The sequence below is a fragment of the Bradyrhizobium sp. JR4.3 genome (assembly GCF_040547695.1).
GTDB classification, from domain to species: Bacteria; Pseudomonadota; Alphaproteobacteria; order Rhizobiales; family Xanthobacteraceae; genus Bradyrhizobium; species Bradyrhizobium canariense.
Genome location: NZ_JBEPQF010000018.1, coordinates 115,344 through 167,191 on the forward strand (window position 1 = coordinate 115,344; position 51,848 = coordinate 167,191).

A 51,848-nucleotide genomic window follows, 5' to 3' on the forward strand; every position below is an offset into this window, starting at 1 on the left:
GCCGAGATAGCCGTCCGCCCGGTCGAACACGGTCAGGGCGGCGCCGCTCGCAGCCAGTGCAGCGTTCAGCCCGGCCACGATGCCCTGGCCGGCGGCTTCCTCGTATCCGGTCGTGCCGTTGATCTGCCCGGCCAGGAACAAGCCGCGCAGACGCTTGGTCTGGAGGGTCGGATCGAGCTCCCGGGGATCGATGTGGTCGTATTCGATGGCATAGCCCGGCCGGACCATCTTGACCCGCTCCAGGCCCGGAATGGTTGCGAGGATGGCGAGCTGGACCTCCTCCGGCAACGAAGTGGAGATGCCGTTGGGATAGACCGTGCTGTCGTCGAGCCCCTCCGGCTCCAGGAAGATCTGGTGACCGTCGCGATCGCCGAAGCGAACGATCTTGTCCTCGATCGAAGGGCAATAGCGCGGTCCGGAGCTCTTGATCTGGCCGGAGTACATCGGAGAGCGATGGACATTGGCCCTGATCACGTCGTGGGTCGCAGGCGTGGTGCGGGTGATCCCGCACTGGATCTGTGGCGTCGTGATTCGCTCGGTCATCACCGAAAACGGCTCTGGAGGCTCGTCCCCCGGCTGCATCTCGACCGCCGACCAGTCGATCGTGGTGCCATCCAGACGCGGCGGGGTCCCTGTCTTGAGCCGTCCAAGGGTAAACCCGGCGCGCTCGAACGAGGTCGACAGGCCCATTGCCGGCGCCTCGCCAACCCTGCCGGCCGGCCAGTTCTTCTCTCCGAGATGGATCAGACCGCGGAGGAAGGTGCCGGTGGTGACGACGACAGCCCCCGCCCGAAGTTCGCGGCCATCTGCCAGGCGCAGGCCGATCACCCGTCCCTCGACCACGATCAGCTCGTCCGCCTCGCCTTCGATGACGGAAAGACCCGCGGTCTCCCGGATCGCCGCCTGCATCGCGGCGGCATAGAGCTTCCGGTCGGCCTGGGCGCGCGGACCACGCACCGCCGGGCCCTTACGTCGATTGAGGACGCGAAATTGGATGCCGCCGGCGTCTCCGACCCGGCCCATCAGACCATCGAGCGCGTCGACCTCGCGAACCAGATGGCCCTTGCCGAGACCGCCAATCGCGGGATTGCAGGACATCGCGCCGACGGTGGAGAAACGATGCGTCACCAGAGCGGTCGCCGCGCCCATCCGCGCTGAGGCCGCCGCCGCCTCACAGCCGGCGTGGCCGCCGCCAATCACGATGACGTCGAAGCTCTCTCGCTCTGTTCGCATGGCGGACTTCTAACTCACAGGCAGGGAAGCCGGAAGCGGAAACTGGAGAGGCGGTTGTTTCACGTGAAACGGGAAAAGCGGAGCCCAAGTGTTTTCCGCGAAAACAACCCCATGCACAGTAGAATGGCCCTTGGAAAGATTACCATTTTTAGTCAGGGGAAATGGAGATTACTAAGGGAAAAGCGTGGTCCGTAGGTCGCAACGCCTGAAGACGGACGGAAAGGCCACGGCAGAGCCTACAACCGGCATTGCGGGGTGCCCCTTCCGCACTCCCGCTCCTTAAGGCGCCATCGCTCGCAGCGCAGTCACTCCCGAGGGCGACCGAGTGAACCTCAAGGGCCAATGTTTCACGTGAAACAGCTTGAACAGCGGCTGCCGCGTTTCACGTGAAACGGAAGAGGTGGAACAAAGGCTAGTTCTACAATGAAGAACTAGCGCTACTTCCCAACACAGAACTTCTGGAAAATGGCACCCAAGACGTCTTCGACATCCACCCGACCCAACAGCCGGCCCAAGGCATAGGCCGCAGCGCGCAGCTCTTCGGCGGCGAGCTCCTCGCCGTGTTCTACGAGCTCCAGACTCCGGCGCAAGCTGTCCGCTGCCCGGCGCAGCAGATCCAGCTGGCGGGCCCGGGTCACCAATGCCCCCTCGGTCGTTCCGAAGAAGTCGGCGACGAATTTCACGAGGGCATCGACCAGCTCGGGGATGCCGTCCCCCCGGCTCGCTGCGATTCCGAACTCACCGCGCGGGCCGACGTCCTCGACCCCGCCAAGATCGATCTTGTTGCGTACGATCCAGACCGAGCCGCCGGAGCGACTGCCTGCGTTGCCGGACTTCCCCAGCAGCGGCATCGCGGCCGGATCAACAGCGCGCCCACCCTCCACCAGCCACAACACGAGGTCGGCGTCTTCGGCTCGCGCCCGCGCCCGGCGCACACCCTCCTGCTCGACTGGATCGTCGGTCTCGCGAATCCCGGCCGTGTCGATCACCGTGACGGGATAGCCGTCGAGATCGAGCTGCACCTCGATCACATCGCGCGTCGTACCGGCATGCGGCGAGACGATCGCGACGTCGCGGCGCGCGAGCTGGTTGATCAGCGTCGACTTGCCGACATTCGGCTCGCCCGCGATCGCAACCACCAGGCCGTCTCGCAAACGTTCAGCTTGTCCCTGTGCCGCAAGGACTTCTGTGATTTCGTCGTGCAGCGCACTGATCGCCTTGACCGCAGGCGCCATCAACTCGGCGGGCACATCGCCCTCGTCGGAGAAATCGATGCCGGCCTCGATCAAGGCCGAGGCGTCGATGATGCGCTCCCGCCAGTCGCGCGCGCGATTGCCGAGGAGACCCTGCAGCTGCCGTAACGCCTGGCGGCGCTGGCGGTCGGTGTCGGCGTGAATGAGATCGTCGAGGCCCTCCGCTTCGGTCAGGTCGAGCTTGCCGTTCTCGAAGGCGCGCTGGGTGAATTCGCCGGGCTCGGCGGCGCGCATATTCGGAATTACGGAAATAGCGGCGAAGAGTGCCGCCAGCACCGCGCGGCCGCCATGGACGTGAAATTCGGCGACGTCCTCGCCGGTCGCGCTGGCGGGGCCTGGAAACCACAACACCACCGAATCGTCGATCGGCTGGCCCACGCCGTCATGAAGCAGCCGGCGGCTGGCCTGTCTCGGCGCCGGCAGCTTGCCCGCCAGCGTCGTCAACGCCAGGCTGGCGCCTGGCCCGGAGACGCGCACCACCGCGAGCGCGCTCGGCGGACGGCCGGACGACAGCGCAAAGATGGTGTGGTCTCGCGGATGCATGGCCTATTTGTCCGGCTGAAAGAGAAAAGGCAAACATCCGTTTCGGCGGGTTTTGCTGCGCCAAATCCCGCAGCAAAACCTATGTTGCGGTGCAATATATCCGCTGGCAATTGCTGCGAAAATTACCCGCCGCGGAACGATGAACGACTAAAATATCAGGGATTAAGAAGTAAGCTCAAGGCTTTAGAAGGAATCCAATCAAGGCGATAAACACCTCCACTATGCTGCAGCTCCGCTGCGACAAAGCCGCACAAAGAAAAAGGGCGCCCGAAGGCGCCCTTTGATCATGTTGCACTGCAATCAGGTGTTCATGGAGTCGAAGAACTCGGAATTGCTCTTGGTCGAGCGCAGCTTGTCGAGCAGGAAGTCGATTCCGTCCATCGTCCCCATCGGATTCAGGATGCGGCGGAGTACGTACATCTTCTTCAGGACCACCGGATCGGTGATCAGCTCTTCCTTGCGGGTGCCGGAGCGCGAAATGTCGATCGCCGGGAAGGTCCGCTTGTCCGAAACCTTGCGGTCGAGGATCAGCTCGGAGTTGCCGGTGCCCTTGAACTCTTCGAAGATGACTTCGTCCATGCGGCTGCCGGTATCGACCAGCGCGGTCGCGATGATCGTCAGCGAGCCGCCCTCTTCGATGTTGCGAGCGGCGCCGAAGAACCGCTTCGGCCGCTGCAGCGCGTTGGCATCGACACCGCCGGTCAGCACCTTGCCCGATGACGGCACCACTGTGTTGTAGGCGCGGCCGAGGCGCGTGATGGAGTCGAGCAGGATCACGACGTCGCGGCCATGCTCGACCAGACGCTTGGCCTTCTCGATCACCATCTCGGCGACCTGAACGTGGCGCACCGCCGGCTCGTCGAAGGTCGAGGAGACGACCTCGCCCTTCACCGAGCGCTGCATGTCCGTGACTTCTTCCGGACGTTCGTCGATCAGGAGTACGATCAGATAGCACTCGGGATGATTATGCGCGATCGAGTGCGCGATATTCTGCATCAGCACGGTCTTGCCTGTGCGCGGCGGCGCGACGATCAGCGCCCGCTGGCCCTTGCCGATCGGCGCGACGATGTCGATCACCCTTGCAGAAAGGTCTTTCCGCGTCGGATCGTCGATTTCCATGCGGAAGCGCTGATTCGGAAACAGTGGCGTGAGGTTGTCGAAATTGACCTTGTGCTTGGCCTTTTCCGGGTCCTCGAAATTGAGCGTGTTGACCTTCAGCAACGCGAAATAGCGCTCGCCCTCTTTCGGGCTGCGGATGTGGCCTTCGATGGTGTCGCCGGTGCGCAGGCCAAAACGGCGGATCTGCGAGGGCGAAACGTAGATGTCGTCCGGGCCCGGCAGATAATTCGCATCGGGCGAACGGAGGAAGCCGAAGCCGTCGGAGAGAACCTCGACGACGCCTTCGCCGACGATATCAGTCTCGGCGAGCGCAAGCTGCTTGAGGATGGCGAACAGCAGCTCCTGCTTGCGCATGGTGCTGGCATTCTCGACCCCGTTCTCTTCCGCGAACGAGACGAGCTCGGCCGGCGTCTTCGACTTGAGGTCCTGGAGTTTGATTTCCCGCATTGGGGTGGTCCTGTGGGGTAACCTGGGGAGGGGTGCGAGGAGGCTCTGAAATGCGGACGCGAAAAGGTAAGGTCCGCAGGTCTGGCAAGGAGAGCGCCGGTGAGGCTTCAAACCTGATGGGGTGTCCGGCCTCTGGAAAGCTCAGACACGACCACATCCGCCTGCGTTGGGTGGGATATTGCTAATATAGAAAATCGCCTCTCACTCCGCAAGCAGAAGCACTGAGCGATTGTTCGCGACCCCTGCCTAGAACGGCTTCACGATCACCATGATGACGATCAGAATCATCAGGGCAGTGGGTACCTCGTTGATAATCCGATAAAATTTCTGGCTCCGGGGGCGCCGATCCGCGGCGAAATCCTTCAGCCAGCGCGAAAAAAAGCCGTGGACCGCGGACATCGCGAGGACCAGTGCCAGTTTTACGTGCAGCCAGCCGAAGCTGAACCAATGGCCAGCCCAGGCGAGATAGAGCCCGGCGAGCCAGGTCACGATCATGGCGGGGTTGATGATGGCCTTGAACAGCCGCCGTTCCATGATCTTGAACGTTTCCGACTGCTTCGAGCCGATGTCGGCCTCGCAATGATAAACGAACAGCCGTGGCAGATAGAGCATGCCCGCCATCCAGGAGATGACGGCGATCACATGCACCGCTTTGATCCAGAGATAGACGTCTTCAAACATGTCTGGGATCCGGATTCCTGCCCAGCCGCGGGGAACGCTGGGGATAGTAAGAACTCGTTAAGGTCTTGCCTGCACACATATCCGTCCGTAGCGCCCTTCTCCAATAAGAATCTTAGATTCTTAAGGTTTGAGTCTATGTGACGGTGAATTGGACTCACACATTTCCGTCCGCCCGTTCACACGCGCTTGTTCACATCCATCAACATATCCCTGATCACTCTGGCCGCCCTCGATAAGGCGGTCAGCTTCAAAGGCTTGCGCGTTTCTGTCGGCAGCTTATCAAGAGGGTTATCGGCACAATCCCGTTTCCCTTTCGACGGGGCGCCGAACTTGTTCTCACGGGCAGTGGTGTGAAGAAAATTGGCACTTGTCCCGCCCCCGGTGTCGCGCATCCCTTTCCGAGGGGTTAAGGTCCACAGAAATCCACAAACCAAACCGGTTTCATACAAAGGGCTTTTGTGCCGACCTCGAACAATTATTTCCATCTGCACCTCGTGTCCGACTCCACCGGTGAGACGCTGATCACGGTCGCGCGCGCCGTTGCCGCCCAGTACGCTAACGTGACCCCGGTCGAGCACGTCTATCCGCTGGTGCGCAGCCAGAAACAGCTCGATCGCGTGCTCGACGAGATCGAGGAAGCGCCGGGAATCGTGCTGTTCACGCTGCTCGAGAAGGATCTGGTCGCCAGGCTCGAGGACAAGTGCAAGGGGATCAATGTTCCGAGCCTGTCGATTATCGGCCCGGTGATGCAATTGTTCGAGGCGTATCTCGGAGCCGCCACGACGGGCCGGGTCGGTGCCCAGCACGTGCTCAACGCCGAATACTTCAAGCGCATCGACGCGCTGAACTACACGATGATCCATGATGACGGTCAGCATGTCGAAGGGCTCGACGACGCGGACGTGGTGCTCGTCGGTGTCTCCCGCACCTCCAAGACCCCGACGTCGATCTACCTTGCCAACCGTGGGATCCGCACCGCCAACGTGCCGCTGGTTCCAGGCATTCCGGTGCCGTCTCAACTGGAAACGTTGACGCGACCGCTGGTGGTGAGCTTGCATGCGACGCCGGAACGCTTGATCCAGGTGCGCACGAACCGCCTGCTCTCGATGGGCGCCGATTCCAGCGGCGACACCTACACGGACAAGCAGTCGGTCGCCGAAGAGGTCGCATTTGCCCGCAAGCTGAGCGCCAAGCACGATTGGCCGCTGCTCGACGTCACGCGGCGCTCGATCGAGGAAACCGCCGCGGCGATCATGAAACTCTACAGCGATCGCCAGCGTAACCGGCCTTCTGAATAGCTTTGGGAATAGTTTCGCGATGGGTCTGTGGCTCGGCAAATCTGCGTTGATTTTGGCCTCGCAGAGCAGCGCGCGAAAGATGCTGCTGGCCAATGCCGGGCTCGAGTTCAAGGTGATCACGGCTGATATCGACGAGCGCGCGATCCAGGCCGCCTGCGGGCTGTCTGGTCCGCGCGAGATTGCCTTGCTGCTGGCGCGCGAAAAGGCCAAGGCGGTCTCGGCTCATCACGCTGGAAGCACCGTCATCGGTGCGGATCAAACGCTGGCGCTTGGCGATCGCCTCTTCAACAAGCCCGCGGGCCGCGCCCAGGCGCTGGCGCAACTGCACGATCTCTCCGGACACAGCCATGAGCTGAATTCTGCCGTGGCGATAGCACGTAATGGTGAGATCATCTTCGAGGACGTCTCGGTCGCCCGCCTCACCATGCGGCAGATGACCGAGGCCGAACTTTCGACCTATCTCGACATCGCCGGCGATGCCGTCACCACCAGCGTCGGCGGCTATCAACTCGAAAGCCTGGGGATCCATTTGTTCGAGCGTATCGAGGGCGACCACTTCACCATTCTCGGCTTGCCGCTGCTGCCGCTGCTTGCGTTCCTGCGGCACGAGCGGCTAGTTGCGGTGTGATTGGCAGAGATGGCTGGGCGCTGATGCGAATCCTGGGACTGACCGGCTCGATCGGGATGGGCAAATCCACCACCGCGAAATTATTCGCGGAGGCTGGCGTCCCTGTCTACGATGCCGATGCCGCCGTCCATCAGCTCTATGAGGGCGAGGCTGCGCCCGCGATCGAGGCCGCCTTCCCCGGCACCACCGCGAACGGCAAGGTCGATCGGTCGAAACTGTCGGCGCGTGTGGTGCACGATGCTGCGGCCATCAAGCAGCTGGAGCAGATCGTCCATCCGATGCTGGGCGCTTCCCGGAAAAAATTCTTCGCCGACGCCGAAGCCGCCAAGGCGCCGGTCGTGGTGCTCGACATTCCACTGCTGTTCGAGACTGGGGGCGAGACGCGGGTCGATGCCGTAGTCGTGGTGACGACGTCTCCGGAACTGCAGCGCGAGCGGGTGCTGGCGCGCGGCACGATGGACGAGGCCAAGCTCGACGCCATCATCGCCAAGCAGACACCCGACGCGGAAAAGCGCAGGCGTGCCGATTTCGTGGTGGATACGTCCCACGGACTCGATCCGGTGCGCGCCCAAATCGCGCATATCCTGGCGGAGGTCGTTAAGATGCCGCAGCGGCGCGCCTGATTCGCCGCCTGACACGGCTTCTCAGATCATGCGCGAAATCGTTCTCGACACAGAAACCACCGGCCTCGACCCGCTGCGGGGAGACCGCCTGGTCGAAATCGGCTGCGTCGAGATGCTCAATCGCATGCCGACGGGGCAGAGTTTCCACGTCTACATCAATCCCGAAAGGGACATGCCGGCAGAAGCCTTCGCGGTGCACGGGCTGTCGGCCGAGTTCCTGGCGACAAAGCAGCTGTTTCACGAGGTCGTCGACGATTTTCTGGAGTTCGTCGGCGACGCGCCGCTGGTGATCCACAATGCCTCGTTCGACATCAGCTTCATCAATGCCGAGCTCGACCGGATCAAGCGCCCGGCGATCCCGCGTGAGCGGCTGGTCGATACGCTGCTGCTGGCACGTCGCAAGCATCCCGGCGTGTCGAACCGGCTCGACGATCTCTGCTCGCGCTATGCGATCGACAATTCACGCCGCACCAAGCACGGCGCGTTGCTCGACGCCGAGTTGCTCGCGGAAGTCTATGTGGATCTGGTCGGGGCGCGGCAATCGCAGCTGCTGCTGGCCTCGGAATCCGAGGAGACTCGCGCCAACGGGGCTGCCGATGCGCCACGGCGGCAGCGGCCAGCGCCGCTCGCGCCGCGGATTTCAGACGCCGAGCGCGAGGCCCACCGGGCCTTCATCGCAACGCTCGGCGACAAGGCGATCTGGAACGAGTTCTTGCCCGCTCCAGCTGTCGCTTCGGCTGGTTAGGCCTGACCGCTCGGCTGAGCGGCCATTTGCCGCTCCATGTTCTGACGATAGAGCCCGACGAAATCGACCGGATCCAGCATCAAAGGCGGGAACCCGCCGTCGCGCACGGCCGTGGCGATGATCTCACGGGCGAACGGGAACAGCAGGCGCGGGCATTCGATCATCACCAGCGGATGCAAATTGTCCTTCGGCACGTTGGAGATGCGGAACACGCCGGCATAAGCGAGCTCGAACGAGAACATGATCTTGCCGGCGGTCTCGGCCTTGCCCTCGACCGACAGCGTCACCTCGAACTCCTGTTCGCTGAGGTTGTTGGCGCTCACATTGATCTGGATGTTGATCTGGGGCGGTTGGCTCTGCTGCTGGAGCGAGCTGGGCGCATTCGGATTTTCGAACGAGAGGTCCTTGGTATATTGCGCCAGGACGTTGAGCTGGGGAGCCTGGGCCGCCTCGGGAGGGGTGCCGTTACCGTTGGTCATAAGAGTGTCTCCTTACCCGATTGGGCTGAATTTCGCGGCGGTTGGCTAACATAGGGCTACCTCGTTCCACAAGGACGAACGGTCCCGGATGGGGAATTCCGGTTACGGCCACAACTGCGGCGTTGATCCCGCCGATCCAGCGCAACTGCGCCTTAAACGATTGAAGATGCGCGATTTCCGGCCAGGATCGGGTTTCCCCTTAAGCATAAAACGCGCTACACTCGGTGCTGTGCCAAAAGGCGCCATTGGCCGGGCAAGATTTCGTGCCTACATCCCACGGACCTGACGCGCGGACCCAAAATGGTGATGTGGACTTGCCGTTCCGGTATGGAACGGTCTACTGGCCGGATCGATTTTCCCGGCACGATCCTTTCGAGACGGCCCCTTCTACAGACGACCAGAAAGCGAATACGACGTGGACATCTACACCATCATCTTCCTGGCGCTGGCGGTCTTCATCTTTCTGAGGCTGCGCAGCGTGCTGGGGCAGCGCACCGGCAACGAGCGGCCGCCGTTCGACCGTAACGCGCTCCAGGGTGCCCAGGACAAGAACGTCGTCACCATGCCGGGCAAGGTCATCGACCAGGCTCCGTTGGCGCCGACGGCCGAGCCGGCCCCGCCCTCCGACCGCTGGAAGGGCCTGACCGAGCCGGGCACCGTGCTCGCCCAGGGTCTCGATTCCATCGTCGAAAAGGACTCCACCTTCGATCCGCGCCATTTCATCTCCGGCGCCCGCGGCGCCTATGAGATGATCGTGCTGGCCTTTGCCAATGGCGACCGCCGCGCGCTGCGCGACCTGCTGTCGTCGGAGGTCTATGAGAGCTTCGATGCCGCAATCAAGGAGCGTGAGAAGAACGAGCAGAAGACCGAGACGCGCTTTGTCTCGATCGACAAGGCCGAACTCGTCGGCGCCGAGCTGCGCGACCGCACCGCCCAGCTCACGATCCGCTTCGTCTCGCAGATGATCTCGGCCACCCGAGACAAGGCCGGCAACATCGTCGATGGCAGCGCCGACACGGTCGCCGACATCACCGACATCTGGACTTTCGCCCGCGACATCACCTCTCGCGATCCGAACTGGAAGCTGGTTGGCACCGGAAGCGCGAATTAAGGCTTTCCTGAAGACCAGCGCGACGGCGCTTTGCGCAGGTGCCGTCGCGCTGTCGTCGTTTTCACTCGGCGCCGAGGCGGCGCGGCGCCACTATCGCAGCCATCACCATCATCTCCCGGAATTGCCTGCCGCGCCGCCGCGCGCCTTGCCGTATCCGCAGCTTCCCCTGCCGTTCGAAATTCCCGGCGCGCAATATCTGCCGCTGGCCTGGGCCGACGTGAAGGGCTGGAGCGACGACAATCATCTCGCCGCCTACCGGACCTTTCGCGCGAGCTGCCGTCCGATCAGCGCCCAGACCGGCGCGCCCGAACCGAAGGCTTTGGGCGCCTCTCTGGCCGAACCCTGCCGGGTCGCCAAATCGCTCGAGCTTACCGACGACGCCAGGGCCAAAACCTTTTTCGAGGAAAATTTTGCGCCGCTGCGGATCTCGCGCCTCGGCGAGCCGGATGGTTTCGTCACCGGCTATTACGAGCCGGTGCTGGAGGGATCGCGCACGCAGACCGACGTCTACAACGTCCCGGTCTATCGCCGCCCGTCGAACCTGTTCGTGCGCGGCTACAAGCAGGATTCGGTCAGCCTGCCCAACAAGGGCCCGGTCTATCGCAAGATCGGCCGCCGCAAGCTCGTACCCTATTACGACCGCGCCGAGATCGAGGACGGCAAGATCGCCGGCCGCGGGCTTGAGATTGCCTGGCTGAAGGACCCGACCGATCTGCTGTTCGCCCAGATCCAAGGCTCGGCGCGGATCAAGTTCGACGATGGCGGCACGGTCCGGCTCAACTACGATGCCTATAACGGCTATCCCTATACGGCGGTCGGTCGCATCCTGATCGAGCGCGGCATCATTTCGAAGGAAGAGATGTCGATGCAGAAGATCAGGGAGTGGATGGCGCAGACACCAGACGGTGCCAAGGAGCTGCGGCGCCAGAACCGCTCCTACATCTTCTTCCGCGAGGTTAATCTGTCCGACAAGGAGGAGGCCGTCGGCGCGCAGGGCATTCCGCTGACGGCCGGCCGCTCGATCGCAGTCGACAAATCGCTCCACGTCTACGGCACGCCGTTTTTCATCGAAGGCGAGTTGCCGATCGATTCCGAACGCGCGAAGACGCCGTTCCATCGGTTGATGATCGCGCAGGACACCGGCTCGGCCATCATCGGTCCGGCGCGCGCCGATCTCTATTTCGGCGCGGGCCAGGAGGCCGGCCGCGTCTCCGGGCGTCTGCGCCATGCCATGCATTTCGTGATGCTGGTGCCGAAGGGTCTCGATCCGACGGCGCGTGCCGCGCGGCTGCCGGTGCCGGACCCGCGGCCGTCGGAGAAGATCGCGAAGCTGTTTCCGCAAACAGAGCCCGCGAAGGACAAGCCGGCGGCAGCCGAGGCGCAAAGCAGGAGCGAGACGGTCGCTGTCGCCGGTCCAGTCCCGCTGCCGGTGCCGCGTCCCGTGATCGAGCCGGTTCAGGAGCCGCGGCGGCCGGTGAAAAATCGTTCCCATCGGCAGCAATGAAGCGATCGTCCCGTCCGCCCGTGCTGGAGCCTCGTCCCTCGCCGCGCCGTCGCGCGCTGAGCGAAGAAGAGCGGGCGCTGTGGGATACAATCGCAAAGCAGGTCAAGCCGCTGAGGAAGCCTCGTGCGGTGAAGGCGCAAGCTGCGCCGCGCACCGAGCCTTCCCCCGCAGCGCCCCCCACGCGGCCTGCGCCATCACCACGTCCGATTGCCGCTGCCCCGGCACTGCGTGCAGCGAAGCCGGCGGTGCCGCCCCTGGCGCCGCTCGGCAAGCGCGAGCGCACAAAGTTGTCGCGCGGGCGCAGCGAGATCGAGGCGCGGCTCGATCTGCACGGCATGACCCAGATGCGCGCCCATCGCGCACTGACCGGATTTCTGCACCGCGCTCATCATGACGGCCTGACCTTCGTGCTCGTCATCACCGGCAAGGGCCGAAGCGGCGGCGAAAGCGGCGTGCTGCGCCGCCAGGTGCCGGAATGGCTGAGCCTGCCGGAATTCCGGGCTTTTGTGGTCGGCTTTGAGGAAGCCGGTATCGGCCATGGCGGCGAGGGCGCGCTTTACGTGCGGATCAGGCGGGCGAGATTCTAACCGCGGGCTCGCTGCAACCTCTCCCGCGTGCCTTGCGGGTGAGGTTTCGGAGCCCGCGGGACGATCGTCTGCTTCACTATTCTGCTGAAGACGTAGCGACCAACCCATCACTCCCGAATGCTGCACCGCGAACGGAGGACGCCGCTCGCGGCATTCGCCTATTTGACGGCTTCCCTTTTGCCGCGCTTGCCGCTTTCGTTTCGGCCGCTTACACAGTCATGTGAACGTCATATGGCGCTGCTAGCGCAAGCGATCATTTTTGACGGCCCAAGAGAACGGCCAAGGGAGGTTTACTTGATGGCTCTTAGACACTTTGGAGCGGCTGCCGCTATTGCGCTCACGGTTGGACTATCGGCCTCGCCGGCCTTGGCCGTGACCGAAATCCAGTGGTGGCACGCGATGACCGGCGCCAACAACGACGTCATCGTCAAGCTCGCCACCGATTTCAACGCGTCGCAGAGCGACTACAAGGTGATCCCGACCTACAAGGGCAACTATCCCGATACGATGAACGCGGGCATCGCGGCGTTCCGCGCCGGCAACGCTCCGCACATCATGCAGGTGTTCGAAGTCGGCACCGCGACCATGATGGCCGCGACCGGCGCCGTGAAGCCCGTCTACAAGCTGATGGCCGACGCCGGCGAGAAGTTCGATCCCAAGATCTACCTGCCCGCCATCACCGGCTATTATTCGACGTCGAAGGGCGAGATGCTCTCATTCCCCTTTAACTCGTCTTCGACCGTGATGTGGGTCAACCTCGACGAGCTGAAGAAGGCGAACGTCGAGATTCCGAAGACCTGGCCCGAAACGTTCGAGGCCGCCAAGAAGCTGAAGGCTGCCGGTCATGACACCTGCGGCTTCTCGGGCTCCTGGGTCACCTGGGTCAATCTCGAGCAGCTCTCGGCCTGGCACAACGTGCCGCTCGCCAGCAAGGCCAACGGCCTCGACGGCTTCGACACCGTGCTCGAGTTCAACGGACCGCTTCAGGTCAAGCATCTCGAAACCCTGGTCGAGCTGCAGAAGACCAAGACCTATGACTACGCAGGCCGCACCAACACCGGCGAGGGTCGCTTCACCTCCGGCGAATGCCCGATCTACCTGACCTCGTCGGCGTTCTTCGGCAACGTCAAGGCGCAGGCCAAGTTCAACTTCACCGCCGTGCCGATGCCGTATTATCCCGACGTCAAGGGCGCGCCGCAGAACTCGATCATCGGCGGCGCTTCGCTCTGGGTGATGGGCGGCAAGTCGGCCGAGGAATACAAGGGCGTCGCGAAGTTCCTGACCTTCCTCTCGGACACCGATCGCCAGGTCTATATCCACAAGGCCTCGGGCTATCTGCCGATCACCAAGGCGGCCTATGCCAAGGCGAAGGAAGAGGGCTTCTACAAGGATCAGCCCTATCTCGAAACGCCGCTGCTCGAGCTGACCAACAAGGAGCCGACCGAGAACTCGCGCGGTCTGCGCCTCGGCAACATGGTGCAGCTGCGTGACGTCTGGTCGGAAGAGATCGAGCAGGCGCTGGCCGGCAAGAAGACTGCCAAGCAGGCGCTGGATTCCGCCGTCGAGCGCGGCAACACGATGCTGCGGCAGTTCGAAAAGACCGCCGTCAAGTGAGGCAATGAGCGGCAGGCCGCGACCCGGCCTGCCGCTCTGCTGGCATCATGCAAAAGCAAGCCATTTTCCAGTCAAGGCTGTTACCGTACGCGCTGGTTGCGCCGCAGCTCGCGATCGTCCTGATTTTCTTCTATTGGCCGGCCCTGCAGGCGGTGATCCAGTCCTTCCTGCTCCAGGACGCCTTCGGTCTGTCGACCACCATTGTCTGGTTCGAGAATTACATCGAGCTGTTCAAGGACGCAGCCTATTTCGAGGCGATCGTCCGAACGTTCTTCTTCTCGTTCGCGATCGCCGTCTCGTCGTTGTCCTTCGCGCTGCTGCTCGCCGTGATGGCGGACAAGCCGCTGCGTGGCTCGATGCTCTACCGCACGCTCCTGATCTGGCCCTATGCGGTGGCGCCGCCCGTGGTCGGCGTGCTCTGGATCTTCATGCTGCATCCCTCGCTCGGCGTGCTCTCGCGCTATCTGCGCAACATGGGCGTCGACTGGAATCCGCTGCTCGACGGCGATCAGGCCGCGGCGCTGATCATCCTCGCCGCCGCGTGGAAACAGATCTCCTATAATTTCCTGTTCTTTCTCGCCGGCCTGCAGGCGATCCCGAAGAGCGTGTTCGAGGCCGCCGCGATCGACGGCGCACGCCCGATGCGGCGGTTCTGGACCGTGACCTTCCCGCTGCTGTCGCCGACCATCTTCTTCCTGCTGGTGGTCAACATCGTCTACGCCTTCTTCGACACCTTCGGCATCATCGACACCATGACCCGCGGCGGTCCCGGAACGTCGACGGTCACGCTGGTCTACAAGGTCTATTCCGACGGCCTGCTTGGCGGCAATCTCGGCAGCTCGGCGGCGCAGTCGGTGATCCTGATGGTCATGGTCATCGTGCTCACCGGAATCCAGTTCCGGTTCGTCGAACGCAAGGTGACCTACTGATGGTCGAGGAAGAGGGCTTCCGGCGCTACATCGCCCACGCCATTTTGTGGATCGGGATCGCGATCGTCGCCTTTCCGGTCTACATCGCGTTCGTCGCTTCGACCCAGGACAACGCGCTGATCGCCAACGGGCAGATGTCGCTGCTGCCGGGCGGTCATTTCTTCGAGGTTTACTACCAGACCATTTTCGTCGGCACGAGCGGATCGACCCGCGAGCCCGTCGGCAACATGATGCTGAACTCGCTGGTGATGGCCTTGCTGATCGCGGTCGGCAAGATCGCGATCTCGATCATCTCGGCCTACGCGATCGTCTATTTCCGCTTTCCGTTCCGGATGCCGATCTTCTGGATCATCTTCATCACGCTGATGCTGCCGGTCGAGGTCCGCATCTATCCGACCTACAAGATCGTCGCAGATCTGCACATGCTCGACAGCTATGCGGGCCTGTCGCTGCCGCTGATCGCCTCGGCCACCGCGACGCTGCTGTTCCGCCAGTTCTTCATGACGGTGCCGGACGAGCTGCTGGAGGCCTCGCGCATCGACGGCGCCGGTCCCCTGCGCTTCTTCTGGGACACGCTGCTGCCGTTGTCGCGCACCAACATGGCGGCGCTGTTCGTGATCCTCTTCATCCTCGGCTGGAATCAATATCTCTGGCCGCTGCTGATCACCACCCGCGACGACATGCAGACCATCCAGGTCGGCATCCGCAAGATGATCACCACCACCGACGCGCTGACCGAATGGCCGATCGTGATGGCGACCGCCGTGCTCGCGATGCTGCCGCCGGTGTTCGTCGTCGTCGTAATGCAGAAATTGTTCGTGCGCGGACTCGTGGAGACGGAAAAGTAAATCCCATGGCTAACGTCACTCTGCGCAACGTCCGCAAAACCTATCCCGGCGGCTTCGAGGCCATCAAGGGCGTTAACGTCGATGTCGGCGACGGCCAGTTCTGCGTGCTGGTCGGTCCCTCCGGCTGCGGCAAGTCGACATTGCTGCGCATGGTCGCAGGCCTCGAGACCGTCACCGGCGGCGAGATCGACATCGGCGGCCGCATCGTCAACCAGATCGAGCCTGCCGACCGCGACATCGCGATGGTGTTCCAGAATTACGCGCTCTATCCGCATATGAGCGTCTTCAACAACATGGCTTACGGCCTGCGCAACCGCGGCATGAAGGAGGCCGAGGTCAAGAGCCGCGTCGACGAAGCCGCGCGCGTGCTCGAGCTCACCTCGATGCTGGAGCGCAAGCCGCGCCAGCTCTCCGGCGGCCAGCGCCAGCGTGTCGCCATGGGCCGCGCCATCGTGCGTCAGCCAAAAGTGTTTCTGTTCGACGAGCCGCTGTCCAACCTCGACGCAAAACTCCGCATCGCGATGCGGGTCGAGATCCGCAAATTGCAGCGCCGGCTCAACACCACGTCGATCTACGTCACCCACGACCAGCTCGAGGCGATGACTCTCGCCGACGTTCTCGTGGTCATGAATGGCGGTCAGGTCGAGCAGGTCGGCAATCCCCTGGCGATCTACGAAAAGCCGGCCACGACCTTCGTCGCCTCCTTCATCGGCGCGCCGCCGATGAACCTGATGTCGATTCGCGCCGATGAAATCAAATCGCAGCTCGGCAGCACTAACGCCGGCATCCTCGGCATCCGCCCGGAAGACTTCGTGATCACCGACCAGACCCCGGCCGGCGGCGTCACGCTCCCGCTCACCGTGGAAGCGATCGAGCGCGTCGGCGCCGAAACCTTCGTCTACGGCACGCGGGCTCAGGACGAGCAGCGCATCGCTGCCAATCCCGGCGAGCTGCCGCCCGGCGAGGTCATCGTCCGCATTCCCGGCTCAGAGGCACCGCCGATCGGCGAGAAGATCCGCGTCGCAGCGACGCGCCAAAAGCTGCATCTGTTCAGCGGCGACGGCCGGACGCGGATTGAGGCCTGACCGGGTTCCGCGGGGCCGCCGATTAAAAAACGCGAAAACAACCCCATGCACCATAGAAGGGGGTTTGTTTTCGTTGAGAAAATCGCGCCGCAATTTCGTCGTGCCGGGCTTGTCGCAGGCGTTTCGCGCCATGACGACAAGTCGGCCTTTGTGCATGGCAGAGTAAGTGAGCTGCCAATCCACAGCCCCCGGCTACGTCCTTGAACCTACAAGCGGATATGCCCATATTGCTGATCAAGGGGTGCCTGTACGGGGCCCTGATGCACCAAAGTCGCTTCGAGAGGACTTTGTAAACTATGTCTCGTGTTCCCACGCTTTCCAGTCCGTTCCTTCTGGGCTTCGACGAGATCGAGCGCGTGCTCGATCGGGTCGTCAAAGGCGCCGACGGTTACCCTCCCTACAATATCGAGAGGTGCGACCGGTCGGAGGGCCAGCCCGAGCGTTTGCGGATCACGCTGGCGGTCGCCGGATTCACCCGCGACCAACTCGATGTAACCATTGAGGAAAACCAGCTCGTCATTCGCGGACGGCAGCAGGACGACAAGACCCGGCAATACATCCATCGCGGCATTGCCGCGCGCCACTTCCAGCGCACTTTCGTGCTGGCGGAGGGGATGCTGGTGCTGGGTGCGGATCTGAAGAACGGATTGCTGGCGATCGATCTTGCCCGGCCGGAACCGGAGAGGATCGTTAAGACAATCGCTATCAATGAGCACGAATAATGGAACGAGTAGCGGACTCGACCGCTTAGTTTCTGTGAAGGAGTCGAGACCATGAGTGAAGGTCACGTTGCGTTCGAATACGAAGCCAAGAACGTCTCGCCCGAGACGCTGGCAACCCTCGGCGAAGGCCATATCGCCTATGTGAAGCAGATCCGCTCTGAGGATGTGCCGGGCCTGTTTCCCGAAGCGCCGAAGATCGCGCCGGGCCTCAAGCTCTTCGCGCTCCACGCCGCCGACGGCACGCCGATCATGCTGACCGACAGCCGCGAAGCCGCGATCGCCAACGCCTGGAGCAACGAGCTGCAAGCGGTGAGCGTGCACTGAGCACGCGCGCGTCGCACGAATAGAGTTTCAAGCGGGCATGCCTTCGAAGGAAGGCGTGCCCGTTTTGCTTTTAACGTAGACTTGGTCCAAGTCCGGGGTCGCTTTAGATTGGCTCGATCGAGCCACGCGCTCCCTCAACCTCTCCCGCTTGCGGGGGAGGTTGGCGCGAAGCGCCGGGTGGGGGCTTTCTCCTCGCGGGGGTACTCTCCACCATCTCAACAATCCCAACGCGGAGACACCCCCACCCCAGCCCTCCCCCGCAAGCGGGAGAGGGAGCACACTGTCTTCGCAGCAGAGATTGAGCTTCATCAGATCACAACGACGACGGAGATCGCGGAATGCCCAAACCCGAAGAGATCAATCAAGATTGGGCACAAGCGATGGCTGCCGACTCGAACAGGATGTCGACGTCACCAGACCTTCGCGATCCAAATGCTCAGCCGACCGGTGGAGATATTGTCGTTGCACTCGCGAATTCGCCACTCGCAGGGATCGAAATTGCTCGACTATCCATTCGACCCACGGTGCGATCAGAACCACGAGATATGGACGAGTGGTTTTAAGTTACGCCGCAGTCGCCGGCGGCAGCGCGAGCACCGAATAGATCGCCTGGGCATCGCGCGAGGCGCGGAGTTTTTTCGCGATGTCCTGGTCGCGGAGCAGGCGGGCGATGCGGGCTAGCGCCTTCAAATGATCGGCGCCGGCGCCTTCGGGGGCGAGCAGCAGGAAGACGAGATCGACCGGCTGGCCGTCCATCGATTCGAAATCGATCGGACGATCGAGGCGCGCAAACAGTCCGAAGATCTTTTCCAGCTTGGGCAGCTTGCCGTGGGGAATGGCGACGCCGTAGCCGACCGCGGTGGTGCCGAGCTTCTCGCGTTGCAGGAGCACTTCGAACACGGAACGCTCGTTCTGCCCGGTCAGCTCGGCGGCCTTGGCCGCGAGTTCCTGAAGCGCCTGCTTCTTGCTGTTGACTTTCAATGCCGGGAGAATCGCCTCGGGCGCGACCAGATCGGTAATCGGCATGGAAGTCTTCCGAGGTGAATGAAAACGTCAGGTTCCGAATTGGCCAGCCTGGACAAAGAACCTGGGCGGGCCGACGTCAAGAAGATGAAGCAGGAGGCGGACTTAGCTCGCCCCTGATGTGGGGGGCTTCTACTCCAACGCAATCCCGGTGCCAACTCCCGCGTGCAGCTTTGCCCCGGTCATTGTTAAGGCGGAAAGGAGCCCCCGCGCCGGGCCGCAGGGGCGTCGCCCGACGGCCTCAGGCCTTGCCAGCCACCTTGCCGTCCGCCTTGACCCCCGGGGGGTCGATCCAGCCGACATTGCCGTCGGCCCGGCGGTAAATGATGTTCACCCGGCCCGAGGAGCCGTGCTGAAACACCAGGCAGGGCGCCCCGCTGAGGTCGAGTTCCATGACTGCTTCGCTGACGGACAGCGGCTTCAGCGAGGTGGTGGCCTCGGCGATGATGACGGGGCTGTAGCCGGTGATTTCGTCCTCGTCCTCACCTTCGCCCGGCGCCTCCAGCACGTAGCTGGTGGCATCCATGGCGGCCAACGCCGCGGAGGCGACATGGGCCTTGCGGGCGGAGCGGTCCTTGAGTCGGCTCTTGTAGCGCTTGAGCCGCTTCTCGATCATCAGCAGCGCCTGATCGGCACTGGCATAGGCATCCGGTGCGTTCGAATCGGCCTCAAGCGTAATTCCCGAATCAAGATGCAGCGCACAGTCGGTGCGGAAGCCGAAGCCGTCCTTGCTCAGCGTGATGTGGCCGGAATAATTACCGTCGAAATATTTGCGCAGGACCTCTTCAGTCCGGTCGGTGACGCGGCCGCGCAGGGCCTCGCCGACGTTGACGCTCTTTCCCGAGATGCGGAGAGTCATGTGAACCTCGCTTGGTTCGTGCCTGGCCAGGATCGGGCCCGATAGCGGATCGAGAGTAGCGCGATTTGGCGCCGACGCAATCAGGCCGGTTCGGGATTGCGGGAGCGATCGGCCATGGCGGTGGAGAGGACGTTACCAAGAGCGCTCTGCTTGTCGCGACGGCGTTGCACCGAGGAAGGAATGCGCATGGCTTCGCGGTACTTCGCGACCGTGCGGCGGGCGATATCAATGCCCGAGCCGCGCAAGCGTTCCACGATGGTGTCGTCGGACAGGATCGCGGACGGCGCCTCCGCATCGATCAGCAGCTTGATGTGGTGACGCACGGCTTCGGCCGAATGCGCCTCGCCGCCATCGGCCGAGGCGATCGAGGCCGTGAAGAAATATTTCAGCTCGAACGTGCCGCGATTGGTCGCCATGTATTTGTTGGCGGTGACGCGCGACACCGTGGATTCATGCATCTGGATGGCGTCGGCGACGGCCTTCAGATTCAGCGGTCGCAGATGCGCCACGCCATGGGTGAAGAAGCCGTCCTGCTGGCGCACGATCTCGGTTGCGACTTTCAGGATGGTGCGAGCGCGCTGGTCGAGCGCACGCACCAGCCAGGTCGCGTTCTGAAGCGCGTCGGTGAAATACGATTTGTCGCCGTCCTTGCCGATCTTCTTCGAGAGCTGCGAATAGTAGGTCTGGTTGACCAGCACGCGCGGCAAGGTGTCGCTGTTGAGCTCGACATGCCAGCCGCCATCGGGGCCCGGGCGGACATAGACATCGGGCACCATGGTCTGGAGCCGGGCCGTACCGAACTTCATGCCGGGCTTGGGATTGAGCCGGCGGATCTCGCCGATCATGTCGGCGATGTCCTCGTCGTCGACGCCGCAGAGCTTGCGCAAGGCCGCGACGTCGCGCTTGGCGAGGAGATCGAGATGCTCGACCAGGGCCTGCATCGCGGGATCGTAACGGTCGAGCTCGCGGAGCTGGATCGCCAGGCATTCGCTCAAATTGCGCGCGCAGACGCCGGGCGGATCGAATTTTTGCAGCACGGCAAGAACGTTCTCGACATCCTGCTGCGATGCGCCCAGCCGTTCGGCGGCCTGGCCGAGATCCGGGGGCAGATAGCCGGCCTCGTCGACGAGGTCGATCAAATACTGGCCGATCATGCGCTGCGCTGCGCCGGTGAAGGCAACCGAGAGCTGCTCGGCGAGATGGTCGCCGAGCGTGGTCTCCGCGGCGACGAAGGCTTCGAGATTGTAGTCCTCGTCACCGGAGGCGCCGCCGCCCCATTCGGTATAGGTGGTCGGCGCCGCATCCTGGGCGTTGCGCGCGGCCGCTTCGGCGGGTTCCTCGGAGAAGACGTTGTCCAGCCCGGTGTCCATGGTCTGCTCGATCTCGGCGCGGGTGCCGAGATCCTTGCTCATCCACTCTTCCTGGCCGGGCTCGAAGGCTTCGCCCGGGCCGCCGCCCGGCTCGTCGTTGTGGCCGCCATCGCTGTCGTTGAACTGGCCGGTCTCGGCCGGGCCCTCGCCCACGGGCGGCTCGTCGTTGGCCCGTTCCAGCAACGGGTTACGCTCGAGTTCCTCTTCGACGAACGTCGTGAGATCGAGGTTGGACAATTGCAGCAGCTTGATCGCCTGCATCAACTGCGGCGTCATGACTAGCGACTGCGATTGCCGGAACTCTAATCTCTGCGAAAGCGCCATGAAGCAAGAACCGATCCCAAAAAGTTGGTCCGATTTTTGCTTATCTTAGTCCGAGCCCGATGTACACGTCTTGACGAAATGGAAAAACGGGCTAGAGGCGGAATTCCTCGCCAAGGTAAAGGCGGCGCACGTCCGGATCGGCGACGATCTCATCCGGGCTGCCCTCGGTCAGGATTTCCCCGGCATAGACGATGTAGGCGCGATCGGTGAGGCCGAGCGTCTCGCGCACATTGTGGTCGGTGATCAGCACGCCGATGCCGCGGTTGGTGAGGTGGCGGACGAGGTCCTGGATGTCGCCGACCGCGATCGGATCGATGCCGGCAAAGGGCTCGTCGAGCAGCATGTAGTTCGGACGCGTCGCCAGCGCGCGCGCGATCTCGACGCGGCGCCGCTCGCCGCCGGACAGCGCGATCGACGGCGATTTCCGCAGGCGCGTGATGTTGAATTCGTCGAGCAGCGAGTCGAGCTGCTGCTCGCGCTTCTTGCGCGAGGGCTCGACCACTTCGAGCACGGCGCGGATGTTCTGCTCGACGGTGAGACCGCGGAAGATCGAGGCTTCCTGCGGCAGATAGCCGATGCCGAGCCGTGCGCGCTGATACATCGGCAGCTTGGTGACGTCGTGGCCGTCGAGCTCGATGGCGCCGCGATCGGCCTTGATCAGGCCGGTGATCATGTAGAACACGGTGGTCTTGCCGGCGCCGTTGGGCCCGAGCAGGCCGACCGCTTCGCCGCGGCGCACATAGATGCTGACGCCGCGCACGACTTGGCGGCTGCCAAAACTCTTTTCCACGCTATGCACAGCCAGGAAGCCCGGCCGCTTCAAGAGCTGAGGCCCGCCGGAACCGTTGGTCCTGCCGGCAGACCTCACGGGATGAACCGCCTGGGCCCGGGGCGGCTCGGCCTCATAGTCGCCTTGATAGTCCCCTTGGAACTGATCGGGCGCATGCATCGGCTGGTTCCGGGCGATCGGCGGCGCGTCCCTGACCGGGCTGGCCACGAGGCCGCCGACGCTGTCACCGAGCGCGGTGATGTCCTGGCGCGCAAATCCTGGCCGGCCGCGTTTGGCGGGGCGCCGACGGAACATGCTGAAGAGATCGACCATCCCCGCCTTCTAGCCTTTCGCGACGATCCTGCGCGGTTTTCGCGCGATCTGCCCGCGCCGGCCTCAGGATTCGCCGACGCAGCATGAATGAAGGCATGTCTCATGCCCAGTGAAACACGCCCGAAAAGCGGCGAACCCCGCTTCGAAAGCCCTTCGCGCTAGATACAGTCTCGCCGGGCAAGCTTCAACCTCGGATCGGGAGTCTCCAGATCAAGGCGTTGAAATCGCGAACGGAATTTACTTTGGCTTGTTTCCGCCGGGCAACTGCAAAGGCGGGGCCGCGCCCGGGGCCACCGGCGTCCCGCATTTGCCGTTCTGTCCGCCCTGGGACTGGATGAACAGGCCTTGCACCCTTCCGCTGTCCGACTCCACCCTGGAGACGCCCGTGGTCATGTCGACCAGGAGGCGGTCGCCGCGCAGCACGTTCTGGCACTGGGTCAGCACGACCTGGCTCCCAGCTCCGCCGAGCATGGTGATGAGATTGGTCTTCGTATCGAACACCGCGGTCTCGCCGGTCACCACCTGGTCCTTTTGGGTGACCACGACATTGCCGCGTGCCTCCAGCCGCTTGATCGAGGAGCTACCGCCCGGGCCCGGTGTCGCCGACTGGATCGGCGCCGCCTTCGCACCCTTTGCTGCCGCAGGCTGCGGCGTCGCCGGCTTGTCACCACCCGATTCGTAGAACACCACCAGCGTCTTCGAGGTCATGGTGGTATCGCCCTGCACGACCTTCACGTTGCCCGAGAAGGTCGCCTCCTTTTTCTTGTCGCGCATCTCGAGCGATGCAGCGTCGATCTGGATCGGCTGATCGCGGTTCTGCGAAAAACCCTGCATCGCGTTGGGCACGCTCGCCGAGCTCTGTGCGTGCGCCGCATCTGCAGTGAGCAGCAAGAGACCGGAGACAAGCGTCGCTACACTGACAGCAATGCGACGCTTGCTCAGATGAAGATGGGTCATGAGAATCATTTTGAATTCGCGGATTTGTTCTTGGACTTCGCCGCCGGCGGCGGCGTGGGCTCGACCGGCGCGGGCGCGCTGGCGGCGGGATCGTCCAGCTTGTCGAGGTGCATCACCACATTGCCTTCGAAGCGGATGACGTCGCCGCCCTCCGTGATCCGCAGCCGATCGGCGGTCAGCGTTCCGTTGGTCAGCTTGACGTCGACATGCTCATCCGAGGAGACCGTGCCCTTGCCCATGTCGACGAAGGCCGAGTTCAGCCGCGCCTCATAGCCGGTCGAGGTGCGCAGGAAGATGTCCTTGTGCAGGTCGAGCTGCTGCTGCTTGTTGTCGAATCTTCCGGTGCGGGCATCGAGAAACAGGGTCGATTGGTCTTCCATCAGCACTTTCGCGCGCAAATCATGGAGATCGACATGATCGGGATCGGTGATGTCCTGGGTCGCGGTCTTGGCCCAGAGCTCGTAGGGCCGTTGGTCCGGAGTAAAGCCGGACATATGCGGCGATTCCATCGTGATCTTGGTGCCTGTGACCACGAGATTTCCGGAGTCGAGCTTCACGGGGATCTGGAACGGGTTGAAAATGGTCGAGATAAGGACGAGCAGACCCATTGCCGCAGCCACTGTCGCCGGCACCGCGACGCGCAGAATCCGCACCAGGCGGCTGTGGCGCGCCGCGCTGGCGAACTTCGCCGCAAGCGCGGCATCATAGGTGACATGATGGGCCGAATTCACCTGGGCTCCTGAGGTGTCGCTCGCCTGGTCCGGCTGGCGGGCGCCCCATTGTAGCCGGCAACGCCAAAATATGCAGCCAGCGACAGGCCGTTACGAAAGTGTCTGAAACGGGGCGACCGCCCCAACCCGGCCGCGACGCGAAACGCTAGGAATGCGCGAAAATGTCCTCTTCGGCCCAACCCTGGAGATCGAGCAAAGCACGGGTCGGCAGGAAGTCGAAACAGGCCTTGGCCAGCGCGGTGCGGCCTTCCCGCGCCAGCATGGCATCGAGCCGCTCGCGCAAGCCGTGCAGATGCAGCACGTCGGAGGCGGCGTAGGCGAGCTGCGGCTCGGTCAGGCTGTCGGAACCCCAATCGCTCGATTGCTGCTGCTTGGAGAGGTCGACATTGAGCACCTCGCGCACGAGGTCCTTGAGGCCATGGCGGTCGGTATAGGTGCGGATCAGGCGGGAGGCGATCTTGGTGCAGTAGATCGGCCCGGTCATGACGCCAAACGTCTGGTACAGCACCGCGACGTCGAACCGCGCAAAGTGGAAGATTTTCGTGTTCGCGGGATTGGCCAGCAGGGCCTTCAGGTTCGGCGCGTCGGTATGACCCTTGGGGATCTGCACCACGTCTGCGCTGCCGTCGCCGGGCGAGAGCTGCACCACGCAGAGCCGGTCACGATGCGGGTTCAGGCCCATGGTCTCGGTGTCGATCGCCACCGCTCCGGTGTAGCGGGACAGATCGGGCAGGTCGCCGCGGTGCAGGCGTACGGTCATGGCGTTTCAAACCTCAATCGAATCGGTGCGCTTTTGCAAGCTAATCCCCGGGACAGATGCTGGCGAGGGCCGGCCGCGATGTATCCGCTGGCAGCCGCCGGCGCAAGCATCAGGCGCGGCTAGTAATTCAGGCGCACGAGCACGTCGTTGGTGGCGAACGGGCTGGCGGGCGCATCGCAAGCGCCGCGTCGAGCGAAGACGCAGGCCGGCTTGTCATCGCTCATCATCGCGCAACTTCGTTGCGAGAAATCTGCCGGCAATTCGCTGGCCACGCTCGCCGGCCCGATGATGCGGTTGAACCCGGCCTGGTGCGTCTGCACCACAGCCGGAAGGCGTCCCTTGGCCAGGGGGTCGTCCCGATAAAAGGAATAGATCGGCTTGCGGGCCGCGAGCTGCCCGCGTCCGGGCACAAAGGGATAGTTGATCGCGTAGAGGGCCAGACCGCAGGCTTCAGGATCGGCCTCGAGCTCCGCCATCAACTGGGCCACGCCGATGCCGCGCATCCAGTTGTCACGCATGATGAGCGTAGCGCCCGACAGACCGAGCGAGAGCAGCAGCCAGCCGCCACATACGACGGCGAGTGCCCGGGAGCGCCACGCGCTTTGCCGGCGCATCATCTCGACCCAATCGGCGGAGCCAAGCGCCGCCGCGATGATCAGCAGAGCGATCGACAGGAAAATGAAACGGTATTCCTTGTGCACGATCATGCTGTGAAACGCGACGTTCACGACGGCCGCGACGATCAGCAGGGGGGCATGTCGCCAGCCGCGCCAGAGCGCCAGCAGCATCAGCAGCGTCGCGCCCGACCACAGAATTGAAGCCTGCAGAACGTACGCGGCCGCCGGCGCGTCACCGAATTCCGATGCCCGGTCATGCAGGAGGTTTTGCTGAATATTCTGGACGAGCCACGCAAACGGCGCTGAGCCGTGGGCCAGGTCGAGGGCGCCGGACAGCACCAGGACGATGCAAGCGCCCGCGACCAGCGCAATCGCGTTTCGCAGGTCGCGCCAGCACGCCGCCAACGCAAACACCGCACAAGCCGGTACATATTGAAAGCGCCAGACACAGGCGAGAGCAAGCAGTGCGCCTGCGGTGAAGAGCCGGTTTCGCGCGAGTTCGCCCGTCAGCAGATAGGCCGCCGGCAGGATCACGGCCGTCGCCAGCGGTTCGCTCAGCGTGTGGGGCGCGTAGTAGACCAGCTCAAACCAGACCGCGGCGGCAAACGCCGCGACGACGGCATGCGATCTGGAGATGCGTTCGCCGAAATGCCAGGCCGTCACGACGATCGACAACGAGGCAAGCCCGACCACCAGGCGAGGCACGACGAAGGCGCCCCACCCGCCCGGCGCAAGCCAGTCCCCCAGAGCGACCGGCCCTGCGAACAAGGTCGGCAGAAACCAGCTCCGGATACCGTCGCGCCATTCCCAGGTGACGACCCCTTGGTGGCCAAGCAGGCGCCAGGCCGGCTCGAGATATTGATACAGCTCGTCGACGTGAACGATGTTCGGCCAGAAGGCGAGCGGCAGCCGGACTGCCGCAGCCAGCAGCAGCAATGCGCACAAGGCACCGTACCGCGTCGCGAAGCTCTCGGCTCTGACGGCGGGCGCGATGTCGGGCAGAGCCGCGGCGCTGGTGGTCATTGTCGTTTGGTGTCGCCGGCCAAACCGGAGTGGGGCCTGACGTAAACGGTCTCGTAAGCGCCGGTGTATTGCTCGCGCCAGCCTCGCCGCTTCACCAGAAACTCCCGCAGCTGTTGGTGCGCCTTGACCCACAGCACGGCGTCGATCCGGTATTTATCGAGCACCATGTCCCACGCGGCTTCGTCGATCTCCCAGCTCACCAGCTTGAAATAGTCGCGCAGCAAATCGTCCGGATAGGCGGTCGCGGCGCGACCATCGACGAATGGGGGGACGGTGCCGTGCGTCGCGAAGATCAGGTAGCCGCCGACGTTCCAATTGTTCAGGACCCGCCGACCTGCGAGATGTTCTCGCAGGTAGCCGGCATCTTCGCTCGACAGCATCGGCGGAAGCGCGAGCGCCGGCGCCACGCGCAAATAGACCATCGGCAGGGTGCCGAGACCGACGATGCCCGCGGCCAGCAACGGTCCACGCACGTCAAGCGCAGTGAGACGCCGAGGCAGCAAGCGGCTGAGGTGAAGCGCCATCGGTGCGGTCGAGAAGATGAAGAAGAAAGCGATGTACCTGAACTGATACAGCCCCAGAATCAGGAACAGCCAGGACATCAATCTCGGCTCGAGCGGGATGGGCCTGGAGTTTCTGTAGCGGAGCTCGAGCGCGACAAAGGCCAACATGTACAGGATGCCGGGAATGCTGCCCGGCATTTCCATGTTGTGATAGTAAGACAGCCATTCGCCGATATTGCCCTGGACGAAGTGCCCCATCGTTGCGGCGGCACCGGCATAGATATTCCAGCCGAGCGGATTGACGAAGGTCGCGGCAAGGCACCCGATGCCCGCGAGAGCAAGGATCCTGAGATCGGCCCAGGCCCCTCTAAGCACGGCGGCGCCGCAGAAGACGCCGATCACGAAAAAGCCGAGCAGAAAACCGCCGTGCAGATTGGCCCAGAGCACCATCAACAGGGGAAGCACGAACCATCGCGTTCGTCGCAGGCATTCGCGATAGAAGACGACGCAGAACAACATCGTGCATGTATTCGGCGAGACCGCGAGATACATGTTCGGCGAAGCTTCGTAAGCGGGATAGAGCAGGCAGGCCAAGAAGACCGAAACGCAGACCGCGATCGCCGACGCGCCGTAGCCAAGAGAGATCGCGGTCAGGATGCCGACGATCGCCGCGCCGCAGGCCGCCGTCAGCAGGACGAGGCCGCCAAAGCCTGCGTATTGAAACGTCGCACTGGCAAGCGCGTCCCAGAGCCAGGACAGATTGAGCCAAGGCTTGTCGCCATGGGTGAACGACCATGGGTCCTCGAGCGGGAGTGCGTTGCGTTCCCGGATGAGATCTCCGGCCGCCAGATGCCAGCCCAGATCGTAATGACCGAGCAGAAGCGGCGCGTTCAAGACGTAGAACAGGCAGATGAACGAGATCAGGAACAGATAAATCCCCGATCTCAGGAAAAACGGGCTGATCGCGTTCGCAACCTTGTCGAATGCCGGCTCGTGCCAGACTTGGTGCTGATCCACCGCTTCCCTCACGACAAAGCGAGCCCGATGGCTCCGCGCTCGCCGACGGCCGGATGCGAGCCTGCCGGCTGACTTAGGGCCAGTTTGTCTAAAGTGGGGTAAATTTGGATCGTGCAATCGAGGGGTTTGGCGGAATAAATTCGGCTGGAGGGCGGGCTTCCGAAGCTTTCAAGCAGCTGTTTAGACTTGAAAATTCCAGCGTCCAATAATAGTTATTAGAGGTCGAACGGAGGTTCCGGTATGGCTGTGAGCGCCGATTTAGGAGAGACGCTCGAGAGCGTGATGAACGAGCTCGTGGCGTCCGGTCGATACCATTCCAAGCGGCATTAGGTAGCAAACTCACCTTAGACCGGCTGGCGGCAATACTGCCGGTATCACTAGACTCCCGTGAAATTAATTTCACAGGACGGCGTCGTGATCGAGATTGTTCTGAGCGGGCTGATGAAGCGCCGGGCCGAATTGGCCGGGGATATCGAACGGACCCATGAAGCCCTTCGGAAGATGGTTCTGGACCTCGAAAGCCTGGACGCCACCATCGTCCAGTTTGACTCGGATTTTCAGGTTGAGACCATTAAGCCGAAAGCCTTTCGGCCGCCGAAGGATTGGAGCAACCGAGGGCAAATGTCCCGGATCGTGCTCAGCATCCTCCGCCAAGCCGCAGAGCCGCTTACCAGCTGCGATATCACCTTGGAGCTTCTAGTGGGAGCGGGCCTTGGATAAGAGCGATCAGCGGCTCTTGCGGATCATGTCAAAGCGGGTCGGGGCGCCCTTCGGCCTCAGCGGGAAACGGGCTGGCTCGGTGCGAACAGGGGCCGGGGCAGTACATGCTTTGGAAAATCGCTAGTCCGGAGTTACCTTAGTAAGGAGGTACAAAGGCGTTATAGGCGCAAATGCATCACCACCACTACAAAACCATCGGACTAAATATTATAACATTGGCAACCAACTACGTACACTGTACGTTCCAAAGTACCAAATCACCTACGAGGCTGAAAATGAGCGACCGCAACCTTTCTAGGCTTGTCGAGCTAGCAAAGGGCGTTCACATGAACGACGAGCAGCGCAACGAGCAACGAAACAGCTTCGTGTACGGAAACACGAAGATCGAAAACAGCAACGTGACGCGCGAACTAGTGGACGAAATTGCCCGCAGCCTTCGCGAGGAGAGCGTCCATCACGCTTAGCGGGTACATCGTGGCAGGCGATCACAATACGAAGCGAGAAATCGAGAATGGTTTCCGCCAATATGATCTGACTGTAGACGTAATCCGGTACTATTTGGAACCCGAAAGGCCGTTTGCCCTTCGGGTTCCTTTGATTTTGGACCTTCAAAAAGAAGCCGTCGAGGGAATTGAGGCCGAAGCTGGTAAGATTCGGACAGGTCCGGTTGGAATCAACAAGAGCAACCATACGCCGCCGCCGCCGCATTTGGTGCAGGCCCATCTCACTGAGTTTTGTGAATTTATAAACGACAATTGGCACGAGAAGACCGCGTTTTATCTAGCGGCATACGCCATGTGGCGTCTGAATTGGATACACCCTTTCAGTGATGGTAACGGCCGCACGTCGAGAGCCCTCTCGTATGCGCTGCTTGGCATTAAACTGGGCTATGTGCTGCCTGGTTCTCCAACCATTCCTCAGCAGATAGAAGCAGATAACAGTCACTACATAGAGGCGTTGGAAGCGGCTGATGCTGCCGCAGTGAACGGCGCTGAAGATATAAGCGAGATGGAAGAGATGATACGCTCCATGCTCGCAAAGCAATTGCTGAGCATCATTGATGCCGCTGACGGCGTTCAGATTCCCGGCTGAGGTGATTTTTTTCGATTGGGAATCCCTGAGGACTCACTGATACTTGGCTCAACAACAGGCGCGGGCCTGCCCCTGCGATCCCCCACATTTAGTATTTGGTTCAGGAACTGGGTCTAATCATAGACAGACGCGGTTAATACCGCGTAAAAAGAGAACGCCCCGCCGAGTGCGAATCGGCGAGGCGTTTCGGTGGTCTGCGGACGTAGCTCAACTGGATAGAGCGTGCGGTTTCGTATCCCTCAGGTGCCCGTTCGAGTCGGGTCGTCCGCGCCATCTAAAAAGGCTCCCTTGCGGGGGCCTTTTTCTTTACATCGAGACCTTGCCATGAGTCGACTCAGTTGGCAATAAAAATGTACAGTAATGTACAGCGCTGTACAGCAGGTGGAAGTTGACCGAGAAGTCCAAAGGTTTTCGACTGGATTTGGGCGAGCCTTTAGCCAGCGATTTGGCAGACTTTTGTGTTGCTCATTTCAAGGCGCCAGCAACGGAGGTAATCCGCGAGGCGTTGAGCAAGTTCATACAAGCGCGCTTAAACGACGAGCCCGCAGTCAGGCAGCGTTTCGAGGAAGCTCGCAAGGTTCGGCTAGGTGCGAGTGGAAAGAATATTCGTATTCTAACTACCGAGAAGCAACCGCCCTCTGCCAATAGCCCTTCCACTGCCGCGAAACCGGGTGAGTAAGAGCAGCTTCATTTGCTCGCAGTGGTATTGTGTTCCAGATTTTCGATGCGCCGAACGGAGATTTCCAATGAAGCTCAAACTTGCCGCCGCGATGCTCGCCGCAAGCCTGCCGCTGGCATCGATGGCTTTCGCCCAAGGCATCGCGCCAGCCGAGCTTGCGGTGATCGATGGCTGCCTGAAGACTGCGGAGAAAACCGGCGATTTCGGCGGCGCGTGCGTCGGGCTCGTCGCCGACCCCTGCATCAAAGCGGCAAAGGGCGCGAATGACGACGTCGCCAAATGGAAAGCCTGCGCGGCGCGCGAACTCGCCATTTGGACGCAGAAAACCAGTGAGGCGCTAAAGAAGGTTCAGGCCGGCGGGTTCGCCGACGCGATCAAGGCGGTCAATGACTCGCAGAAAACTTTCGCCGCCTCGCGTGATCGCTTCTGCGCGGTCTTCGACAAGGTCGAGCCCGGCATGTACCCGGGCGACGCGAGCTACTGCCGCCTGCGCGAGACCGCGAACCGCTCGCTGAGCCTGATCAAGCTCGGCGCTGCGGTCAACGAGCACTGAGACCTCTTAGGCGCTTGGGGTCATCAGCTTTGCCGACCTTTTCCCACATAGCGACGACGGCTTCGGCCGCGAGCGCGGTGGACGTCGTTCATAGCTCACCTAGCATCCGGGCAAGGCTGTCGGCGCGTAGCGCTTGCCTGAGCGACTGAAGCCAGCCGCCTCCAGATCGCCTGCGATCCCAGCCGACCCGACGAGCGATTTAGGCCATTCGGTACGCCATGAGCGCCGTGCCTCGGTTTTGTGTACCGGTCAGCAGCTCAATTCCCTGCAAAAGCGATTTCAATCGCTTGAGTAGGAGATGGTGCCCAGGAAAGGACTCGAACCTTCACGGCCGTTAAGCCACTGGCACCTGAAGCCAGCGCGTCTACCAATTCCACCACCTGGGCATGCCGGTTAGGCACGGAGGCGGTTACTACGGTTCGGTGACGCGGTTGTCAATTCATGCTTGAACCCCGCTTCGGGATGCGGATTGCGCATCGCAAACCGGCCCGATACAAGCCTGACGAGACGCACTCTTCCCGCAGGATATGGACCCCAGGAATGGATCCCATGGCATCGAATCTGGACACGCTCGTCACGGTTTTCGGCGGATCGGGGTTTTTGGGCCGGAATGTCGTCCGCGCACTGTGCCGGCGCGACTACCGGGTCCGGGTCGCGGTGCGGCGGCCGGAGTTGGCCGGGTACCTCCAGCCCTCCGGCAAGGTCGGGCAGGTCCACACCGTGCAGGCCAACGTGCGCTATCCGGCCTCGATCGAGGCGGCGCTGCGTGATTCGCATGTCGTGATCAATCTGGTCGGCATCCTCGCCGAGGGCGGCGCGCAGAGTTTTGACGCCGTCCAGGCCAAGGGCGCCGAGACCATCGCCAAGGCGGCGGCCGCCGCCGGGGCACAATTGATCCATGTCTCGGCGATCGGCGCCGACGCGGAATCGCCCTCGCGCTATGCCAGGGCCAAGGCGGCCGGCGAAGCCGCAGTCCTGGCCGCGCTGCCGTCGGCCACGATCTTCCGCCCCTCCGTGATGTTCGGTCCCGAAGACCAGTTCACCAACCGCTTCGCGGCGCTGGCCCGGATGTCGCCGGTGCTGCCGCTGATCGGCGGCGACACGAAAATGCAGCCGGTCTATGTCGGCGACGTCGCCACCGCGGTCGCGGATGCCGTCGACGGCAAGGCCAAGGCGGGCGCGATCTACGAGCTCGGCGGCCCGGAAGTGCTGACCATGCGCGAGATCATCGAGGCCATTCTCGAGATCGCCGATCGCAAGCCGATGCTGGTGCCGCTGCCGTTTGGCCTCGCCCGCTTCAAGGCCAACTTCCTGCAATTCGCGCCGGGCGCGCTGAAGCTGACGCCGGACCAGGTCACGCTGCTCGCGCGCGACAATGTGGTGTCGGATGCGGCGAAGGCCGCTGGGCTAACGCTGGAAGGCCTCGGCATCACGCCCGATTCGCTCGAAGCGATCGCCCCGCAATATCTCTGGCGCTTCCGCGCCGCCGGGCAATTCCAGCGCAAGAGCGCGTAGGTATTTTTCACCTCTCCCCGCTTGCGGGGAGAGGTCGGATCGCCCTTGCGATCCGGGTGAGGGGGTACAGGTCCCACCGCGATCTCACGTCTGGAGAGAGGCCCCTCACCCCAACCCTCTCCCCGTAAGAACGGGGCGAGGGAGTGCACCGCGGGCTTGGTGCGAATCTCACAGTCGCGAGAATCTCCGCTTCTGAGCGCGTCGACGTCCTCGGAAGTTTACCGCCCCAGCGCCAGCGCGATCAGGCCGAGCGTGCCGACGATCACGCGCCACCAGGCGAACACGACGAAGCCGTGGCGGGTGACGTATTCCAGGAACGTCTTCACCACGATGATCGCGGTGACGAACGACACCACGAAGCCGATCGCGACGATGCCCATGTGGTCCATCGTCATCTCGGAGCGGTTCTTGTAGAAATCGTAGGCGAACGCGCCAATCATGGTGGGAATGGCGAGGAAGAACGAGAACTCCGCCGCCGCGCGCTTGTCGGCCCCCAGGAACATCGCCGCGACGATGCTGGCACCGGAGCGCGACACGCCCGGGATCATCGCGATGCACTGCGCGATGCCGATATAGAGATACATCAGCAACGGAAACCGGGTGGCGTCGTGCTCGCGCGCCTTGAGATCGAGCTTATCGACCCAGAGCAGGATGGCGCCCCCGACGATCAGCGAGAAGCACACCACCCATGGATTGAACAGCATGCTCTTGATGTATTTGCCGGCGACGAGACCGACGATGACCGCGGGCAGGAACGCCACCAGGACGCCAATCACGAAGCGGCGCGCATAGGCGTCGCCCGTGAACATGCCGATCGCGACGTCCCACAATTTCTTGAAGTACAACACGACGATCGCGAGGATCGCGCCGAGCTGGATCAGGACCGTAAACGAATCCCAGAACGCGCCCTCGCCGAGATGGAAAAAGCGCTCCGCAAGCAGCAAATGGCCGGTCGAGGATACAGGAAGGAACTCGGTCACACCCTCGATGATGCCGAGGATCACTGCCCGGATTGCATCTGACATATTTACGGTCCATTTCGGCTGGAAAAGCGGGGATCTTCTCGCCCATCCGCTCCCTTGCTGCAATCGCAAAATGCGGCGTCGCGCCCTTGCTTCGCGGTTTTGAATGACTAGTGTGGCGCCGCACAAAACATTGATGGATTCTTAAGCACCATCACATAGTCAAAGGCTTCATGTTTACGCTGTTTCATCATCCGTTCTGCCCGCACTCGCGATTCATTCGCCTGATCGCGGGAGAATACGGGCTTGAGCTGAAGTTGATCGAAGAGCGCAGCTGGGAGCGGCGCGAAGCATTTCTGCTGCTCAATGCGGCGGGCACGACGCCCGTCCTGGTGGACGACGAGCAGCCGCCGATCCCGGGCGCGGCGATCGTCGCCGAATATGTCGACGAGGCCTATGGCTCCGAGATGGGACTGAAGCGCCTGATGCCGGACACGATCGGCGAGCGCGTCGAGGTCCGCCGGCTGATGGCCTGGTTCAACGAAAAGTTTTTCGAGGAAGTCTCTCACCCGCTCGTCACCGAGCGCATCTACAAGCGCTTCATGAGCGAGGACAACGGCGGCGGACCGCCCTCGGCCGACGTGATGCGCGCCGCCAAGGCAAATGTGCGCTATCATCTGGCCTATATCGGCTGGCTGGCGCAGACGCGTAATTTCCTCGCCGGCGACCGGCTCAGCTACGCGGATCTCGCCGCCGCGGCGCACCTCTCGGCGATCGACTATCTGGGCGACGTGCCATGGAGCGAGGACGACGCGGCAAAGGCGTGGTACGCACGGGTGAAATCCCGCCCGTCGTTCCGTCCGCTGTTGAGCGAATGGCTGGCCGGCGTGCCGGCGTCGCGGACCTACGTGGACCTCGACTTCTGAATTCCGATCCGACCGAACTGAAGACGGCGCTTGCAAACGAGGCACGTGCGCTCGGCTTCGATTGCATCGGCATCACGGAGCCCGGCACGATCGAAAGCGCCGGAAAACATTTCCTCGAGTTCATCGCATCCGGCGGCCATGGCGACATGGACTGGCTCGCCGCGCAGCCGGAGCGCCGGGTCGATCCGCGCGGGCTGTGGCAGGACGTGCGCAGCGTCATCATGCTCGGCGTCAATTACGGACCCGATCAGGATCCGCTCGCGATCCTGCAACAGCGCACGCGCGCGGCGATCTCGGTCTATGCGCAAGGCGACGACTATCACGACCTCATCAAGAAGCGCCTGAAGGCACTGGCGCGATGGCTGGTCGCGACCTCAACTTGTGAGGTGAAGCCTTGCGAAGTGAAGGTGTTCGTCGACACCGCGGCCGTGATGGAGAAGCCGCTGGCGCAAGCCGCGCATCTGGGCTGGCAGGGCAAGCATACCAATCTGGTCTCACGCGAATTCGGCTCCTGGCTGTTTCTCGGCGCGATCTACACCACGCTGGAACTGCCGCGCGACGACGCCGAGATCGATCATTGCGGCTCGTGCCGGGCGTGCCTCGACATCTGCCCGACCGCCGCCTTCCCCGCGCCCTACAGGCTCGATGCAAGGCGATGCATCTCGTATCTCACCATCGAGAACAAGGGACCGATCCCGCGCGAATTTCGCAAAAACATCGGCAACCGCATCTATGGCTGCGATGATTGCCTCGCCGCCTGCCCCTGGAACAAGTTCGCGCAGGAGGGCCGCGAGGCCAAGCTCGCCGCACGTGACGTTTTGCGCGCGCCGGGTCTCGCCGAGCTCGCACGGCTCGACGACGCTGCGTTTCGTGCGCTGTTCACGAAGTCTCCGGTCAAGCGCATCGGCCGCGAGCGCTTTTTGCGCAACGTGCTGATCGCGATCGGCAACTCCGGCGATGCGGCACTGGCGGACGAGGCGCGGCGATTGCTGGAGGATGAGAGCGCGCTGGTGCGCGGGGCTGCGGTGTGGGCGCTAGGGCAGTTGATGCCGCGGGATGAGCTCGAAACGATCAGGACGAATGCGATTGTTGGCGAGCGCGACGAAAGCGTGCATGAGGAGTGGCGCACCGCCTCCTAGTTCCTCCGCTGTCATGCTCCGCGAAAGCGGGGCATCCAGTACGCCGCGGCGTCTCGACTGGACCACAGCCGTCTCGGAGTACTGGATCGCCCGGTCAAGCCGGGCGATGTCACCGTTGTTGTGATGAGAGCGCTTCGCGCCTCCTCACCATGAGGATTGAGCATCTTGATTTCCCCGCAGCTTCCCGCAAAGTCGCGCGTCATGACAAACATGCCTTTCTTCACCCGCGACGGCGACACATTCCATCCGACGGAAGTCGCCAACGGCCCGTGGGATCCGAAATCGCTGCACGGACGCGTCATCATCGGCCTGCTCGGCTTCGCCATCGAGGAGCGCCATTCCGGCCCCGAATTCGTGCCGGCGCGGCTGACCGTCGATATGTTTCGGCTTCCGACCATCGACAAGCCGATCGAGATGACGACACGTCTGGTGCGCGACGGGATGCGCATCCGCGTCGTGGAAGCGGAGTTCTTATCCGGCGGCGTCGGCATGGCGCGCGCTTCGTGCCAGCTGTTGCGGCGAACGCAGAATCCGGACGGCAATGTCTGGTCGCCGCCGAACTGGGACGTGCCGAAGCCGGCTGACATTCCCAAGCCGACCGATCCCAGGCTCGGCATGAACGGCAAATGGACCACGCGACCGATCGTCGGCCACATGGGCTCGCTCGGGCCACGAAAGCTCTGGATGAGCGAGGTGCGCGAGCTGGTCGCGGGCGTGCCGATGACGCCGTTCGTCCGTGTCGCTACCGGCGCAGACTTCGCCAGTCCGTTCGCGAACGCCGGCGACAAGGGGCTCGGCTACATCAACAGCGACGTTACGATCTATCTGCACCGCCTGCCGGTGACGAACTGGATTGGCTTCGAGGTGGTGAACCACCAGGCCACCGATGGTGTGGCGATCGGCGAGTGCTGGCTGTACGATGAAGCGGGCCCGATCGGCACCGCCACAGTTGCGGCGCTGGCGCAGCGCAAGCCGATGGTAAACCCGTCGAAGCGGTAGGTACGCAAGAACGACGGCTAGCCAAAATGCCGCTGCATTTCCGGCCGCGCCTTGAGTTCCGCGCCCTGCCTGGCGACGATCTTCGCGATTCTATCAGGTGCAAACTTCAAATCGACAAACGCCGGCGCGGTGTTGGCGACCTCGCGATAGCTGACGATCCTGCCGTCTCGAAGCGTCATGATCGCCACGCCCTCGAACATCGCCCGCGCGCCATTCGCCTCCGGCAAGGTCGAGCGATAGCTGAACGTGTAGCGCGCATAGAGCGTGGTGCTGTTCGATACCGGGTCGTGCATGTCCCAGCGGAAGTCGGTCGCCGTGCGGTAGAACCAGTCGTCGATCATCGCGGCGATCTTCTCGCGGCCGGCGAAGGCGCCATAGAACACGTCGTGATAGACGCCGTCCTCGGTGAAGAGATCCGCGAAGGCTTTTCCGTTGCGTTGTTCGACGGCGTCGCAGAAGGCGCGCAGCATGGCGGTGGTGGTCATCGGCGATTCTCCCCTCCCATTCTCAGTCATGCCCGGGCGTGACCGGGGCATCCAGTACGCCGCGGCTTCTCGGCTTGAGCACGAGCGCCTCTGGAATACTGGATCGCCCGATCAAGTCGGGCGACGACACCGAGTGCTAGGTCGCGATTTCACCCGATCTCGGCCACCGCGGCAAGAATGCGGGCGATGTCCTGCGGGCGCGAGAGGCGGTGATCGCCGTCCTGGATCATGGTCAGCACGACGTCGTCGGCCGGCAGGCGATGGGTCAGCGCGAACGCGTGCTGCCAGGGCACGTCAGGATCCTGCGCTCCTTGCAGGATGCGAACGGGACAGCCGAGATCGATGGCGCTGCCGAGCACGAGATGGTTGCGCCCCTCCTCGATCAGATTCCGCGTGATCGGATAGGGCGAGCCGTCGCCATAATCCGATGGTCTCAGCCAGACGCCTTTGGTCTCGATCTCCTTCTTCACCGCGGCCGAAAAATTCTTCCACATCAGCTCCTCGGTGAAATCGGGCGCCGGCGCGATCAGCACCAGGCCCGCCAGCGAGGTTTTGGCTTGCTGTGTCTCTTGCCGCTTTTTGATTTCGCGCGCGAGCAACAGCGCCATCCAGCCGCCCATGGACGAGCCGATCAGGACTTGCGGGCCGGCGCAGAACCGCTCGAACACCGCGACGCTTTCCTCGAGCCAGCGCCCGATGGTTCCGTCGGCGAAATCGCCACCGGATTCGCCGTGGCCGGAATAATCGAACCGGACTAATGCACGGCCGTGATCCCGGGCCCATTCGTCCAGCGCCACGGCCTTGCTGCCCCGCATGTCCGATTTGAACCCGCCGAGCCAGACCAGCCCCGGTCCTTGAGCAGATTCTTGACCAGATTCTTGCGCCGCGCGGCGGCGCACTGCGATCCGGCGTGCGGACGGGCCCTCGCCCACATCGATGAAGTCGAGCACGGCATCGGGAATTGCAGGGGTCATGGAACGTTTACTCTGGCTGTGCAGTTTGAGCTGTCCGGACGCGCTCCGCAGCGCAGCCGGACGTCGGCATTTGCCCCTTTGGGACGCTTGCGGAACGGAAGCAAGGTGTCTATGTCCCTCTGCGTGCCCCGCCGTGGCCAAAATGCCTCGCATTTGAGGCTTTTTCGACCGCCGCACGAGCGATTGCTTGCCGGCAACCGTATCTTCCTGCAAAATAGCCGCCTCTTTTCATAACTTTGGAGAACCACCCATTCGCCGTCCCAATAAAGCCCCGCCCACTGCCGCCAAAGACGGGCCGCGCATCAATGACGACATTCGCAATGCGCAGATCCAGCTGATCGATCAGACCGGTGACAACAAGGGCACCATCGAGACCGTCGCGGCTATCCGCCTGGCCCAGGAAGCCGGCATGGATTTGGTCGAGATCTCGCCGAACGTCAGCCCTCCCGTCTGCAAGATCATGGACTACGGGAAGTATAAGTATTCCGCGCAGAAAAAAGCCGCCGAAGCCCGCAAGCGGCAGAAGATCGTCGAGATCAAGGAGATCAAGCTCCGCCCGATGATCGACGACCACGATTACGAAGTGAAGATGCGCGCCATGCAGCGGTTCTTCGAAGAAGGCGACAAGGTCAAGATCACCCTGCGCTATCGCGGCCGCGAAATGGCGCACCAGGAGATCGGCACCAAGCTGCTCGACAAGATCAAGACCGACGTCGCCGAGCTCGCCAAGGTGGAGCAGGACGCGCGGTTCGAGGGCCGTCAGGTCGTCATGGTGCTGGCGCCGCGCTGACGCGAGTTGTTCAGGATTGAGAGTTCAACGGCCCGTCCGGCTTTCCGGCGGGCCGTTTTGTTTTGGCCGAGGAAGAAGGGGAGGGAGCGCATCGAATGCTTGACGACTAACTCCTCGTCGCCTGCCAGGTGCCGCTGCACTGATCGCCGGAGATGATACCCCTCCACGAACCGGCGCCGTTCACGCCGGCAAGCCGACCGCCGCCGCTGGCATGGGACGCCCCGACCGAGACCTGGACCGCGACGGTACCGCTGCGATTGACCTTGCCGGAGACCCGGCCACCGCCGGCGGACGACACCCGACTGCCGGCGACGGTGAAGGGAACGCTGTAGCCGGAGCTGCAGTTGCCGCGGGTGGTGGCGAAGGTGACGTTCCAGACGCCGTCGTAGCCGCGGATGCGAGCATCGGCAGTCGACGGACACGCGGCCATGGCAAGCACGGCCAACAGCGCCAGGCGGCACGGACGAGCGAGATCCGTCAAAGACGGAAGCGATTGGGAAAAATGGGGCATTCTGGTCCTGCTCCGGGCGACACGCTCGGACATGAGGTTAGCAATTCCGGATAGTCGGCGGCTAGGTTCCGCCGGTTCATCGTTGCCAATTCGCCCGTCCTCTGTCATAAGCCCAGCCTTCATTGCCCGGCTGATTAAGGGCTGCCGTGGCGGTGTCCGTGCGGGTTTCGCGCTTGTTCGTAAAACCTGAGCACAATCAACGCTCTAACGAGCATTTTGACGGCCAGCCGCCTTTGCGGGCGGATTTCTATGGCCATTAGGAGAGCCAAATGCCCAAGCTGAAGACCAAATCGGGCGCTAAAAAGCGCTTCAAGGTGACTGCCACCGGCAAAGTGATGTTCGCGCATCGTAGCAAGCGTCACGGCATGATCAAGCGGACGAAGAAGCAGATCCGGCAGCTGCGCGGCACCGCCGTGCTGTTCAAGACCGACGGCGACAACGTCAAGAAGTACTTCTTGCCGAACGCCTGATCGCGTCCACGATCATTGCCACCCGCGCCGCAGCTTTCGCGGCGATCCGAACATCAAGTCACTTCTGAAGGATATTTGTCATGGCTCGCGTCAAACGCGGTGTGACCGCCCACGCCAAGCACAAGAAAGTCTACAAGGCCGCCAAGGGTTTCCGCGGCCGCCGCAAGAACACGATCCGCACCGCCAAGCCGGCGGTCGAGAAGGCTCTCGTGTATGCCTTCCGTGATCGCAAGCGCAAGAAGCGGACGTTCCGCGCGCTCTGGATCCAGCGCATCAACGCCGCCGTGCGTCCGTTCGGCCTGACCTACAGCCGCTTTATCGACGGCATGGCCAAGTCCGGGATCACCGTGGACCGCAAGGTGCTGTCGGATCTCGCGATCAACGAGCCCGCGTCGTTCCAGGCGATCGCCGAGAAGGCCAAGGCCGCTCTCGCGGCCTGAAAAGCCTAACGGCCGGCTCCGCCGGCCTTCAGCGCGCGTTGCGAGTAGCGCTGGGCGATCTCCGCCCGGCAGAATGCGGTGAATGACAGATACATGGTGCCGGATTTATTCCGGTACTTCCGGTCGCACACGCGCAGCTCGCGTTGGTAAGCCTGTTTCCGCGCAGCGTTGAGGCCGGGCATGAAGTCCGCCTCGCATTTCTTCTCGACGGCGGCGCCGAGCTGGACATCGCCGCTCGCGGTCAATTGGCAATCCTGAAACACTTTCATCGCGCTTTCGCAGCCCTTCTGGGCACCGATGGTGTCGACGACCTCGTCCAGCGTCATGGATTTCTCCATGCAGACCATGGCGCGCGCCGGGGTGCTCGTGACAGAGAGAACGACGGCGAGAGCAGCCAGACCGGATCTTGAGAGCATCGCGAAAGTCTCCTCATATCCTCCTTGGTGCCAGCCTCCCGCGCGAGGTTCAACCCAGCCGCTCGTCAGCCCGAATGACCGGCTTTTCGCTTGACGTTACGGCCTTCGGGCGGCGACAACCCAGCCGAATTTGGCAGCAGGGATTTGACCGTGTCCGACCTCGCAATGCTCGAAACATCCATCCTCGACCAGATCGCCGCCGCCGGCGACGAGGTCGCCCTCGAAGCGGTGCGCGTCGCAGCCCTCGGCAAGAAGGGTTCGATCTCGGCGCTGCTTGCCACGCTCGGAAAAATGTCGCCGGACGAACGCAAGACCCAAGGTGCTGCGATCAACCAGGCCAAGGACAAGGTCACCGAGGCACTCGCCGCGCGGCGCGACGTCTTGAAATCGGCGGCGCTCGACGCGCGGCTTGCGTCGGAAACCATCGACGTCACTCTGCCGCTGCGCGATGCGCCGGCTGAAGCCGGCCGCATCCATCCGCTGAGCCAGGTCTGGGACGAGCTGACCACGATCTTCGCCGATATGGGATTCTCGGTCGCCGAAGGCCCGGATATCGAAACCGACGACTACAACTTCACCAAGCTGAATTTTCCGGAAGGCCATCCCGCCCGCGAGATGCACGACACCTTCTTCTTCCATCCGAAGGAGGACGGCTCCCGCATGCTGTTGCGAACCCACACCTCGCCAGTGCAGGTGCGCACCATGCTGAGCCAGAAGCCGCCGATCCGCGTGATCTGCCCGGGCCGCACCTATCGCATCGATTCGGATGCGACGCACACGCCGCAATTCCACCAGGTCGAAGGCCTCGTCATCGACAAGCACTCGCATCTCGGCCACCTCAAATGGATCCTGCACGAGTTCTGCAAGGCGTTCTTCGAGGTCGACCATATCAACATGCGTTTCCGGCCCTCGTTCTTCCCGTTCACCGAGCCGTCGCTGGAAGTCGACATCCAGTGCCGCCGCGACAAGGGCGAGATCCGCTTCGGCGAGGGCGAGGACTGGCTCGAGATTCTCGGCTGCGGCATGGTGCATCCGAACGTGCTGCGCGCCTGCGGCATCGATCCCGACGAGTACCAGGGCTTCGCCTGGGGCATGGGCATCGACCGCATCGCCATGTTGAAATACGGCATCGCCGATTTGCGCCAGCTGTTCGACAGCGACGTCCGCTGGCTCTCCCATTACGGCTTCAAGCCGCTCGAAGTGCCGACGCTGGCGGGAGGGCTGAGCTCGTGATGGGCTTGCCCGGACGCACGAAGACTCTCTCCGTTCCCTCCGCGGAGAAAACCCTCTCCCTGCCCCTCCCCCGCAAGCGGGGGAGGGAATGGATGGAGCGCGTGCGGGGCGTCCGTCTCATGGATACGTATTCTCGCTCCACGCGAGAGGTCGGGCTCCCTCCCCCGCGAGCGGGGGAGGGTTGGGGAGAGGGTTTCTCCGCAAAGGGGCTGCCGATGGTCGATCCCAAACATCCGGACTGGAAAGTACCGGTCAAACTACGAGCCAATGCGCGCACGCTCAGACGCAATTCGACCGATGCGGAGCGCATCCTCTGGTCGGAGCTGCGCGCCGGCCGATTGAATGGCGCAAGCTTTCGACGCCAGGTGCCGATCGAGAACTACATTGCCGATTTCATCTGCCATGCAGCCAAGCTCATCATCGAGCTCGATGGCGGCCAACACTTCTCGGATGAGGGCGAACGCGCCGATGCGCGGCGATCTGCCGTGATCGAAGCGGAAGGTTTGAAAGTCCTCCGTTTCAGCAACCTTGATGTCATGACGAATCGCGCCGGCGTTCTCGAAACAATCGCCACCACCATTGCGGAGAGAGCCCCCACCCCAACCCTCCCCCGCAAGCGGGAGAGGGAGCAGACCGTACCCGCGGAGAAAAAGCAGCCATGAAATTCACTCTCTCCTGGCTGAAGGAACATCTCGACACCGACGAGCCGCTGGACAAGCTGGCCGAGAAGCTCACCATGATCGGGCTCGAGGTCGAGAACATCGAGGACAAGGCGAAGGCGCTGAAGCCCTTCACCATCGCGAAGGTGATCTCCGCCGAGCAGCATCCGAATGCGGATCGTCTGCGCGTCTGCATCGTCGACACCGGTGACGGTGGCGCGCCCGTGCAGGTGGTGTGCGGAGCGCCGAATGCGCGGACGGGGCTCGTCAGCGTGTTTTCGCCGCCCGGCACCTACATTCCCGGCAAGGACATCACGCTCGGTGTCGGCACCATCCGGGGTGTCGAGAGCCGCGGCATGCTGTGCTCGGCGGCCGAATTGCAGATTTCCAACGACCATGACGGCATCATGGAATTGCCCGCGGATGCGCCGATCGGCGCTGCTTACGCTGCATGGGCCGGCCTCGGCGATCCCGTGGTCGAGATCAATCTGACACCGAACCGGCAGGACTGCACCGGCGTGCACGGCATCGCGCGCGATCTTGCCGCCGCCGACATGGGCAAGTTCAAGGACCCCACCATCAAGCCGATCAAGGGCGAATTTCCTTGCCCGGTGAAGGTCACGGTCGAGGACGCGACGTTGTGCCCGGGTTTTGCGCTGCGGCTCGTGCGCGGCGTGAAGAACGGGCCGTCGCCGGAGTGGCTGCAGAAGCGGCTGACCGCGATCGGGCTGCGTCCGATCAACGCGCTGGTCGACATCACCAACTTCATGACTTACGACCGCGCGCGGCCGCTGCACGTGTTCGACGCGAAGAAAGTGAAGGGCCATCTCGTGGTGCGCCGCGCCCGTGACGGCGAGACGCTGCTCGCGCTGGACGGCCGCACCTACAATCTCGATCCCAACGTCTGCGTGATCGCGGACGAGCACGGCGTCGAATCGCTCGCCGGCATCATGGGCGGCGAGGCCTCGGGCTGCGACGAGACCACCACGGACGTGCTGATCGAATCGGCGCTGTGGAACGAGATCAACATCGCCCAGACCGGCCGCAAGCTCGGCATCAATTCGGACGCGCGCTACCGTTTCGAGCGCGGTGTCGATCCGGCTTTCATGGTGCCGGGGCTGGAGCTCGCGACCAAACTCGTGCTGGAGATGTGCGGCGGCACGCCGTCGGAGAACGTCGTGGTCGGCAAGACCTTCGGCGACGACCGCGTGATCGATTTTCCGGTCAACGAGGTCAAGCGGCTGTCGGGCATCGAAGTGCCGATGCCGGAGATGAAGCGCATCCTGACCCATCTCGGCTTCATGATGGCGGGCCCGGGTCCGGTCGTGAAGGTCGCCGTGCCGTCGTGGCGTACCGACGTGCACGGCAAAGCCGACATCGTCGAGGAAGTCGTCCGCATCCACGGCGTCGACAAGGTGCCGATGACGCCGTTCGAGCGCGGCGAGGACGCACGCAAACCCGTGCTGACCCCGCTCCAGCTCCGCACCCGCCGCGCCAGGCGCGCGCTGGCGAGCCGCGGCATCATCGAAGCGGTGACATGGTCCTTCATCACGAAATCCGCGGCCGAGTTGTTCGGCGGCGGCCGGCGCGAACTCGAGGTCGCCAACCCGATCGCGTCGGATTTGTCCGACATGCGCCCGACCCTGTTGGCGGGCCTGATCGCGGCGGCGCAGGCCAATGCCGATCGCGGCTTTGGCGATGTCGCGCTGTTCGAAGTCGGGCAGGTGTTCAAGGGCGATCGCCCGCAGGATCAGTTCATGGCGGCAAGCGGCGTCCGCCGCGGCTTTGCGTCATCGCAGGGTCTCGGACGGCACTGGTCGGGTTCGGCGCAGGCTGATTTGTTCGACGCCAAGGCCGATGCGCTCGCGGTGCTCGCCGCTGCCGGCGCGCCGATGCAGGCGCTTCAGATCGTCGCGGGCGGCCCGTCCTGGCTGCATCCCGGGCGCTCCGGCACGATCCAGATCGGGCCGCAGAACGTGCTGGGTTATTTCGGCGAGATGCATCCGCGCGCGCTCGAAGCGCTCGGCGCCGGCGGCCCGCTGATGGTATTCGAGGTGATCCTCGACCGCATCCCCGAAGCGAAGAAGAAGCCGACCCGTGCCAAGCCCGTGATCGAGCTGTCGGCATTTCAGCCCGTGTCGCGTGACTTCGCCTTCATCGTCGACCGCACCGTGAAGGGCGGCGACATCGTGCGCGCGGCCCAGAGCGTCGACAAGAAGCTGATCACCGCTGTGAACGTATTCGACGTCTACGAAGGCAAGGGCATCGACGACGGCAAGAAGTCGATCGCAATCGCGGTGACGATCCAGCCGCGCGAAAAGACCCTGACCGACCAGGAGATCGAGGCCGTTGGCGCGAAGATCGTGGCGGAGGTGACGAAGAAGACCGGCGGCACTTTGAGAGCATGATCATGCTCGAGAAATCATAGAGCATGAGTCTCACTGACTTTCTTCCGAAGGACGTCAGCCTCACCATTGCGATGGCGCTCTGCGCCGTCGCTTTCGTTTCGGGCACCGCGCGCGGCTTCTCCGGCTTCGGCTCGGCGCTGATCTTCATGCCGCTGGCGAGCAGCATCGCGGCGCCGCGTCTGGTTGCCGCGCTGCTCCTCGTGATCGATTTCGTCGCGGCCGCGCCGCTGCTGCCTGACGCCTGGCGCAAGGCCGACCGCAAGGCCACCGCCGTGATCGTGCTGGGCGCGCTGGTCGGCGTGCCCGTCGGCACCTATTTCCTCAGCGTGCTCGAACCCGTCACGACGCGATGGATCATCTCCTGCTTCGTCGCCGCGCTGTTGCTTCTGCTGCTGTCGGGCTGGCGCTATCGCGGCAAAGACCACGCCTGGCTCTCGATCGGCATCGGCAGCCTCTCCGGCTTCTGTAGCGGCCTCGCCCAGACCGGCGGCCCGCCGATCGTCGGCTACTGGCTCGGCCGTCCCATCGCCCCGATTGTCGCGCGCGCCAACATCTTGCTGTTTTTTGGCGCGTCGGATTTTTTCTCGATGGTCAGCTATGCGACGACGGGCCTGATCAGCCGCGAATCGCTCGTGCTCTCGCTGATCGTCGGTCCGGTCTATGCGATCGGCGTCGCCTTCGGCGCGTCGCTGTTCGGCCGTGCCAGCGAAAAAGTGTTTCGCGCCATCTGCTACGCGCTGATCGCGATCGCGGTGGTCGCCGGGCTGCCGGCGCTGGATGGGGTGTTGCGGTAGCCATCAATTGTCGTCCTGGCGAAAGCCAGGACCCATTGCCCCGGTCAGTGTTTGTAGTGCGAGTTGGCGACCAAAAGTCTTCGCCAAACGACTTCCTGGGGTAATGGGTCCTGGATCTGCGCTGCGCTTGTCCAGGACGACGATGACTCAATTGCTCTGCTGCCGCGGCGCCCGCCGCTTCTTCGTCGACTGCGTCGGGACATCGGCCGGCTCGTCCTTGAGCGCGCCGATCTTGCGCAAGGCCGCGTCCGCGGCGCGCTCGCCGCTTTCCCAGGCGCCGTCGACGGTGCCCCACAGCGTCTCGTGCGTGGCTTCGCCGGCGAGGAACATGTTGCCGATTGGCTCCGCGAGGATTCTTCGCGAGAGCTGACCGCCGGGCGAGGCCGCCGACATCGCACCCATCACGAACGGCGAGGCGTTCCAGCGCGTCACGCCGGCTTTCTGCACGGCCGCGGCGACTTCGCTGCCGAACAGCTTCGTGATCCATTCTCTGGCGAAGGCCGTCATCGCCTTCTCGCCTTGCTGGGTGAGATCGCGGCCGAACGAGCCGCCGACATCGATCGAACACAGCGAGGATCCCCCGATATTGGCGAACATCAGCGCCGTGCGCGTCGAGTTGCTCTGCTCGATCAGGATGTCGTCGCGCGACAGGCCGAGCGGATTGCCCGGCAGTTGCAGCACGATGTGATCGTAGCTTCCGAGCGTGAGCTTCGATGCAGCATCGAGCGTGCGCTTGGGAATGTCAGGCCCAAACTTGATCGCGCCCGAAATCAGCACATTGGTCGAGACTGTGATGATGGCGGCGCGTGCGGCGATCTTGCCCGCCTGTGTCTCCACGCTGACGTCGCGATTGCTCCAGACGATCCGGCTCGCCGGCGTCGACAACGCGACCGGCGCCTGCTCACCGAGTTTGGCGATCAGGGTCCCCAGGCCCTGGCGGCAGGCGATCGCGGCGTTGCGATCCTGTGCCCGCGCCTTGTCGATCGCAGACAGCTCCTTCAGGTCCTTGCCGGCGAAGCTCGCGCCCAGCATGAACTCGGCCGCGCCGGCCCAATCACCGAGATCCTTCGGCAGCACCGAGGCGCAGGCGGTATCGAGCTTGCCGCGCGCGGCCTCGTCGATGGCGCGGTTGGCGCGCACCAGCGCCGCCAGGAACTCCTCGGTCTCGCCGGCCCGTGCGTTGCGGCGGCCGATGCGCATCTTCTGGCCTGACGGCGCCGGTAGAACGTCGAGCCCGGCGCTGCGCGCCAGCCGGATCATCGGATTGGTGTCGGGATTGTGCATCCAGCGCGCGCCGCGATCGAACGGCGTGTCGAAGGTGGTCGTATCCGTGATGCAGCGGCCGCCGATCTGCGACGCCGCTTCCACCACCACGACCTTGCGATTGGCCGCCATGATGCGCCGCGCCGCGGCAATTCCGGCCGCGCCCGCACCGATCACGACAATGTCAGCCTCGCGCGGCAGGGTCGCGGCGGTTGCGTGCAGGACTGGCATCGCGGCAAGGCCCGCCGACGCCGATAGGAAGCTGCGGCGCGTGATTGTCATGGCATGGTTTCCGGAGACTTGCAGCAAACGGGAACAGCTAGCGAACCTTGCCGTATCTGATGTTGCGCGGCAACCATCATGGTGAATCAATCGTGCTTGATGTCACGGAGCGATGAACCGAATTGCAACACGTTCCGACCATGGTAGAGAAGAGAAAAAGACGGCCGGAAAAGGCCGTGGGGGAGTTTTGAAATGGGGACGGTCCTGGATTCAGTCGGCAAGCTGATTGCCGCGTACCTCTCGAAGGAGGTGCCGGGCTATGAGCCGTTCACGCCGAGCGACCCCGAGCATCTGCGCGGCATCATGGAGCCCGGCGACGTGCTGCTGGTCGAGGGCAACAACCGCATCTCCGGCATCATCAAATATCTGACGCAGTCGACCTGGTCCCACGGCGCACTCTATGTCGGCCCGATCGAGGGCGCGGAAGAGCCCGACGGCGAGCCGCACGTGCTGATCGAGGCCAATATCGGCGAAGGCGTCACCTCCGCGCCGCTGTCGAAATATTTCCCCTATCACACCCGCGTCTGCCGCCCGGTCGGGCTGTCCTATGAGGACCGCACCACGGTCTGCCGCTATGCGATCAACCGCATCGGCTTCGGCTACGACACCAAGAACATCGTCGACCTGATGCGCTTTCTGTTTCCGCTGCCGATCCCGCAGCGCTGGCGGCGCCGCATGATCTCGATCGGCTCGGGCGATCCCACCAAGATCATCTGCTCGGCCCTGATCGCGCAGGCCTTCGACGCCGTGCGCTATCCGATCCTGCCGAAGATCACCAAGGCCGGCAGCCGTGCTGCCCGCCGCGAGATCCTGCATATCCGCGATTCCTCGCTCTACATGCCCCGCGACTTCGACATCTCGCCCTATTTCGAAGTCGTCAAACCCACCATCGTGCACGGCTTCGACTACACCGCCTTGCACTGGGCCGACAAGCAGAAGCCGCTCGAGGAGGTAGCCGGCACATTCAGTGTGTTTCCAGAAACGTTCAGTGCGCCGCCGCTCGTTCCTGAAGCGATTGACGAAGAGGCGCCGGTTCCGGCTGAAGAAGTGAGCGCGCATCCAGCGGAGATGGTCGATCGCATCACCGTCTCGGAACGCTTCCGGCGGCTGAAGAAGCTGGCCACGGACCGCCCAAGGCGGCGCGGTCGGGCGCGCGAGAGGGCGGCGTAGCCTCGACTGCCCTGCGTCGTCCTGGCGAAAGCCAGGACCCATTATCGCAGAGAGACGTTTGGCGAAGATTCGTCGTTCGGTACAGCTACCTGGCAAGCTCGATGGATTCCGCGGTATGGGTCCTGGCTCCCGTGCGCAATTGCGCACTAGGCCAGGACGACGCCAGAGGAAATATCGCGCATCCCTCTCCGCCATTGTGCGAGCGTCGCAAGGGAGCGACGAGCAGAACCTACCGCTCCGCCCGCCCGATCACCGCCATCAGCTCCGCGATCTTCTCGCGCTGGTCCGCCTTGTCGCCGCTCGCGATCGCATGCTCGACGCAATGGGCGACGTGATCTTTCAGAACCTCTTCCTCGACCCGGCGCAGCGCGGCGCGCACCGCCGAGATCTGCGTGACGATGTCGATGCAATAGCGGTCTTCCTCGACCATTTTCGAGAGGCCGCGAACCTGCCCCTCGATCCGGCCGAGACGTTTTCCGACAGATGCCTTGATGTCCTTGCGCATGCGGACTATATACCCCCCTAGGGTATCCCTTGCAAGGCCGGAGCGTGGCAATGAACGACGCGGAACACGAGCACCGTCACAAGCCGGAAACACATTCCGGATGCGGCTGTTCCAGTAAGGGGGCCCCGGTCGACAAGCCCGCGGCTGCGTCCTGCTGCGGCGCGCACGGCGATCACGCGCATGACCACGGCGCCGCGGCAAAAGTCCGCGATCCCGTCTGCGGCATGACGGTCGATCCCGCGACGTCCAAGCACCGCTTCGACCATCACGGCGAGACCTTCCATTTCTGCTCGGCCGGCTGCCGCGCCAAATTCGCCGCCGACCCCGCAAAATATCTCGCCAAAGAGAAGACACCCCAGCCCGAGATGCCCGCAGGCACGATCTACACCTGCCCGATGCATCCGCAGATCCGCCAGGCCGGACCCGGTACCTGCCCGATCTGCGGCATGGCTCTGGAGCCGGAAGTGGCAAGCCTGGAGACCGGCCCCAATCCTGAGCTTGCCGACATGACGCGGCGGTTCTGGATCGGCGGCGCGCTGGCGCTGCCGGCCGTCGTGCTGGAGATGGGCGGCCATCTCGCGGGCCCGCACAACTGGATCGATGCGACGCTGTCGAACTGGATCCAGCTCGTCTTCGCCACGCCCGTGGTGCTGTGGGCCGGCTGGCCGTTCTTCGTCCGCGGCTGGCAGTCGCTGCTGACGCGCAACCTCAACATGTTCACGCTGATCGCGATGGGCACGGGCGTTGCATATGTCTACAGCCTGATCGGCACCGTCGCGCCGCAGATTTTCCCTGCCACCTTCCGCGGCCACGAAGGCGCGATCGCGGTCTATTTCGAGGCGGCGGCCGTCATCACCGTACTGGTGCTGCTCGGGCAGGTGCTGGAGCTGCGCGCTCGTGACGCGACGTCGGGTGCGATCAAGGCGCTGCTGCAGCTCGCCCCCAAGACCGCACGCCGCATCGATACCGACGGCGGCGAGCACGAGGTCGAGATCGACGCACTTCATGCCGGTGACCGCTTGCGCGTGCGCCCTGGCGAAAAAGTGCCGGTCGACGGCGTCATTCTGGAAGGTCGTTCCTCGCTGGACGAGTCGCTCGTCACAGGCGAATCCATGCCAGTGACCAAGGAGACGGACGCGAAGGTGATCGCCGGAACGCTCAACCAGTCCGGCAGCTTCATCATGCGCGCCGACAAGGTCGGGCGTGAGACGCTCCTGTCGCAGATCGTGCAGATGGTCGCGGACGCGCAGCGCTCGCGCGCGCCGATCCAGCGTCTCGCCGACCAGGTCGCGGGCTGGTTCGTGCCGACGGTGATTGCGGTCGCGGTCGCTGCTTTCGCGGCCTGGGCCTGGTTCGGGCCGGAGCCGCGGCTGGCCTTCGGCCTCGTCGCCGCCGTCAGCGTGCTGATCATCGCCTGCCCCTGTGCGCTTGGCCTGGCGACCCCGATGTCGATCATGGTCGGTGTCGGCCGCGGCGCGCAGGCAGGCGTGCTGATCAAGAACGCCGAGGCGCTGGAGCGGATGGAGAAGATCGACACGCTTGTGGTCGACAAGACCGGCACCCTGACCGAGGGCAAGCCCAAGGTCGTCGCGATCGTGCCGGCCACCGGCTTTGCGGAAGACGATATCCTCCGCATGGCCGCCAGCGTCGAGCGCGCCAGCGAGCATCCTCTGGCCGATGCGATCATGCGCGCCGCAAAGGAGAAGCAGCTCGCGCTGGGCCAGGTCGAGCAATTCGATTCACCGACGGGCAAGGGCGCGACCGGCAAGGTCGACGGCAAAACCATCGTGCTCGGCAATGCCAGATATCTGACGTCGATCGGCATCGACACCCAAGCACTCGATGGCGAGGCCGAACGGCTGCGCGGCGATGGCGCGACCGTGATCAACATGGCGGTCGACGGCCGGCTTGCCGGCCTGTTCGCGATCGCCGATCCGGTCAAGGCTTCCACGCCCGAGGCCCTGAAGGCACTGGCAGCCGAAGGCATCAAGGTCATCATGCTGACCGGTGACAACCGCACCACGGCCGAGGCCGTCGCACGCCGGCTCGGCATCGCCGATGTCGAGGCCGAGGTGCTGCCGGATCAGAAGAGCGCGGTGGTGACAAAGTTGCAGAAGGCCGGCCGCAGCGTCGCGATGGCCGGCGACGGCGTCAACGACGCGCCGGCGCTGGCCGCAGCCGAAGTCGGCATCGCCATGGGCACCGGCACGGACGTGGCGATGGAGAGCGCCGGCGTCACGCTGCTGAAGGGCGATCTCACCGGCATCGTGCGGGCGCGAAAACTGTCGCAGGCGACGATGAGCAACATCCGGCAAAACCTGTTCTTCGCCTTCATCTACAACGCCGCCGGCATTCCGATCGCGGCCGGAATTCTCTATCCGACCTTCGGCGTGCTGCTCTCACCGATCATCGCCGCGGCCGCGATGGCGCTGTCCTCGGTCAGCGTCGTTGGAAATGCGCTGCGGCTGCGGGCAACGCGGCTGTGAGCGAGCGCCCTCTCTCTCGCACCGTTCACGAAACGCGGTAAGATGCGCGTAGTCCGGATTGCGCTTCGCTCCATCCGGGCTACCACATCATCGCCGAACGCGGCGTGCGTTATGGCCGCGTGGTGATGATCCCGACGGGGGACAGCGAAGCCGACGAAGGCACGCAAGCAGGCGCACCGGCATGAGTAGATTTGCCGCGCAGGCGGTGCGTTCCCCTCTCCCACAAGGGGCCTGTTGCGTAATCCGTCAATTGTGATTCTCTAAGGCAAAGCCTTGGAGGAATGACGATGGCGGTGAAGCAGACGGGGCAGCCGAGTT

The 51,848-nt window shown here is 63.3% G+C and carries 54 protein-coding genes and 2 tRNA genes (1 of these 56 only partly in view); 33 read left to right on the forward strand and 23 right to left on the reverse strand.

All coding sequences use genetic code 11. The annotated features are described in order from the left end of the window. The 5 genes from mnmG to ABIB91_RS25970 form a co-directional block, all read right to left on the reverse strand. Positions 1-1,233, reverse strand: partial view of a tRNA uridine-5-carboxymethylaminomethyl(34) synthesis enzyme MnmG gene (mnmG, locus tag ABIB91_RS25950; RefSeq protein WP_354168457.1) — the 5' portion only. It extends 648 nt beyond the left edge of the window; the window shows 1,233 of its 1,881 coding nt (coding positions 1-1,233); it begins with the start codon at positions 1,231-1,233; its stop codon lies beyond the left edge, outside the window. A 437-nt stretch (positions 1,234-1,670) separates the two neighbouring features. Further along, positions 1,671-3,029, reverse strand: a complete 1,359-nt coding sequence (gene mnmE, locus ABIB91_RS25955; RefSeq protein ID WP_354168459.1) for a tRNA uridine-5-carboxymethylaminomethyl(34) synthesis GTPase MnmE — start codon at positions 3,027-3,029, stop codon at positions 1,671-1,673. A gap of 300 nt (positions 3,030-3,329) precedes the next feature. Further along, positions 3,330-4,595 carry a transcription termination factor Rho gene (rho, locus tag ABIB91_RS25960; RefSeq protein WP_007598612.1) on the reverse strand — a complete coding sequence of 422 codons (1,266 nt, stop codon included), beginning with the start codon at positions 4,593-4,595 and terminating at the stop codon, positions 3,330-3,332. 246 nt (positions 4,596-4,841) lie between these two features. Continuing rightward, on the reverse strand, positions 4,842-5,276 hold the full coding sequence (hemJ, locus tag ABIB91_RS25965) for a protoporphyrinogen oxidase HemJ (protein ID WP_354168461.1): 435 nt from the start codon (positions 5,274-5,276) through the stop codon (positions 4,842-4,844). Between the two features lie 176 nt (positions 5,277-5,452). Further along, the gene (locus tag ABIB91_RS25970) at positions 5,453-5,668 is read right to left on the reverse strand and encodes a hypothetical protein (protein WP_007598608.1); all 216 of its coding nucleotides are present in this window, start codon (positions 5,666-5,668) and stop codon (positions 5,453-5,455) included. A gap of 66 nt (positions 5,669-5,734) precedes the next feature. Here ABIB91_RS25970 and ABIB91_RS25975 point away from each other — a divergent pair, with 66 nt between their 5' ends. The 4 genes from ABIB91_RS25975 to dnaQ are packed head-to-tail and all read left to right on the forward strand — an operon-like array spanning position 5,735 to position 8,570. Beyond that, positions 5,735-6,574 carry a pyruvate, water dikinase regulatory protein gene (locus tag ABIB91_RS25975; protein WP_007598606.1) on the forward strand — a complete coding sequence of 280 codons (840 nt, stop codon included), beginning with the start codon at positions 5,735-5,737 and terminating at the stop codon, positions 6,572-6,574. 19 nt (positions 6,575-6,593) lie between these two features. Then, positions 6,594-7,202, forward strand: coding sequence for a Maf family nucleotide pyrophosphatase (locus ABIB91_RS25980; protein WP_354168464.1), 609 nt, complete (start codon positions 6,594-6,596; stop codon positions 7,200-7,202). A 23-nt stretch (positions 7,203-7,225) separates the two neighbouring features. Continuing rightward, the gene (gene coaE / locus ABIB91_RS25985; RefSeq protein ID WP_007598603.1) at positions 7,226-7,825 is read left to right on the forward strand and encodes a dephospho-CoA kinase; all 600 of its coding nucleotides are present in this window, start codon (positions 7,226-7,228) and stop codon (positions 7,823-7,825) included. A 28-nt stretch (positions 7,826-7,853) separates the two neighbouring features. Then, entirely contained in the window at positions 7,854-8,570 is a 717-nt protein-coding gene (gene dnaQ, locus ABIB91_RS25990) for a DNA polymerase III subunit epsilon (protein ID WP_354168466.1), read from the forward strand. Here dnaQ and secB read toward each other — a convergent pair. Then, positions 8,567-9,049, reverse strand: a complete 483-nt coding sequence (gene secB / locus ABIB91_RS25995; protein WP_007598595.1) for a protein-export chaperone SecB — start codon at positions 9,047-9,049, stop codon at positions 8,567-8,569. The two genes, dnaQ and secB, sit on opposite strands and share 4 nt — an antisense overlap. Before the next feature lie 415 nt (positions 9,050-9,464). Here secB and ABIB91_RS26000 point away from each other — a divergent pair, with 415 nt between their 5' ends. The 10 genes from ABIB91_RS26000 to ABIB91_RS26045 all read left to right on the forward strand — a co-directional run bounded on the left by ABIB91_RS26000 (position 9,465) and on the right by ABIB91_RS26045 (position 18,336). Continuing rightward, positions 9,465-10,160, forward strand: coding sequence for a Tim44/TimA family putative adaptor protein (locus tag ABIB91_RS26000; protein WP_007598593.1), 696 nt, complete (start codon positions 9,465-9,467; stop codon positions 10,158-10,160). Beyond that, positions 10,138-11,664 (forward strand): murein transglycosylase A, encoded by a 1,527-nt coding sequence (gene mltA, locus ABIB91_RS26005; protein WP_354168469.1) that lies wholly within the window; start codon positions 10,138-10,140, stop codon positions 11,662-11,664. Before ABIB91_RS26000 ends, mltA begins: the two co-directional genes overlap by 23 nt. Beyond that, the gene (locus ABIB91_RS26010; protein WP_354168472.1) at positions 11,661-12,251 is read left to right on the forward strand and encodes a Smr/MutS family protein; all 591 of its coding nucleotides are present in this window, start codon (positions 11,661-11,663) and stop codon (positions 12,249-12,251) included. Before mltA ends, ABIB91_RS26010 begins: the two co-directional genes overlap by 4 nt. A gap of 297 nt (positions 12,252-12,548) precedes the next feature. Further along, positions 12,549-13,865, forward strand: a complete 1,317-nt coding sequence (ugpB, locus tag ABIB91_RS26015) for a sn-glycerol-3-phosphate ABC transporter substrate-binding protein UgpB (RefSeq protein WP_007598589.1) — start codon at positions 12,549-12,551, stop codon at positions 13,863-13,865. Between the two features lie 47 nt (positions 13,866-13,912). Then, positions 13,913-14,794 (forward strand): sn-glycerol-3-phosphate ABC transporter permease UgpA, encoded by an 882-nt coding sequence (ugpA, locus tag ABIB91_RS26020; protein ID WP_354168474.1) that lies wholly within the window; start codon positions 13,913-13,915, stop codon positions 14,792-14,794. Then, positions 14,794-15,642, forward strand: coding sequence for a sn-glycerol-3-phosphate ABC transporter permease UgpE (gene ugpE, locus ABIB91_RS26025; RefSeq protein ID WP_354168476.1), 849 nt, complete (start codon positions 14,794-14,796; stop codon positions 15,640-15,642). The genes ugpA and ugpE overlap by 1 nt, the downstream gene beginning before the upstream one ends. Before the next feature lie 5 nt (positions 15,643-15,647). Next, the gene (locus ABIB91_RS26030) at positions 15,648-16,727 is read left to right on the forward strand and encodes a sn-glycerol-3-phosphate import ATP-binding protein UgpC (RefSeq protein ID WP_219681903.1); all 1,080 of its coding nucleotides are present in this window, start codon (positions 15,648-15,650) and stop codon (positions 16,725-16,727) included. 296 nt (positions 16,728-17,023) lie between these two features. Next, a complete protein-coding gene (locus ABIB91_RS26035; RefSeq protein ID WP_007598583.1) occupies positions 17,024-17,449 on the forward strand; it encodes an Hsp20 family protein in 426 nt (141 codons plus the stop codon). Between the two features lie 51 nt (positions 17,450-17,500). Further along, positions 17,501-17,773: a BQ00720 family protein gene (locus ABIB91_RS26040; RefSeq protein WP_007598581.1), complete on the forward strand. Its 273-nt coding sequence runs from the start codon at positions 17,501-17,503 to the stop codon at positions 17,771-17,773. A 338-nt stretch (positions 17,774-18,111) separates the two neighbouring features. Further along, positions 18,112-18,336, forward strand: a complete 225-nt coding sequence (locus ABIB91_RS26045; protein WP_354168479.1) for a hypothetical protein — start codon at positions 18,112-18,114, stop codon at positions 18,334-18,336. A 1-nt stretch (position 18,337) separates the two neighbouring features. Here the strand turns inward: ABIB91_RS26045 and ptsN are convergent, their stop codons facing one another. The 9 genes from ptsN to ABIB91_RS26090 all read right to left on the reverse strand — a co-directional run bounded on the left by ptsN (position 18,338) and on the right by ABIB91_RS26090 (position 28,059). Then, a complete protein-coding gene (ptsN, locus tag ABIB91_RS26050; protein WP_027514736.1) occupies positions 18,338-18,799 on the reverse strand; it encodes a PTS IIA-like nitrogen regulatory protein PtsN in 462 nt (153 codons plus the stop codon). A gap of 238 nt (positions 18,800-19,037) precedes the next feature. Continuing rightward, positions 19,038-19,655, reverse strand: a complete 618-nt coding sequence (gene hpf / locus ABIB91_RS26055; protein ID WP_007598572.1) for a ribosome hibernation-promoting factor, HPF/YfiA family — start codon at positions 19,653-19,655, stop codon at positions 19,038-19,040. Between the two features lie 80 nt (positions 19,656-19,735). Then, positions 19,736-21,349 carry an RNA polymerase factor sigma-54 gene (gene rpoN / locus ABIB91_RS26060; RefSeq protein ID WP_007598570.1) on the reverse strand — a complete coding sequence of 538 codons (1,614 nt, stop codon included), beginning with the start codon at positions 21,347-21,349 and terminating at the stop codon, positions 19,736-19,738. Between the two features lie 91 nt (positions 21,350-21,440). After that, positions 21,441-22,451 carry an LPS export ABC transporter ATP-binding protein gene (gene lptB / locus ABIB91_RS26065; RefSeq protein ID WP_354168482.1) on the reverse strand — a complete coding sequence of 337 codons (1,011 nt, stop codon included), beginning with the start codon at positions 22,449-22,451 and terminating at the stop codon, positions 21,441-21,443. Between the two features lie 237 nt (positions 22,452-22,688). Next, positions 22,689-23,417, reverse strand: coding sequence for an LptA/OstA family protein (locus tag ABIB91_RS26070; protein ID WP_354168484.1), 729 nt, complete (start codon positions 23,415-23,417; stop codon positions 22,689-22,691). Continuing rightward, the gene (lptC, locus tag ABIB91_RS26075; protein ID WP_354168486.1) at positions 23,414-24,139 is read right to left on the reverse strand and encodes an LPS export ABC transporter periplasmic protein LptC; all 726 of its coding nucleotides are present in this window, start codon (positions 24,137-24,139) and stop codon (positions 23,414-23,416) included. Before lptC ends, ABIB91_RS26070 begins: the two co-directional genes overlap by 4 nt. A gap of 145 nt (positions 24,140-24,284) precedes the next feature. After that, entirely contained in the window at positions 24,285-24,899 is a 615-nt protein-coding gene (locus ABIB91_RS26080; RefSeq protein ID WP_007598566.1) for a ribonuclease D, read from the reverse strand. 119 nt (positions 24,900-25,018) lie between these two features. Next, positions 25,019-26,539 (reverse strand): glycosyltransferase family protein, encoded by a 1,521-nt coding sequence (locus tag ABIB91_RS26085; protein WP_354168488.1) that lies wholly within the window; start codon positions 26,537-26,539, stop codon positions 25,019-25,021. Beyond that, the gene (locus ABIB91_RS26090) at positions 26,536-28,059 is read right to left on the reverse strand and encodes a hypothetical protein (protein ID WP_354168490.1); all 1,524 of its coding nucleotides are present in this window, start codon (positions 28,057-28,059) and stop codon (positions 26,536-26,538) included. Before ABIB91_RS26090 ends, ABIB91_RS26085 begins: the two co-directional genes overlap by 4 nt. A 414-nt stretch (positions 28,060-28,473) precedes the next feature. On the opposite strand from ABIB91_RS26090, the gene ABIB91_RS26095 reads away from it, so the two are divergent. From ABIB91_RS26095 to ABIB91_RS26120, 6 genes are all read left to right on the forward strand, one after another. Beyond that, positions 28,474-28,779 (forward strand): hypothetical protein, encoded by a 306-nt coding sequence (locus ABIB91_RS26095; protein ID WP_354168492.1) that lies wholly within the window; start codon positions 28,474-28,476, stop codon positions 28,777-28,779. Between the two features lie 275 nt (positions 28,780-29,054). Then, entirely contained in the window at positions 29,055-29,243 is a 189-nt protein-coding gene (locus tag ABIB91_RS26100; protein ID WP_354168494.1) for a hypothetical protein, read from the forward strand. 10 nt (positions 29,244-29,253) lie between these two features. Continuing rightward, positions 29,254-29,871 carry a Fic family protein gene (locus tag ABIB91_RS26105; protein WP_354168496.1) on the forward strand — a complete coding sequence of 206 codons (618 nt, stop codon included), beginning with the start codon at positions 29,254-29,256 and terminating at the stop codon, positions 29,869-29,871. Positions 29,872-30,067: 196 nt separating this feature from the next. Continuing rightward, positions 30,068-30,144: transfer RNA gene (locus ABIB91_RS26110), tRNA-OTHER, on the forward strand. Between the two features lie 115 nt (positions 30,145-30,259). Continuing rightward, positions 30,260-30,550 carry a hypothetical protein gene (locus ABIB91_RS26115; RefSeq protein WP_354168498.1) on the forward strand — a complete coding sequence of 97 codons (291 nt, stop codon included), beginning with the start codon at positions 30,260-30,262 and terminating at the stop codon, positions 30,548-30,550. 67 nt (positions 30,551-30,617) lie between these two features. Further along, positions 30,618-31,103, forward strand: a complete 486-nt coding sequence (locus ABIB91_RS26120) for a lysozyme inhibitor LprI family protein (RefSeq protein ID WP_354168500.1) — start codon at positions 30,618-30,620, stop codon at positions 31,101-31,103. Positions 31,104-31,402: 299 nt separating this feature from the next. Here the strand turns inward: ABIB91_RS26120 and ABIB91_RS26125 are convergent. Continuing rightward, a tRNA-Leu gene (locus ABIB91_RS26125) sits at positions 31,403-31,489 on the reverse strand. 163 nt (positions 31,490-31,652) lie between these two features. On the opposite strand from ABIB91_RS26125, the gene ABIB91_RS26130 reads away from it, so the two are divergent. After that, positions 31,653-32,618: a complex I NDUFA9 subunit family protein gene (locus ABIB91_RS26130; RefSeq protein ID WP_354168502.1), complete on the forward strand. Its 966-nt coding sequence runs from the start codon at positions 31,653-31,655 to the stop codon at positions 32,616-32,618. A gap of 218 nt (positions 32,619-32,836) precedes the next feature. Here the strand turns inward: ABIB91_RS26130 and ABIB91_RS26135 are convergent, their stop codons facing one another. Continuing rightward, complete coding sequence (locus ABIB91_RS26135; RefSeq protein WP_275168882.1) at positions 32,837-33,643, reverse strand: undecaprenyl-diphosphate phosphatase; 807 nt, start codon at positions 33,641-33,643, stop codon at positions 32,837-32,839. Positions 33,644-33,813: 170 nt separating this feature from the next. Between ABIB91_RS26135 and ABIB91_RS26140 the strand changes: the two genes are divergently transcribed. The 3 genes from ABIB91_RS26140 (at position 33,814) to ABIB91_RS26150 (ending at position 36,644) form a co-directional block, all read left to right on the forward strand. Next, a complete protein-coding gene (locus ABIB91_RS26140) occupies positions 33,814-34,506 on the forward strand; it encodes a glutathione S-transferase family protein (protein ID WP_007598553.1) in 693 nt (230 codons plus the stop codon). Then, positions 34,455-35,645, forward strand: coding sequence for a tRNA epoxyqueuosine(34) reductase QueG (gene queG / locus ABIB91_RS26145; protein ID WP_354168505.1), 1,191 nt, complete (start codon positions 34,455-34,457; stop codon positions 35,643-35,645). The genes ABIB91_RS26140 and queG overlap by 52 nt, the downstream gene beginning before the upstream one ends. Positions 35,646-35,846: 201 nt before the next feature. Continuing rightward, positions 35,847-36,644 carry an acyl-CoA thioesterase domain-containing protein gene (locus tag ABIB91_RS26150; protein WP_354168507.1) on the forward strand — a complete coding sequence of 266 codons (798 nt, stop codon included), beginning with the start codon at positions 35,847-35,849 and terminating at the stop codon, positions 36,642-36,644. 17 nt (positions 36,645-36,661) lie between these two features. Here the strand turns inward: ABIB91_RS26150 and ABIB91_RS26155 are convergent, their stop codons facing one another. Further along, positions 36,662-37,129 carry a nuclear transport factor 2 family protein gene (locus tag ABIB91_RS26155; RefSeq protein WP_354168509.1) on the reverse strand — a complete coding sequence of 156 codons (468 nt, stop codon included), beginning with the start codon at positions 37,127-37,129 and terminating at the stop codon, positions 36,662-36,664. A gap of 149 nt (positions 37,130-37,278) precedes the next feature. Further along, positions 37,279-38,103, reverse strand: coding sequence for an alpha/beta hydrolase (locus ABIB91_RS26160; RefSeq protein WP_354168511.1), 825 nt, complete (start codon positions 38,101-38,103; stop codon positions 37,279-37,281). 250 nt (positions 38,104-38,353) lie between these two features. Between ABIB91_RS26160 and infC the strand changes: the two genes are divergently transcribed. Further along, positions 38,354-38,893 carry a translation initiation factor IF-3 gene (gene infC, locus ABIB91_RS26165; protein ID WP_085349942.1) on the forward strand — a complete coding sequence of 180 codons (540 nt, stop codon included), beginning with the start codon at positions 38,354-38,356 and terminating at the stop codon, positions 38,891-38,893. Between the two features lie 106 nt (positions 38,894-38,999). Here the strand turns inward: infC and ABIB91_RS26170 are convergent, their stop codons facing one another. Then, positions 39,000-39,404 carry a hypothetical protein gene (locus ABIB91_RS26170; protein ID WP_354168513.1) on the reverse strand — a complete coding sequence of 135 codons (405 nt, stop codon included), beginning with the start codon at positions 39,402-39,404 and terminating at the stop codon, positions 39,000-39,002. A 269-nt stretch (positions 39,405-39,673) separates the two neighbouring features. Between ABIB91_RS26170 and rpmI the strand changes: the two genes are divergently transcribed. Both rpmI and rplT read left to right on the forward strand, forming a co-directional pair. After that, positions 39,674-39,874: a 50S ribosomal protein L35 gene (rpmI, locus tag ABIB91_RS26175; protein WP_007598540.1), complete on the forward strand. Its 201-nt coding sequence runs from the start codon at positions 39,674-39,676 to the stop codon at positions 39,872-39,874. 80 nt (positions 39,875-39,954) lie between these two features. Beyond that, positions 39,955-40,314, forward strand: a complete 360-nt coding sequence (gene rplT / locus ABIB91_RS26180) for a 50S ribosomal protein L20 (RefSeq protein ID WP_007598538.1) — start codon at positions 39,955-39,957, stop codon at positions 40,312-40,314. A gap of 5 nt (positions 40,315-40,319) precedes the next feature. On the opposite strand, the gene ABIB91_RS26185 is transcribed toward rplT, so the two are convergent. Continuing rightward, positions 40,320-40,730, reverse strand: a complete 411-nt coding sequence (locus ABIB91_RS26185; RefSeq protein WP_354168516.1) for a hypothetical protein — start codon at positions 40,728-40,730, stop codon at positions 40,320-40,322. A 150-nt stretch (positions 40,731-40,880) separates the two neighbouring features. Between ABIB91_RS26185 and pheS the strand changes: the two genes are divergently transcribed. From pheS to ABIB91_RS26205, 4 genes are all read left to right on the forward strand, one after another. Next, positions 40,881-41,963, forward strand: coding sequence for a phenylalanine--tRNA ligase subunit alpha (pheS, locus tag ABIB91_RS26190; protein WP_354168518.1), 1,083 nt, complete (start codon positions 40,881-40,883; stop codon positions 41,961-41,963). A gap of 215 nt (positions 41,964-42,178) precedes the next feature. Then, entirely contained in the window at positions 42,179-42,625 is a 447-nt protein-coding gene (locus tag ABIB91_RS26195; RefSeq protein ID WP_354168520.1) for an endonuclease domain-containing protein, read from the forward strand. Then, positions 42,622-45,030: a phenylalanine--tRNA ligase subunit beta gene (pheT, locus tag ABIB91_RS26200; protein WP_354168522.1), complete on the forward strand. Its 2,409-nt coding sequence runs from the start codon at positions 42,622-42,624 to the stop codon at positions 45,028-45,030. The genes ABIB91_RS26195 and pheT overlap by 4 nt, the downstream gene beginning before the upstream one ends. A gap of 23 nt (positions 45,031-45,053) precedes the next feature. Continuing rightward, the gene (locus ABIB91_RS26205; RefSeq protein ID WP_354168524.1) at positions 45,054-45,824 is read left to right on the forward strand and encodes a sulfite exporter TauE/SafE family protein; all 771 of its coding nucleotides are present in this window, start codon (positions 45,054-45,056) and stop codon (positions 45,822-45,824) included. Positions 45,825-45,971: 147 nt separating this feature from the next. Here ABIB91_RS26205 and ABIB91_RS26210 read toward each other — a convergent pair whose 3' ends face one another. Next, on the reverse strand, positions 45,972-47,369 hold the full coding sequence (locus ABIB91_RS26210; RefSeq protein ID WP_354168526.1) for a flavin monoamine oxidase family protein: 1,398 nt from the start codon (positions 47,367-47,369) through the stop codon (positions 45,972-45,974). Positions 47,370-47,561: 192 nt separating this feature from the next. Between ABIB91_RS26210 and ABIB91_RS26215 the strand changes: the two genes are divergently transcribed. Further along, positions 47,562-48,539 (forward strand): YiiX/YebB-like N1pC/P60 family cysteine hydrolase, encoded by a 978-nt coding sequence (locus tag ABIB91_RS26215; RefSeq protein WP_354168528.1) that lies wholly within the window; start codon positions 47,562-47,564, stop codon positions 48,537-48,539. A 229-nt stretch (positions 48,540-48,768) separates the two neighbouring features. Here ABIB91_RS26215 and ABIB91_RS26220 read toward each other — a convergent pair whose 3' ends face one another. After that, complete coding sequence (locus tag ABIB91_RS26220) at positions 48,769-49,044, reverse strand: metal-sensitive transcriptional regulator (RefSeq protein ID WP_007598521.1); 276 nt, start codon at positions 49,042-49,044, stop codon at positions 48,769-48,771. A 50-nt stretch (positions 49,045-49,094) separates the two neighbouring features. On the opposite strand from ABIB91_RS26220, the gene ABIB91_RS26225 reads away from it, so the two are divergent. Then, positions 49,095-51,530, forward strand: coding sequence for a heavy metal translocating P-type ATPase (locus ABIB91_RS26225; protein WP_354168531.1), 2,436 nt, complete (start codon positions 49,095-49,097; stop codon positions 51,528-51,530). Positions 51,531-51,848 lie beyond the last annotated feature (318 nt).

What these genes read in the sequence shown, in the direction of transcription:
- mnmE (WP_354168459.1), bottom strand. Translation starts at nt 3,029, where the DNA reads ATGCATCCGCGAGACCACACCATCTTTGCGCTGTCGTCCGGCCGTCCG.
- rho (WP_007598612.1), bottom strand. Translation starts at nt 4,595, where the DNA reads ATGCGGGAAATCAAACTCCAGGACCTCAAGTCGAAGACGCCGGCCGAG.
- hemJ (WP_354168461.1), bottom strand. Translation starts at nt 5,276, where the DNA reads ATGTTTGAAGACGTCTATCTCTGGATCAAAGCGGTGCATGTGATCGCC.
- ABIB91_RS25970 (WP_007598608.1), bottom strand. Translation starts at nt 5,668, where the DNA reads ATGCGCGACACCGGGGGCGGGACAAGTGCCAATTTTCTTCACACCACT.
- ABIB91_RS25980 (WP_354168464.1), top strand. Translation starts at nt 6,594, where the DNA reads ATGGGTCTGTGGCTCGGCAAATCTGCGTTGATTTTGGCCTCGCAGAGC.
- coaE (WP_007598603.1), top strand. Translation starts at nt 7,226, where the DNA reads ATGCGAATCCTGGGACTGACCGGCTCGATCGGGATGGGCAAATCCACC.
- dnaQ (WP_354168466.1), top strand. Translation starts at nt 7,854, where the DNA reads ATGCGCGAAATCGTTCTCGACACAGAAACCACCGGCCTCGACCCGCTG.
- secB (WP_007598595.1), bottom strand. Translation starts at nt 9,049, where the DNA reads ATGACCAACGGTAACGGCACCCCTCCCGAGGCGGCCCAGGCTCCCCAG.
- ABIB91_RS26010 (WP_354168472.1), top strand. Translation starts at nt 11,661, where the DNA reads ATGAAGCGATCGTCCCGTCCGCCCGTGCTGGAGCCTCGTCCCTCGCCG.
- ugpB (WP_007598589.1), top strand. Translation starts at nt 12,549, where the DNA reads ATGGCTCTTAGACACTTTGGAGCGGCTGCCGCTATTGCGCTCACGGTT.
- ugpA (WP_354168474.1), top strand. Translation starts at nt 13,913, where the DNA reads ATGCAAAAGCAAGCCATTTTCCAGTCAAGGCTGTTACCGTACGCGCTG.
- ugpE (WP_354168476.1), top strand. Translation starts at nt 14,794, where the DNA reads ATGGTCGAGGAAGAGGGCTTCCGGCGCTACATCGCCCACGCCATTTTG.
- ABIB91_RS26030 (WP_219681903.1), top strand. Translation starts at nt 15,648, where the DNA reads ATGGCTAACGTCACTCTGCGCAACGTCCGCAAAACCTATCCCGGCGGC.
- ABIB91_RS26035 (WP_007598583.1), top strand. Translation starts at nt 17,024, where the DNA reads ATGTCTCGTGTTCCCACGCTTTCCAGTCCGTTCCTTCTGGGCTTCGAC.
- ABIB91_RS26040 (WP_007598581.1), top strand. Translation starts at nt 17,501, where the DNA reads ATGAGTGAAGGTCACGTTGCGTTCGAATACGAAGCCAAGAACGTCTCG.
- ABIB91_RS26045 (WP_354168479.1), top strand. Translation starts at nt 18,112, where the DNA reads ATGCCCAAACCCGAAGAGATCAATCAAGATTGGGCACAAGCGATGGCT.
- ptsN (WP_027514736.1), bottom strand. Translation starts at nt 18,799, where the DNA reads ATGCCGATTACCGATCTGGTCGCGCCCGAGGCGATTCTCCCGGCATTG.
- hpf (WP_007598572.1), bottom strand. Translation starts at nt 19,655, where the DNA reads ATGACTCTCCGCATCTCGGGAAAGAGCGTCAACGTCGGCGAGGCCCTG.
- rpoN (WP_007598570.1), bottom strand. Translation starts at nt 21,349, where the DNA reads ATGGCGCTTTCGCAGAGATTAGAGTTCCGGCAATCGCAGTCGCTAGTC.
- lptB (WP_354168482.1), bottom strand. Translation starts at nt 22,451, where the DNA reads ATGGTCGATCTCTTCAGCATGTTCCGTCGGCGCCCCGCCAAACGCGGC.
- ABIB91_RS26070 (WP_354168484.1), bottom strand. Translation starts at nt 23,417, where the DNA reads ATGATTCTCATGACCCATCTTCATCTGAGCAAGCGTCGCATTGCTGTC.
- ABIB91_RS26080 (WP_007598566.1), bottom strand. Translation starts at nt 24,899, where the DNA reads ATGACCGTACGCCTGCACCGCGGCGACCTGCCCGATCTGTCCCGCTAC.
- ABIB91_RS26085 (WP_354168488.1), bottom strand. Translation starts at nt 26,539, where the DNA reads ATGACCACCAGCGCCGCGGCTCTGCCCGACATCGCGCCCGCCGTCAGA.
- ABIB91_RS26100 (WP_354168494.1), top strand. Translation starts at nt 29,055, where the DNA reads ATGAGCGACCGCAACCTTTCTAGGCTTGTCGAGCTAGCAAAGGGCGTT.
- ABIB91_RS26120 (WP_354168500.1), top strand. Translation starts at nt 30,618, where the DNA reads ATGAAGCTCAAACTTGCCGCCGCGATGCTCGCCGCAAGCCTGCCGCTG.
- ABIB91_RS26130 (WP_354168502.1), top strand. Translation starts at nt 31,653, where the DNA reads ATGGCATCGAATCTGGACACGCTCGTCACGGTTTTCGGCGGATCGGGG.
- ABIB91_RS26135 (WP_275168882.1), bottom strand. Translation starts at nt 33,643, where the DNA reads ATGTCAGATGCAATCCGGGCAGTGATCCTCGGCATCATCGAGGGTGTG.
- ABIB91_RS26140 (WP_007598553.1), top strand. Translation starts at nt 33,814, where the DNA reads ATGTTTACGCTGTTTCATCATCCGTTCTGCCCGCACTCGCGATTCATT.
- queG (WP_354168505.1), top strand. Translation starts at nt 34,455, where the DNA reads ATGGCTGGCCGGCGTGCCGGCGTCGCGGACCTACGTGGACCTCGACTT.
- ABIB91_RS26150 (WP_354168507.1), top strand. Translation starts at nt 35,847, where the DNA reads ATGACAAACATGCCTTTCTTCACCCGCGACGGCGACACATTCCATCCG.
- ABIB91_RS26155 (WP_354168509.1), bottom strand. Translation starts at nt 37,129, where the DNA reads ATGACCACCACCGCCATGCTGCGCGCCTTCTGCGACGCCGTCGAACAA.
- ABIB91_RS26160 (WP_354168511.1), bottom strand. Translation starts at nt 38,103, where the DNA reads ATGACCCCTGCAATTCCCGATGCCGTGCTCGACTTCATCGATGTGGGC.
- ABIB91_RS26170 (WP_354168513.1), bottom strand. Translation starts at nt 39,404, where the DNA reads ATGCCCCATTTTTCCCAATCGCTTCCGTCTTTGACGGATCTCGCTCGT.
- rpmI (WP_007598540.1), top strand. Translation starts at nt 39,674, where the DNA reads ATGCCCAAGCTGAAGACCAAATCGGGCGCTAAAAAGCGCTTCAAGGTG.
- rplT (WP_007598538.1), top strand. Translation starts at nt 39,955, where the DNA reads ATGGCTCGCGTCAAACGCGGTGTGACCGCCCACGCCAAGCACAAGAAA.
- ABIB91_RS26185 (WP_354168516.1), bottom strand. Translation starts at nt 40,730, where the DNA reads ATGCTCTCAAGATCCGGTCTGGCTGCTCTCGCCGTCGTTCTCTCTGTC.
- ABIB91_RS26195 (WP_354168520.1), top strand. Translation starts at nt 42,179, where the DNA reads ATGGTCGATCCCAAACATCCGGACTGGAAAGTACCGGTCAAACTACGA.
- pheT (WP_354168522.1), top strand. Translation starts at nt 42,622, where the DNA reads ATGAAATTCACTCTCTCCTGGCTGAAGGAACATCTCGACACCGACGAG.
- ABIB91_RS26205 (WP_354168524.1), top strand. Translation starts at nt 45,054, where the DNA reads ATGAGTCTCACTGACTTTCTTCCGAAGGACGTCAGCCTCACCATTGCG.
- ABIB91_RS26210 (WP_354168526.1), bottom strand. Translation starts at nt 47,369, where the DNA reads ATGACAATCACGCGCCGCAGCTTCCTATCGGCGTCGGCGGGCCTTGCC.
- ABIB91_RS26215 (WP_354168528.1), top strand. Translation starts at nt 47,562, where the DNA reads ATGGGGACGGTCCTGGATTCAGTCGGCAAGCTGATTGCCGCGTACCTC.
- ABIB91_RS26220 (WP_007598521.1), bottom strand. Translation starts at nt 49,044, where the DNA reads ATGCGCAAGGACATCAAGGCATCTGTCGGAAAACGTCTCGGCCGGATC.
- ABIB91_RS26225 (WP_354168531.1), top strand. Translation starts at nt 49,095, where the DNA reads ATGAACGACGCGGAACACGAGCACCGTCACAAGCCGGAAACACATTCC.